We start from the raw sequence: 57,671 nt of genomic DNA on the forward strand, positions 1-57,671 counted from the left end.
CAGCTCGTTCAGGTTCAGCGGCAGCGCATCTTCAATGATGAACAAACCGATACCGTAGTTGGGGTCGAACAACACCAGTTTGTCCGCGCCTCGGATGATGTAGCCAATATGATTGGTCAGCCATTTGGCGTTTTTCAGGTAGGACGCATAACCCAGCACTGGAAACCATCGCGACAAGCTCAGGAGAACTTTGCAACCTCGCACTTCAAACTTGGATGTATGCAGCTCACCGCAGACGTCGCGGGTTTTCTCGTATCGGCCCAGGACGGCCTGCAGCGTTTCGGCCGTGTTGAGGCTGGAATTGATCTTCAGCAATGCCGCCTTGGCCCTTACAAAAGCGACATGTTCAACCCAATGCCCAAAATCGGGTTGCTCTTCCACGTCATAGGAGCCCACGGCAACACCGACCATGGCGGTTACCCCGGCACACCATCCGCCCTTGATATCAGCGTCGATATCCTTGCCCTGATCGAATGGAGCAAACTGGGTAATTCGCAGCTTCATGTCGAATCCTCCTTGATCGAACCTCTCGCGTTTTTATAACGAGATGCACGCTGCGCTTGCACAGGGAGCGGGCTTCAACAGTCTAGGAGCTGAGGCCATTTTTTCCAGGTTAATGACGTAATCCCCAAGGACTGCCACGACACCAGCCAGCCTCGGGATTTGTCCGGCCACTTTCTCGCAGGCAAAAAAAAATCCGGAAATCCTCACTTTCGTGGGCCTTCCAGACTTTTAAAACTGCAAAAAATGGTGGGTCGTGTGGGATTCGAACCTACGACCAATTGGTTAAAAGCCAACTGCTCTACCAACTGAGCTAACGACCCGCTGTGTGGTGGCGCGTATAATACTGATTTCTAAGGACTATTCAACACCTAATTTGAAATAAATCAAAAATAACGGGTTGGATCGCTCACACCCGCCGTCGCAAAGCCTTCTGCGCGCAGGCGGCAGCTGTCGCACTTGCCACAAGCACGGCCCTGATCGTCGGCCTGATAGCAGGAAACGGTGAGGCCGTAGTCCACGCCAAGCTTCACACCGGCCTTGACGATGTCGGCCTTGCTGAGATTCTGCAACGGCGCCTGGATGCGGAACCCCTGCCCTTCTACGCCGGCCTTGGTCGCCAGGTTGGCCATGCGCTCGAAGGCTTCGACGAACTCCGGGCGGCAATCCGGGTAGCCGGAATAATCCACGGCATTGACGCCAATGAAAATGTCACGGGCGCCCAGTACTTCGGCCCAGCCCAATGCCAAGGACAGGAATACGGTGTTACGCGCCGGCACATACGTCACCGGAATGCCTTCGCTCGGCGCCTCGGGCACGTCGATGGAACTGTCGGTCAAGGCCGAGCCGCCGATGCCGTTGAGGTTCAGGCCGATCACTTTGTGTTCCACCACGCCCAGGTCCCGGGCAACTCGCTCGGCGGCGTGCAACTCTGCGCGGTGGCGCTGGCCATAATCGAAACTCATGGTGTAGCAGCGGTAACCCTCGGCACGGGCCATGGCCACGACGGTGGCCGAATCCAGGCCACCGGACAACAGGATGACCGCACGTTTTTCGGCAATGTTCGAATGTTCAGTCATATCAGCGCCCCGGCTCGTCGTTCCAAAGATATTTATGCAACTGCAGTTGCAGGCGCACCGGCAGGTTATCCGCCACCACCCAGTCCGCCAGGTCCCGGGCGCTCAAATCGTGATGGCTTGGTGACAACAACACTTCGCCAGCCCGCTGGTCGAGCCCGTACTGAATCAGCTTGGACACGGCCCAATCGTAATCTTCCCGCGAACAGATCACGAACTTGACCTGGTCGTTGGGGGTCAGCAGCTCGATATTCTCGTAACGGTTGCGGTGCGCTTCCTTGGAGCCTGGAGTCTTCAGGTCCACGACGCGACTGACGCGCGGGTCGACGGCCGAGATATCCAGGGCGCCGCTGGTTTCCAGCGAAACCTCGTAACCGGCATCACACAACTGCTTGAGCAAAGGGATGGCGTTAGGTTGCGCCAATGGCTCACCGCCCGTGACGCAGACATAACGCGGACGATAACTGGCCACTTGCTCCAGGATATCGTCGAGGGTTCGCAGGGTGCCGCCGCTGAATGCGTAGGCACTGTCGCAGTATTGGCAACGCAACGGGCAACCGGTGAGGCGCACAAATACTGTGGGCAGCCCAGCCGTCCGTGTTTCACCCTGCAACGAGTAAAAAACTTCGGTGATTCTCAATGTGTCTTGCATAGTCGCCACGGGCGTAACAGCTAAACAGGCTGTCCGCCTCCGTCAGGCACTTCAAGGAACCCCGCCAACGCGCAGATCCCAAAAAGCGTGTTTCATAAAAAGGGCGTGAATTCTAACGAAAAAACCCGCGACAGGCGCGGGTTTCTTCAAGACAGGGTCAAGCCGACTTACATGCGTTGCAGATCACGCTGGGCCAACTGGGCGGCGGATGTACCCGGATATTGGGCCACCACCTGCTGCAGAATGCCTTTTACCTTGTCGGTGTGACCAAGGCGACGCTCTACGTCAGCCAGCTTGTACAGCGAATCCGGCACCTTGGCGTGCTTGGGATACAGTTGCGAAACCTTGGCAAACGCCTGGCCGGCACCTTGCAGGTCGCCCTTGGCCAGGTTCACTTCACCCAGCCAGTACTGGGCATTGCCCGCGTACTGGCTGTTTGGGTATTTGCGCAGGAAAGCGGCAAAAGCCTGGCTGGCCTTGTCGAAATCCTTGGCCTTGATCAGGTCGAAGGCAGCATCGTAGTAGAGCTTTTCCTTCGCCGGATCAGCCGGCTCGCCACCGGCGGCAGGTGCTGCGGGAGCGGCTGCTCCCGCGCCTGCGGCTGCACCGGGGGCGTTCAAGTCGCCACCGGCAGGAGAATTCTCAGGAGTCGCGGCAGGTGCAACGCCGGTTCCTATGCGCCGATCAAGATCCTGGTATCGCTCCAGGTTTTCCTGCTTCATGCGCGACACTTCATTTTGCAGAACTTCGATCGCGCCTTGTTGGCGTGACAGTTGATCCTGCATTTGCTGGAGCTGGTTGAACAGCACGCCCTGTGCCGAGACAGGGGCCGAAACCCCTCCCCCGGCATAGGCGCCGTTCGTACCGTAACCTGCAGGCGGATAACTGCTCCCGCTATTGTTATAGCCGGTATCGTTATCGACCACAGGAACCGCAGCCCACGCCGCAAGCGGCGCGAGACTGAGAGCCAGGACAGTTACAGCACGACGGCACGTTCGCATGACGAATTACTTACGCAGTTCGACGCGACGGTTTTGAGCCCAGGACTGCTCGTCGTTGCCGGTAGCAACTGGACGCTCTTCGCCGTAGGAAACCAGTTCCAGCTGAGCTGGGGAAACACCTTGCAGTACCAGGTAGCGTTGAACGGCTTTCGCACGACGCTCGCCCAGAGCCATGTTGTACTCACGAGTACCACGTTCGTCGGTGTTGCCTTCCAGAACGACGCGAGCGCCGTTGGCTTTCAGGTCCTTGGCGTGAACGTCCAGAGCGCGCATGGCTTCTGGCTTCAGGTCCGAGCTGTCGTATTCGAAGTAGAAGGTGGTGATTGCGCGCAGAGCAGCTTCTTCGCTCAGGGAGCCATCAACTGCACCAGTGTTAGCGCCGTAACCAGCGTTTGGATCAACAGCACCTTCACCGGCATTGTCGCCGCCTTTGGACGAGCAACCTACAGCTACAGCCATGGCCAGAGCCAGCGCAGCAAATTTACCAAACTTCAGCATTTCCATCGTGAAACTCCTAATGAACCCCAGTGTGTTAAGTAAAACGTGTAGCGCCGCGTCAGTTCAGGTAAGGGGACCAGGACGGTTCTCTGACTTCGCCTTGAGCGGTAGGAAGCGGGAGCCTCACGCGTCCGTTAATGGACACGAGCATCAAGACTCCCCGGCCCTGCTGGCGGGTGGCGTAGATTACCATGGTGCCGTTGGGCGCAACAGTGGGCGACTCATCCAGAGTGCTATCAGTGAGGATTTTTACGCTACCGCGCTGCAAATCCTGGGCCGCCACCTTGAAATTGGTAAAACCATCCTGGCGATGGATCATCACCAGGGTCTTTTCGTCCGCCGACAGCTTAGGGTTGGCGTTGTAGTTACCGACGAATGTCACGCGTTCGGCACCGCCACCACCGGCACTGGTCTTGTAGATCTGTGGCTTGCCGCCACGGTCGGAGGTGAAGTAGATGGTCGAGCCATCCTTGCCCCAGAACGGTTCGGTGTTGATGCCCGGGCCGTTGGTGACGCGGGAGATCGAACGCGAAGCCAGGTTCATCACGTAGATGTCCGGGTTACCGTCCTTGGACAGCACGAACGCCAGGCGCGAACCGTCCGGCGACCAGGCTGGCGCGCCGTTCAGGCCTTCGAAGTTGGTGATCTGCTCACGACGACCGGTGTCGATGTGCTGCACGAAAATGCGCGGACGCTTCTGCTCGAACGAGACATAGGCAATGCGCTTGCCATCGGGAGCGAAGCGCGGCGACAGGATCGGCTCGCGCGATTGCAGCAAGGTCACCGCACGCGCGCCGTCATAGTCGGAGCGTTGCAGGGTGTAGCGGGTGTTGTTTTGGGAGAAGCGTTCGGCCGTCACGTAGAGCATGCGGGTAGAGAACGCGCCCTTGATGCCGGTGAGTTTTTCGAACGACTGGTCGGAGATGTAATGCGCCATGTCACGCAGTTGATCGACGCTGCCCGACACACTGCCGGTCAGCACTTGCTGCTCGGTGGCGACGTTGAACAGGGTGTACTGCACCTGCAGGCGACCGCCGGCCGGCACGATGCTGCCGACCATGAGGTACTGGGCGCCCAAGGCTTTCCAGTCACGGTAGATGACTTCGCTGGCCTGGGTCGGCAGGCTGATCATGTTCTGTTTCGGAATCGGCGCGTAGTAACCCGAGTTGCGCAGGTCGTTGCCGATGATTTCCGCCATGTCGTCCGGCAGGACGCTGCCGCCCTGCCAGCCGAACGGTACGACGGCGATCGGCGTCGCCCGGTCGCTGCCGCTGGTGACCAGGATGTTCTTTTCCTCTGCTACCGCTATCCCTGCCAGGCAGCAGATAACGACCAGCATTGATCGAAGAAGGTTTCTCACAAGGCTAGATCCTCAGGTGTGAATGTCATCTTGAATGAACGATAGGGAGCAAAGTCGCTCGGTTTCATTCCTTGCATTTCCGTCAATCGCCCAATGTTCTTGACCGCTGCGACCGCCGAAGCGTCGAACGGGCCGTCACCACTGGACTTGGCGACGTTGACCGAGGTAACCGTACCGTCGGGCAACATGCCGATTTGCAATACTACCGTCATGCCTTTACGCGCCGAAGGTGGACGAGCCCAGCCTTCTGCCGCTCGGGCGCGAATCAAATCATCGTAGCTGCCGGCGACTTCGTCGCCCTGCTCATCGGCCAAGGCCTGCTGGCGCTCCGGCGTGTCGGAAAGCAGATCTGCCAAGGCCTGGGCCTTTTTGTCTTCGGCGGATTTACGCGCTGCGTCCTGGGCCTTTTTCTTGGCGGCGTCGGCGGCGGCTTTCTTCTTCGCGTCTTCGGCGACTTTCTTTTTCGCCTGTTCAGCTTCAGCTTTCTTCTTGGCGTCTTCGGCCGCTTTTTTCTTCGCGTCCTCGACGATCTTTTTCTTCGCTTCTTCAGCGGCCGCTTTCTTGGCTTCTTCTTGCGCGGCTTTCTTGGCTTCTTCTTCGGCTTTCTTCTTGGCTATATCAGCCAATTGTTTCTCTTCTGCCTTTTTGGCCTCGGCGGCTTTCTTCGCTTCGTCGGCTTTCCTGGCTTCGTCAACCTTTTTCGCCTCGTCAGCTTTCTTCGCCTCATCGGCCTTCTTGGCTTCCTCGGCCTTTTGAGCCGCTTCCTCTTTCTTTTGTTCCGCGGCCTTTATCGCTTCCTGCTCGACCTTCTTCTGCTCCATCTGCTCGACTTCGGTCTGGCGCGCAGCAGATTTCTTCGCCTCACCGGCGAGTTTCTGGTTGGTCTGGGTGGTCGCCTGGCTTTTCGACTTGAGCTGGTACAACGTCGCCTGCACGATCGGCTTGGCCGGCGGCAGCTCTGGAGTCATGGCAAAACTGACGAACAGCATGCCGAACACCAGCACATGCAGGCCGATTGCCAGGACGCTGGGCCAGAAGTAGCTTTCCGAGGCGGACGGCTCTCGCTGTTGCTGCATCAGGGGGCCTCGGTGATCAAGCCAACATTACCGACCCCGGCTTTCTGCAGGCCGCCCATGGCGCCCATCACGGCACCGTAGTCGACGGTCTTGTCGCCGCGAATGAAGACCTGGGTGCGCTTGCCGGCATCGTTGCCGACACGAATGATCTTGGTCACCGCGTCGGTCATCTGCGGCAAGGTCATGGCCCGGTCCTGCTGCTTCTCGGTGTCGACTTCGCTGCCAAGGTTCCAGTAGTAGGTCTTGTCGGCCTTGATCGAAATGGTCAGTACCTGGGTGTTGTTGTCTTGCGGCAAGGCTTCGCTGGAAACCTTGGGCAGATCGACCTTCACGCCCTGATTGAGCATGGGTGCGGTCACCATGAAAATGACCAGCAGTACCAGCATCACGTCGATGTAGGGCACCACGTTCATCTCGGCAACCGGCTTGCGCTTTTTTCGGGCTCGAGCGATTAAAGCCATTGGGAAATACCTGCTTATTCTTCGCTGGTGTGCACTTTACGGTGCAGGATCGCCTGGAATTCATCGGCGAAGGTGTAGTAACGGCCGGTCAGCATTTCGCTGCGGGCGGCGAAGCGGTTGTAGGCGATAACGGCCGGAATGGCCGCGAACAGGCCGATGGCGGTGGCGACCAGTGCCTCGGCGATGCCCGGGGCCACGGTGGCCAGGGTCGCTTGCTGGGCAGAAGCCAGGCCACGGAAGGAGTTCATGATCCCCCACACTGTACCAAACAGACCAATGTACGGGCTGACCGAACCGACGGTGGCCAGGAACGACAGGCCCTGTTCGAGTTTTTCTTCCTCGCGGGAGATGGCGACGCGCATGGCACGGGCCACACCTTCCATCACCGCTTCCGGGTCAACGCCCGGCTGCTGGCGCAGGCGGGAAAACTCCTTGAAGCCGGCACGGAAGATCTGCTCCACGCCCGAATCCGGGTCCGGATTACTGCCAGCCTGGCGGTAGAGTTTGGACAGGTCGATGCCGGACCAGAAGCGCTCTTCGAAGCTCTCCAGGGCTCGACGACCGGCGCGCAGCATGTTGCTGCGCTGAAAAATCATGATCCATGAGGTCACCGATGCGGCTACCAGGATCAGCATTACCAGTTGCACCACGACGCTGGCATTGCTGACCAGGCTCCACATGGAGGTATGGTCGACGACGTTAGCTTCCACGCTTTATCTCCTGCTCTGAGTGTGTACCGGCGCCGCTCACGCCGGCAAAGGCCGCGCGTAGAGCTTCGGGAATGGCCCGGGGTTTCAAACTATGGGTGCGCACACAGGCCACCAAAAACTGCCCTTCACAGAGCAGCACGTTATCCGTAGCCCGCCTGACCTGCTGCTTGAAGCGCAGGCTGACACGGTTCAATTCGATGACATCGGCACTTACCACCAACTCGTCGTCCAGTCGCGCCGGCGCGTGGTAGCGCGCTTCGCTGGAATGCACGACGAATAACAGGTCCTCCCCTGCCAGCGCGGATTGGGCGAAACCCAGTTCCCGCAGCCGTTCGGTTCGAGCCCGTTCCATAAACTTGAGGTAATTGACGTAGTAGACGATGCCGCCAGCATCGGTGTCCTCGTAATAAACGCGACAGCGATGTGCGAACGACTCCAGCCCGTTTTGCGCGCGCATACTCTAGTGCTTACTCCTCAGGTTGCCAATCGGCCTGGCAACTGTTTTTTCATTCTCGAACGCATTGACGTTCCAGGCGTCGTCTGGGACAGCACGAACCGGAAAAAAGTCGGCGAACAGAGCTCGTTAATCGTCCACGGCATCGAGGAATTCGTCTACCACCGGCATCTCACCCATTCGTGTCGGGATGTTTAAGCCAAAATGCAGATAAGCGTGGCGGGTCACCACGCGCCCGCGAGGGGTACGCATGATGTAGCCCTGCTGGATCAGGTATGGCTCCAGCACATCTTCAATGGTGTGGCGCTCTTCGCTGATGGCCGCGGCGAGGCTGTCCACGCCCACCGGGCCACCGTCGAACTTCTCGATCATGGTCAGCAGCAGGCGCCGGTCCTGGTGGTCGAAACCACGCTCGTCAATGTCCAGCAGGTTCAACGCCAGGTCGGCAATCGGCTTGGTGATGTGACCCTTGGCCCGGACTTCGGCAAAGTCCCGGACCCGGCGCAGCAGTCGGTTGGCGATCCGCGGCGTACCCCGGGCACGACGGGCGATCTCATAGGCACCGTCCGGGTCCAGCGGCAACCCGAGGATGCCCGCCGAACGGCTGACAATCGTCGCCAGGTCGGCGTTGTTGTAGAACTCCAGGCGCTGGACGATACCGAAACGATCCCGCAGCGGGTTGGTCAGCATCCCGGCACGGGTGGTGGCGCCCACCAGGGTGAAGGGCGGCAGGTCGAGCTTGATGGAGCGTGCGGCCGGCCCTTCACCGATCATGATGTCGAGCTGGAAATCTTCCATGGCCGGGTACAGCACTTCCTCGACGATCGGCGACAGCCGATGGATTTCGTCGATGAAGAGCACGTCATGGGGCTCAAGGTTGGTCAGCAGCGCCGCCAGGTCACCCGGTCGTTCGAGGACCGGCCCCGACGTGCTCTTGATCGAGACGCCCATTTCCTGGGCAATGATGTTGGCCAGGGTGGTCTTGCCCAGGCCCGGCGGGCCGAAGATCAAGGTGTGGTCCAGCGACTCGCTGCGCCCACGGGCGGCCTGGATGAACAACTCCATCTGCTCGCGCACCGTCGGTTGACCGATGTAGTCGGCCAGGCTGACAGGACGAATCGCGCGGTCCTGGATTTCCTCGCGGTCACGGGGCGCGCCCGTGGCGGCGATCAGGCGGTCAGCTTCAATCACTTAAATCATTCCCTTCAGGGCGCGACGAATCATATCTTCGGTACTCAAGCCTTTTTCCTTGATCGCAGAAATCGCCTTGCTGGCTTCCTGCGGCTTGTAGCCCAGGGAGATCAGGGCGGTGACTGCATCGTTTTCGGCGCTGACCGCAGGCGCAGGCGCATCCGGCTGGTTCGGCACCAGGGCGAACATCGCCGGCACCGCTTCCCAGGCCTTGAAGCGATCCTTGAGTTCGACCAGCAGGCGCTCGGCGGTTTTCTTGCCCACACCTGGCACCTTGGTCAGGGCCGAGGTGTCCTGGGACTGCACGCAACGCACCAGTTCGTCGACCTCCAGGCTAGACATCAAGGCCAGGGCCAGTTTCGGGCCGACGCCATTGAGACGGATCAGCTCGCGGAAGAAGTCCCGCTCGCGCTTACCGACGAAGCCATAGAGTAACTGCGCATCCTCGCGCACGACCAAATGGGTGTGAAGGGTCAGCGGCTCGCCGACCGACGGCAAGCGATACAGCGTGGTCATGGGCACTTCCAGCTCATAGCCCAGGCCGTTTACATCCAGAATCAGGTGCGGCGGCTGTTTTTCAGCCAGGGTGCCGCGCAAGCGTCCAATCACGTTTCAGATCCTTGGGTGTTGGCCAGCCTGCTGGCTGGCGAGTAACAGCCCGGGCATAGGGCCGACGACACAGGCGCAAGATGCTCGGGCTCACGAAAGATTGCGCTGATGCTATCAGAGACGCAGGCGCCCGCCACGACTGCGTGCGGTTCCCAGGCCGTGAGGCAACAGGCTGGAACGGGTATGGGCATGGCAAATGGCGATGGCCAGGGCATCGGAAGCATCGATCTGCGGCTTGCTGACCAGTTTCAACAGGTGCATTACCATCATTTGCACCTGCTCCTTGTTCGCCGCCCCGGTTCCGACGACCGCCTGCTTGACCTGGGTCGCGCTGTACTCGGCGATCTCCAGGTTTTCCTCGGCGCCAGCCACAATGGCTGCGCCCCGGGCCTGCCCCAGCTTCAAGGCCGAGTCGGCGTTGCGCGCCATGAAGACCTTTTCGATGCCCATGGTGACCGGCCCATAGGTCTGGATGACCTCGCGCACGCCGCGATAAACGATCTGCAAGCGTTCATGCAGCTCACCCGCCCCGGTGCGGATACAACCAGATGCGACGTACACGCAGCCGCGCCCGGTATCGCGAACCACACCGTAGCCGGTGATGCGCGAACCAGGGTCGATACCAAGGATTAAAGTCATAGCGCCTGCGAAAAGGTAATGCGGGTTACAAGAGGATACAGCTCATCAAAGGCTTGCAGTGAATCCGTGGCGAGAGAGCCAGCTCCCGCCGGGCTACGCAGGAGCTGTGTAGGAGCTGTCGAGTGCAACGAGGCTGCGATCTTTCCCCAGACACTTGAATCTCAAGCGAAAGACCAAGACCAAGATCAAGATCAAGACCAAGATCAAAAGATCGCAGGCTTCGCCAGCTCCTACAGGTTCCAGCGGGAGCAAGCTCCCTCGCCACAATGGTTCCACACAAACTTAAGTGAGCAGCATTACGCTCCGTCAGCCGAGCTGTTCAGCCACCGACTCCGGAATGTCAGCGTTAGAGTAGACGTTCTGCACATCGTCCAGGTCTTCCAGCATGTCGATCAGCTTGAGCACCTTCTCGGCGCCTTCCAAGTCCAGTTCGGCACTGGTGGTCGGCTGCATGACGATTTCCGCGTCGGCGGGCTTGAAACCGGCCGCCTCCAGGGCGTTGCGCACGGCATAGAAGCTGGCGAACGATGTGAACACATCGAACGAACCGTCTTCATGGCTGACCACGTCATCGGCATCGGCCTCCAGGGCCGCCTCCGTCAGGGCATCTTCATCGAGGCCCGGCGCGAAGCTGATTTGCCCCTTGCGCTCGAACAGATAGGCCACCGAGCCGTCGGTGCCCAGGTTGCCACCGCATTTGCTGAACGCGTGACGCACGGCGGCGGCTGTACGGTTGCGGTTGTCGGTCATGCATTCGACCATCACCGCCACGCCGCCCGGGCCATAACCTTCGTAGGTCAGTTCTTCAACGTTGTCAGCTTCGGTCGCACCCGCGCCACGGGCGATGGCCCGGTCGATGATGTCGCGGCTCATATTGGCACCCAGCGCCTTGTCCAGGGCCAGGCGCAAGCGCGGGTTGGAACCCGGGTCGCCGCCACCCTGGCGGGCCGCGACCGTCAGCTCACGGATCCACTTGGTGAAGATCTTGCCTCTCTTGGCATCCTGACGTTCTTTGCGGTGCTTGATGTTCGCCCACTTGGAATGACCTGCCATAACTCGCTCCGGTTTTTCTTTGAAACTATTGCCCGCCCTGCGCTTGCGCAACCGCCGGCAACCAGAAATATCGACCCCAATGAAAAGGCGCATCCGAAGATGCGCCCTCTCAGGTGCCAGCCTTACTCAGCCTTTGGCTGTTCACGCAGACGGATGTGCAACTCGCGCAGCGCCTTGGCATCCACCACACCCGGCGCCTGGGTCATGACATCGGCCGCGCTCTGGGTTTTCGGGAATGCGATCACTTCACGGATCGACTGGGCGCCCGTCATCAGCATCACCAGGCGGTCCAGGCCGAAGGCCAGGCCACCGTGGGGCGGCGCGCCGTATTTCAGGGCGTCGAGCAGGAAGCCGAACTTCTCTTCCTGCTCGGCTTCGTCGATGCCCAGCAGACGGAACACCGCCTGTTGCATTTCCTTGCGATGGATACGGATCGAACCTCCACCCAGCTCGGTGCCGTTCAGGACCATGTCGTAAGCGCGCGACAGAGCGGTGGCCGGGTTGGCCTCCAACTCTTGCGGCGAGCACTTCGGCGCGGTGAACGGGTGATGCAGTGCAGAGAAGCTGCCGTCGTCGTTTTCTTCGAACATCGGGAAGTCAACGACCCACATTGGCGCCCACTCGCAAGTCAGCAGCTTCAGGTCGTGACCCAGCTTGATACGCAGCGCGCCCAGGGCTTCGCTGACAATCTTGGCCTTGTCGGCGCCGAAGAACACGATGTCGCCGTCAACTGCGCCCACGCGATCGAGGATCACATTGAGGTTGGCTTCCGGGATGTTCTTCACGATTGGCGATTGCAGGCCATCAACACCGGCGGCGCGTTCGTTGACCTTGATGTAGGCCAGGCCCTTGGCCCCGTAGATGCCGACGAACTTGGTGTAGTCGTCGATCTGCTTGCGCGGCATGCTGGCACCGCCAGGAACGCGCAGGGCCGCGATACGGCATTTCGGGTCGTTGGCCGGGCCGCTGAACACCTTGAACTCGACGTCCTTGAGCTGATCGGCCACGTCCACCAGTTCCAGCGGGTTACGCAGGTCCGGCTTGTCGGAACCGTAGCGGCGCATGGCCTCCTCGAAGGTCATGTGCGGGAACTCGCCGAATTCCAGACCCAGCACTTCCTTGAACAGGTTGCGGATCATGCCTTCGGTCAGGCCCATGATGTCTTTTTCGTCGAGGAAGCTGGTCTCGATGTCGATCTGAGTGAACTCAGGCTGACGGTCGGCACGCAGGTCTTCGTCGCGGAAGCACTTGGCGATCTGATAGTAGCGATCGAACCCGGCCACCATCAGCAACTGCTTGAACAGCTGTGGCGATTGCGGCAAGGCGAAGAAGCTGCCGGGGTGGGTACGGCTCGGCACCAGGTAGTCGCGGGCGCCTTCCGGCGTGGCGCGGGTCAGGATCGGCGTCTCGACGTCGAGGAAGCCGTTCTCGTCCAGGTAACGACGGATGCTGGTGGTCATGCGCGAACGCAGGCGCAGCTTCTCGGCCATTTCCGGGCGACGCAGGTCGATGAAGCGATAGCGCAGGCGGGTTTCTTCGCCCACGTCGGAGTATTCGTTGAGAGGGAACGGCGGGGTTTCCGACTCGTTGAGCACTTCCAGCTCATAGCCCAGCACTTCGATCATGCCGGACGCCATGTTGGCGTTGCCGGCACCGGCCGGACGCAGGCGCACCTTACCGGTGATCTTGACCACGTATTCGCTGCGCACGCGGTCGGCGGTGGCGAAGGTGTCAGCGCGGTCCGGATCGAATACCACCTGGGCCAGGCCTTCACGATCACGGATATCGAGGAAAATCACCCCGCCATGGTCACGGCGACGATGGACCCATCCGCAAAGAGTAACTTCCTGACCTTCCAGGCTTTCGTTCAGTTGGCCGCAATAATGGCTGCGCATCATGGTAGTGGTTTCACTTCTCGTAATTCGAAATTCGGTTGGAGGACCTGCCCGTGCAAGCACTCGCGCGTGTTCAACTCAATCAGCTTTGTCGCCACCGGCCAAATTCTTCTTGGCGCCGGTCTTGAAGTCGGTTTCATACCAGCCTGTGCCGCCGAGGCGGAAACCTGGCATGGACAGCATCTTTTTCAGTTCTGGCGCCTGGCAGGCAGGGCAGTCGACCAGCGGTGCCGCGCTGATCTTTTGAATGGCTTCCATCTGATGACCACAGGAAGCACATTGATAATCGTACATCGGCATGGGGGTTGTCTCGGCGATCAGGTTACTCGCGCAAAGGCTGGGCTTTGCGGCAAAGAGCGGGATTATATCCATTAAATGCGGCCTGTGCAGCCGTAAGACCGCGTGTAGGAGCTGACGAGTGCAACGAGGCTGCGATCTTGCCCCAGACACTTGAGTCGCAAGCGAAATCAAGATCAAGATCAAAAGATCGCAGCCTTGGGCAGCGCCTACGCCGCACCATGATCCATTTCCGCCTCCTTCAAACTGTGCACCACGCAAACCACACGCACCAGCGCGCTAAAATTGCGCACCCCGCCATGGCGCAGGTGCACTTCCCTGTCGACATGGGACAGCAACGTACTGATGGAGCAGCTGTTGAGCTGGGCCATGTCGCCGAGGATATCCCAATAGACCTGTTCCAGCCGCAGACAGGTGGCGAACCCGTTCAGACGAATGGACCGGGCCAGGGGACGCACCAACTGCATATCGAACCCCCTGACGAACGGATCGACGCTGATGGGCTGGAAACGCCCATGCCCCCCCTCCCCCGGTTCTTTTCCTTGAATCATACCGTTGACACTCCTTTGCCATACGAGCCTCTCAGCTGGAACAATCCATCTGTGGCTCTATGGAAGCTCAACGGCATCGCCAGTTCCAGACGATTTTATGACCATGGACGTAGGACAAGCCAACAGCAGGCAGGCGACGAATTACGCCGTCCTACACGCCGCTCGCTGGGAATACTGCCCACTCCACGTCAGCACCTGCCTAAGGGGTCACTGTCCCTCCAGCAACGCGCGCAGCATCCACGCGGTCTTTTCGTGAACCTGCATGCGCTGGGTCAGCAAGTCGGCGGTGGGCTCATCGCTGACCTTGTCCAATAAAGGAAAGATGCCACGGGCCGTACGCGTTACCGCTTCCTGACCCTCGACCAGCTGCCGGATCATGTCTTCGGCACCCGGCACCCCTTCCTCTTCCTTAATAGAAGACAAGCGCGCGTACACCGAGTAGGCCCCTGGGGCCGGGAAACCCAGGGCGCGAATTCGCTCGGCAATCAGATCCACCGCCAGGGCCAGCTCATTGTATTGCTCCTCGAACATCAGGTGCAGGGTCCGAAACATGGGCCCTGTGACGTTCCAGTGGAAATTGTGGGTCTTGAGATACAGCACATAGGTGTCCGACAGCAGGCGCGAAAGCCCGTCGACGATGGACTTGCGGTCTTCTTCACTGATACCGATATCAATTGCCATGTTGGTTGATCTCCTGACGGTGATGAATTCGACAACGCCCCAAACTCTAGTGGTTTTGGCCGCCTATGGCCTGCGACAGATCGCCAGCCCTCCTGAACCGACAAGCCAGGACAGCGAGCGGTTCCGACGCCCCGTAGGATTCAACGCCGTTTGCCTGGCACCTTCAAGCAGCGGCTGGTCTTTTCTGGCCGACGAACAGCGCGGTACGCGCCCGTAACGAGTTTGAGAAGGCCGGGGCTTTGCTGTTAAATAGGCAGTGTGTCGCTACGCTTATTTTCCCGGGTGTGGCGCATAGGCTGATTCGGGTACGTGTCCAACGCCTCTCATTGTTTCGAAGCGAACCGCCCCCGACCAGCTCTTCCTTAGTGATCTGTCTTAACCGTGAGCCAATCAAAATGTTGAAAATCGTCCACTTGCTAATGGGCGCAGCTGCCCTGCTGCTGTCCTTCATCCCTAGCCTGGGTTCCGAAGCCACACCTTACCTGCAACACCCCGATGCACTGTACCTGGCCTTTTTCGGCCTGCTCAACCTGACCCTTGCACCCGTCATCCCTTACTGGAACAAAGGTCCACGTCACCAACTGCAAAACCTGGTCAGCGTCCTGCTGGTGCTGGCCGTTGCCCTGCAAACCCTGGCCCTGCTGGCGCCTATGCCGCAAATCGGTGGTCAACCGGCCATTGTGTTCAGCCTGGGTGCAGCACTGCTCGCCGTGGCACTGCACCTGGCCGTCAGCTTCTACAAGAAGTCGGCGCCGGCCGCCGCTGCGCAGAACTACGACATGTCCAACCGCGATACCGGCACGGTGAAGTGGTTCAACACCTCCAAAGGGTTCGGCTTCATCTCCCGCGACTCCGGCGATGACATTTTCGTGCATTTCCGGGCCATTCGTGGCGAAGGCCATCGCGTCCTGGTGGAAGGCCAGCGCGTGGAGTTCTCCGTGATGAACCGCGACAAGGGCCTGCAGGCCGAAGATGTGATCGCCGCGCTGCCGCGCCGCTGATCCAAGCGTAAAAAAACCGCGATGCAGCCTGGCTGCTCGCGGTTTTTTATTGCCCGTCAAACGGGAGTCGGGCTCAATCAGTAGTGAGGAGGCGGTGCCTCTTCTTCGAACGACTCGAACTGCCCGGCCATTTCTTCCTGGCGCTTGAGCAACGCCGCCATCTGCAGCTGCAGACGCTCGACGACCCGCTGTTGCTCCACAAGTACATCATTCAATGCCTGGATGGTGTCATCCTGAAACGCCAAGCGGCTTTCCAGATCGGTCACGCGGTCTTCAAGGTTCATGATTCAGCCCTCCAGAAACTTGAAATCATCGGTCAAGGCCACTCGCAACCGTTCACGAATCGCCGCGACCTGCCCTGCATTATAAGGCTGCGCCGGGTGCTTGCCCCAGACCGGCGCAGGCCAGGCGGCATCATCACGCCTACGCACGATGACATGCATGTGCAATTGACTGACGACGTTACCCAGGGTTGCAACGTTCATCTTGTCGGCATCGAACGAATCCTTGAGGGTTTCGGCCAGCGCCGTGGTTTCTTTCCACAGCTGCTGCTGATCAGCGTCATCCAATTGAAACAATTCGCTGATATCTTCCCGCCGCGGTACGAGAATGAACCACGGGTAGTTCGAATCGTTGGACAAGAGCAACCGGCACAACGGGAAATCACCGATGGGCAATGTGTCTTGTTGCAGTCGTGGATCTAAAGCGAACACCGCGGGTACTCCTCGCTCGTTATCGGTTCTGCCCGGTTGGCGGCCCGCAGGCCTGCACCGGACTCAGATACGCAGCATACCTTCGAACGCGGGATCGATCACGGCGTACCGTCCGGACACACGGCCTTCGAATGATTTTTTTCAACGCACGGCATCAACCTGTGCATGCAGGCGCACCAACACAGCGCAAGCGACACGACACGCTCCTGACAGGACCGTGCCAGGGCTCGGGAAAGGCATCGAGGCTGGAAAATTTTCGTACAGCTTGAAAATTTTTTGCACCAAAACAGCACAGTGCGTCTACGCTCAGTGCACAAAGTATCCGTGATTTACTCACTGGGTAGGGTGAACCGGTAACGTTTTTGGTTGTCTCGCCACGTTTGTCGGCGTCAAACACGAGAGCCGCACACGAGTCAACCCTATTTAAAACAAGGCCTTTGGGGCCCGGTTTCATGAGGTTTCACCGCTTCAATCGGTAAGATGTGAAAAAAATGTAAACGAAAATCGGGTTTGAGCATGCTTGTTGCATTCATCCCCGCACTGTCCAAAGGTCTCGCCGGAAGCGGGAACCTGCCGACATACAAATTAAAGTGGCAAGGCTGCCCTCAGGAGCTTCAAGCGCGGTAATGACGGACTCTTTACACCGATGCCGGAAAAGAAAAACAACATTAGAGTTGTGAACACGGTTGCGTCGGATGAGCTGAATACGACATGGATCGAGCCATTGGCGACATGGTCGTAAAGAAGCTGAAAGGTTGAATGGGCAAGTATCGCCAATAATGTCGGCGTGATATAAGTTTGCGCCGACACAAAAAGAAAGAGCCGCCCAGATAAAAAAACAGGTGGGACGGCAGTACTCTTCTAAAAACCAAAGGAGCAAATCACGATGCGCGTGATGAAGTGGAGCATGATCGCACTGGCTGTATCGGCCAGCGTTTCGCAGTTCGCAATGGCCTCTTCCCAGGAAGAATCCAAGGGCTTTTTTGAAGATCAGAGCCTGAATGTCAAAAGTCGTATGCTGTACATGAACCGTGATTTCAAACACGGTGAATCCAACAGCCAGTCCACCCCTAACAAAACTCGTAAAAAAGGTTATCGCGAAGAAACAGGCCTGGGTGTACAGGCTGTTTACGAGTCGGGCTTTACCCAAGGCACCATTGGTTTTGGTCTGGACGCGCTGGCTAATGGCATGGTCAAACTGGACAGCGGCGCCGGTCGTACCGGTAACGGCATGTTCGGCAAGGATAGCGAAGGCCATCCGGAAGACACCCAATCCAGCGCTGGCGGCGCGGTCAAGTTCCGTTTCTCCGACACTGTTCTGAAGTACGGCAACCAGTACGTTGCCAGTCCAGTCTTCTCTACAGACGACAGCCGTCTGCTGCCAGAAGTCGCCACCGGTACTTTGATCACCAGCAAGGAAATCAAAGGTCTCGAATTGAGCGCCGGTCGCTTCACTGCCATGCGTGACCAGGACCAAATGGGCCGCGACAGCCTCGGCTTGAAGACGGCTGACATTGCCGGTGCAACCTACCAGTTCACTGACAACTTTGTAGCCGGTGTAGCTGCTTCCGACATCGAAGACTACTACAAGAAAAAGTACCTGAACCTGAACTACACCATGCCGATCAGCGAGGATCAGTCCCTGAACCTCGACTTCAACGGCTATGACAGCAAAAGCCAAGGTCAGGAGCTGGACGGTGACGTTGACAACCGCATCTGGTCCCTCGCGGCAGCCTATAGCGTCGGCGCTCACAAGTTCACCTTGGCGCACCAACGCTCCTCGGGTGATAGCGGCTATAAGTACGGCGCAGTAGACGGCGGTGGCACTATCTTCCTCGCCAACTCCATCCAATACTCCGACTTCAACGGTGAGGACGAGCGCTCCTGGCAAGCTCGCTACGACCTGAACATGAAGTCCTACGGCGTTCCTGGCCTGAGCTTCATGACTCGCTACGTCAAAGGCGACAACATCACCACTGCTTCCGGTGAAGGTAAAGAGCATGAGTTCGACTTCGAGACCAAGTACGTTCTGCAAAGCGGCCCAGCGAAAGACCTGTCCCTCCGCATTCGTAGCGCAATCGCTCGTTCGAACAATGCCTATGATGGTGGTAACGTCAACGACTTCCGCTTCATCGTCGAATACCCACTGAGCATCTTGTAATTCAGTGCTAATTCGATAGCTGCACCGTAACAAACAAAAACCGCTCACCTGAATCAGGTGAGCGGTTTTTTTGTGTTTATGGCATGTCAGTTTAAAGCAACTTTGTAATTAGCAAGCTAACTAACAATAATCCCATACAGTCAAAACGTTACTGTGCAGCACCTTCGTGGACCATACGAATAACACGTTGTGGGAACGGAATATCAATCCCCGCGTCCTTCAAACGATCGCGCGCCTGTTCATTGAGCATGAACATGACATCCCAATAATCAGCCGTCTTGACCCATATCCGCAGTGACACAGTGATAGAGCTGTCGCCCAAGGTAGAAATCACTGCTTGCGGGGCCGGATCAGCCAGCACGCGCTCATCCTTGGCCAGCGCCAGCAACACTTCCCGGGCCTTTTGCAGGTCGGCCTGGTAATCCACGCCGACATCGAACACCACCTTGCGGGTCGGCTGGCGATTGGTGTTGGTGATGATGCCGTTCGACAGATTGCCGTTTGGCACGATGACAGTCTTGTTGTCACCGGTGCGAATCACCGTGTGGAAGATCTGGATGCTGTCGACCGTACCGGCCACACCTTGGGCTTCGATCCAGTCGCCGATGCGGAACGGACGGAACAGCAGGATCAGCACGCCGCCGGCGAAGTTCGCCAGGCTGCCCTGCAAGGCCAGGCCAATCGCCAGGCCGGCGGCACCGATGGCGGCGACGAACGAAGTGGTTTCCACACCGATCATCGAAGCGACGCTGACGATGAGCAATATCTTCAGAATGACGTTGGCCAGGGTACTGATAAACCCTTGCAATGCCAGGTCGGCGTTACGCAGGGCCAGCAGCGCGCCCAGTTTGCGTGTCACTTTGTTGATCAACCACCAGCCGATGGCCAGGGTGATGACCGCCAGCAGCACGCGGCTGCCGTATTCCATGATCATGGGGATCCAGGCCTGGGAAGCCCTGACCAGGTTGTCCACTTCAGCATTCAAGTCCATCTAACTCTCCTTATTTCTGTTGCACGCGGCATCTCTGACGAAGAAACCTGGGAGCTGCATAGAAGCCCCATATAGAAGCCCTGTAGAGCCCTGTAGGAGCCCCGTAGAAGCCGTGTAGGAGCTGTGTAGGAGCTGTCGAGTGCAACGAGGCTGCGATCTTTCCCCAGACACTTGAGTCTCAAGCGAACGATCAAAAGATCAAAAGATCAAAAGATCGCAGCCTCCGGCAGCTCCTACACAAGCCCCCCGTCACAGAATTTCCATACAACCGAAGTATCAGTCGCGGAAGTTGTTGAATTGCAGCGGCATGCCGAATTCCTTGCCCCGCAGTGCCGCAATGGCTTCCTGCAAGTCGTCACGCTTTTTGCCGGTGACCCGCACCTGCTCGCCCTGGATGGCGGCTTGCACCTTGAGCTTGGCGTCCTTGATATGAGCGACGATCTTCTTCGCCAGTTCCTTGTCGATGCCTTCCTTGAGCACGGCTTCCTGTTTCATCAGCTTGCCCGAGGCATAGGCATCCTTGACCTCAAGGCACTGCACGTCGATCTTGCGCTTGACCAGGGCCAGCTTGAGGATCTCGATCATCGCCTCGAGCTGGAAGTCGGCCTCGGCGGTCAGGTTCACGGTCAGGTCTTTTTCCTTGAACTCGAAACTGCCCTTGCCCTTGAGGTCATAACGACGGTCGAGTTCCTTGACGGCGTTTTCAACCGCGTTGGTGACTTCGTGCTTGTCCAGTTCGGATACCACGTCGAATGACGGCATGTAGTGTTCTCCAAATAAAAAGGCGCGCCAGTATCAACGGCGCGCGCTTGGCTTGTGGTTAAAATCGGGCTCATTATAACGGCTCTTTTCCTGCCGACACTGCGAGCCCTCAGATGCCAGCGCCAATCCGAGTAAAAAACTGATGTCCACCACCTGGCATGTCCTGGGGGCCGGCAGTCTCGGCACGTTGTGGGCCACGCGCCTGGCCCGGGCCGGGTTGCCGGTGCGGCTGGTGCTGCGCAACGAAGCCCGCCTGCAGGCCTACCGTAGCGCCGGCGGCCTGACGCTGGTGGAACAGGGCCTGGCGCAGAGCTACCCGATACCTGGCGAAACGGCGGACAGCCCGGAACCAATCAGGCGCCTGCTATTGGCCTGCAAAGCCTACGACGCCGAAGCCGCCGTGGCCTCGGTGGCCCACCGCCTGGACGCCGAATCGGAACTGATCCTGCTGCAGAACGGCCTCGGCAGCCAGGACGCGGTGGCCAATTGCGCGCCCCAAGCCCGATGCATCAGCGCCTCCAGCACCGAAGGCGCGTTCCGCGACGGTGACTGGCGCGTGGTGTTCGCCGGCCACGGCTACACTTGGCTGGGCGATCCTGCTCACCCAGTGGCGCCGTTCTGGCTCGACGACCTGGCCGCCGCCGGCATTCCCCACGAGTGGAGCGCCGACATCCTCACCCGACTCTGGCGCAAGCTGGCGCTCAACTGCGCAATCAACCCGCTGACCGTGCTGCACCGCTGCAAGAACGGCGGCTTGCAGGAACACCGCTGCGAAGTGGCGACCTTGTGTGCAGAGCTCACCGACCTGCTCGAACGCTGCGGCCAGCCCGCGGCGACCGAAGATTTGCAGCCGGAAGTCGAGCGGGTGATCCAGGCCACGGCCGCCAATTACTCCTCGATGTACCAGGATGTCGCCAATCGGCGCCGCACTGAAATCAGCTACTTGCTCGGTTATGCCTGCAAGATCGCCCAACGCCACGAGCTGACCGTGCCGCACCTGGAACAACTGCGCCAGCGACTGATTGTCCACTTGCACAACCTCGGATTGCCCAGCGACTGAGCAGCGGCTACGCTGGCCCTCGTGTTCCTTTTTAGCGACGAGTCTGATGCCATTGCGCCAGCGCCTTGAAAACCTCCCGGTCGGCCAGAAACTGCTGGCCGCCCTGTTGGTGTTGTTGACCACTGTCCTGCTAGTGGCCAACCTGACCTTTATCAGCGCCGCCTACTACATTTCCCAGGAAAGCATGGCGCCCCAGGCCCTGCAGACCATTGGCCGACTGGTGGCCAACCCGAGCCTGATTTCCGACGCCCTGCAATCGCCACAAAGCGCCCAGCGCTTGCTCGATGAGCTCAACAGCTACGCACCGCTACGGGCGGCGGCGCTGTACGACGGCCAGGGCGAACGCCTGGCACAACTGCAACAGGGCGAAAAGCTCAAGCTGCCGGACCAATACCGCAACATACAAGCCTGGCAGGCGGGCGAGTTTCGCAGCAACCAGATCATTACCCTGCCCCGTCCCGGCACGCTGCCCGGCCATCTGTTACTGGTGGCCAGCAGCGAATTGCCGACCGCGTTCTACACCGGCACCCTGACCGCCAGCCTCGGCATCCTGATTTTCAGCGTGTTGCTATGGCTGGTCATTGCCCAGCAGATCAAGCGCCTGATCACCCGGCCGATTCATCAACTCGAAGAACTGTCACGCCAGGTCACCCGCGAAGAGAACTATGCCCTGCGTGCCGCACGCGGCAACCACGATGAGATCGGTAGCCTGGCCGAGGCGTTCAACACCATGCTCTCGCGGATCGAAGCCCGGGAACAGCAACTCAAGCGCGCGCGGGACGACTCCCAGGCCGCCTACGACCAGGCCCAGGGCCTGGCGGAAGAAACCCGCCATACCAATCGCAAGCTGGAGCTGGAAGTCCAGGTGCGCAGCAAGATCGAGAAAAAACTCACGGGCTTTCAGAATTACCTCAACAGCATCATCGACTCCATGCCCTCGGCGCTGATCGCCCTCGACGAACAGCTCTATGTCACCCAATGGAACCAGGAAGCCAGCGCCCTCTCCGGCACACGGCTGGACGAAGCGCTGAACCAGCCGATCTTCCTCGCCTTCGAACCGCTCAAACCCTACCTGCCGCAGCTCAAGCAGACCGTCGAGCAACACACAGTGGCCAAGATCGAACGCGTCACCTGGACCAAGGACGACGAAGCCCGGCATTACGCCCTCACCTTCTACCCACTGATGGGCGGCGCCGGGCGTGGCGTGGTCATCCGGATCGATGACATCACCCAGCGCCTGTCGCTGGAAGAAATGATGGTGCAATCGGAGAAAATGCTCTCGGTCGGCGGTCTCGCGGCGGGCATGGCCCATGAAATCAACAACCCGCTGGGGGCGATCCTGCACAACGTGCAGAACATCCGCCGACGCCTGTCGCCGGAGTTGCCCAAGAACCTCGAACAGGCCGAGCAACTGGGCATCGACCTGCCGGTGGTCAATCGTTACCTGCAGAGCCGGGAGATTCCGCAGTTGCTCGACGGCATCCAGCAGGCCGGCGCCCGGGCGGCGAAAATCGTCACCCACATGCTCAGCTTCAGTCGTCGCAGCACCCGGCAGATGGCGCCTTGCGACCTGCCGGCGCTGATCGACCAAGCGGTGGAAATCGCCGGCAACGACTTCGACCTGGCAATCGGTTTCGACTTCAAGGGCCAGGCGATCATTCGTCAATTCGACCCGAACCTGGGCCCGGTACCTGGCACGGCCAACGAATTGGAACAGGTGCTGCTCAACCTGCTGAAAAACGCCGCCCAAGCGATCCACCAACGCCAGGACGACAGCGAACCGGGGCGCATTATCCTGCGCACGCGGTTGAATCCTCCGTGGGCGGAAATCCAGGTCGAGGACAACGGCATCGGCATGAGCGAGAACGTGCGCAAACGCACCTTCGAGCCTTTCTTCACCACCAAGGAGATAGGCCAGGGCACGGGCCTTGGCCTGTCGGTCTCGTATTTCATCATCACCAACAACCACAAGGGCCAGATGGAAGTGCAGTCGGCGCCGGGCCAAGGCACCTGCTTCACCTTGCGCCTGCCCCTGGCGAGCACCCCGATGGTGCCGCAGGAAAACAAACAACTGGAGCGCTGAGCATGGGTTTTCGCCTGTCGAAGATTTACACCCGCACCGGCGACAAAGGTGAAACCGGGTTGGGCGATGGTCGCCGCGTGGCGAAGGACCACCCACGGGTCGAAGCCATCGGCGAAGTGGATACGCTAAACAGCCAGCTGGGGTTGTTACTGGCCGGCCTGGCCGCTGAAACGGGTCGATACCCGGCACTGAAGGAGGTCATCGACGTGCTGACACCTTGTCAGCACCGGCTGTTCGATCTCGGCGGCGAACTGGCCATGCCGGCCTATCAGGCGCTGAACATGGCAGAAGTCGAGCGACTGGAAACCGCGATTGATGTGTGGAACGAGGAATTGGGGCCGCTGGAAAATTTCATCCTGCCCGGCGGTTCGAGCTTGATTGCCCTGGCGCATGTCTGCCGCAGCCTGGCCCGCAGTGCCGAGCGGCGTTGCCAGCAATTGAACGCCATGGAGCCATTGGCCGGGCCAGGGCTGGCCTATATCAATCGGTTGTCGGACCTGCTGTTTGTGGCCGCGCGGATCATTGCCCGGCGGCAGGGGGTGGCTGAGGTACTTTGGGTGGCGGCGGCCAAGCCTGGGGACTGAATCGTTCCTGAGGCCGCCATCGCGAGCAAGCTCGCTCCCACACTCGATCTTCGGCGTTCACAGCCTCCCTGTGGGAGCGGGCTTGCTCGCGAAGGGGCCAGCAGCCACACCACAAAATCAAGCCCCTGGCCAGAACGCCCGAATCCCCGCCACACCCTGCGCCCCGGTCTCCCAGGCTTTTTGCCGCTCGCCAGGCCCGACCCCACCCAATAGGTAAACCGGCCTATCGAAGCCCTCGATCAACCGCGCCGCCTCTGCCCACCCCAGCGGCTGTGCGTCGGGATGGGTCTGGGTTGGTTGCACCGGCGAGAGTGTCACGAAGTCCACGTCCATCTGCTGCGCCAGGGACAGTTCCTCGGCGTTATGGCAGGAGGCCGCCAGCCAGCGGTCCTTGCCAAACGGTCGACCGGCCGCTGCATGCTTGCGCAATTGCGCGGCGGTGATGTGCCAGCCGGCAGAAGGAAAATCCCCCAGCCATTCGAACGGTCCCTTGAGCATCAGCTGGGCCTTGCCGGCACACAGCCCCGCCGCGTCCACCGCCAGATCGCGGTATTGCGGGTCGTAGCCGTTGGGAGCACGTAGCTGGACCAACTTGATCCCGCCGGCAATCGCCTGCTGTATGCCGCGCAGTAAGGTCGGCGTCTCAAGGCCATCAGGGGTGATCAGGTACTCACCCGGCAAACGGGCCGCCGCGACGATCGGCTGATTGGCTGCCGGAAACTCATGGTTCGTCAGATCACGGGCCGTCACCCAGGCCAACGGCTGCCCTTCGGCGCCGTGGGGCTCGCCGGTGAACGCCGAGACTTCCCAGACATCCAGCAATACCTGCTTGTCCGGGTAATCGTGACGCACCTTGATCAACGGTCGCGCGGCATCGACGACAATGCCCAGCTCTTCATGAAGTTCGCGGGCCAGGGCGGTTTCGACAGATTCATCGGCCTCGACCTTGCCACCGGGAAATTCCCACAAGCCGCCCTGGTGCTGGGTGTCGGCCCGTCGGGCAATCAGGATTTTACCGGCGGCATCGCGAATGACCGCTGCCGCCACATGGACTCGTTTCACCGCGCAGTGTCCTCCAGGCCAGCTTGTTGCCACGCCTTGAACGCCGGCCATTGATAAAGGGTTTCGACGTAGGCCTCATCGACCTCCGACAGTTTGACCTGGTAAGTGCGCAAGCGCACGGCAACAGGGGCAAAAAATGCATCGGCCAGGCTCACGCGGCCGAACAGGTAGGGACCGGTTTCGGTCGCTGCGGCACGGCATTCTGCCCACAGCGCCAGCATCCGCTCGATTTCCACCTGGACGTCGGCCGGCATGGGCGACAGCGGTGCATCGCGCAGCAGGTCAAAGGGCATGTTGCTGCGGATGGCGAAGAAGCCGCTGTGCATTTGTGCACAGGCCGAGCGCGCCTGGGCCCGAGCGGCCACATCCTTGGGCCAGAGACCGGCATCGGGGAACTGTTCGGCCAGGTATTCGGCAATCGCCAGGGAATCGGCGATCACGCCGAACTCGGTCTTGAGCAACGGGACCTTGGCTGTGGCCGAATACTTGAGCAGCTTCTGGCGGGTGTCGGGTTGATCGAGCCTGACCAGTTCTTCGGTGTACTTCGCGCCGGTCAGCGCCAGGGCCAACGCGCCGCGCAGGGACCAGGAGGATAGATCTTTGTCGCCGATGATCAGGTGCAGGCTCATGTGAATTCCTTTCTTATGGTTCTGAGGTGTCTGCTCGCGATTGGAGCAGCTCGGTCCCGAGCGTGTTAAGTCCGGTACTCAGCGTTGATCTTCACGTACTCGTGGGACAGGTCGGTGGTCCAGATCGTTTCGCTGCAATCCCCACGTCCCAGTTCGATACGGATGGTGATCTCCTCCTGCTGCATCACCGCCGCGCCTTGGGCTTCGGTGTAGGTCGCAGCACGGGCGCCTTGGCTGGCGATGCAGACTTCACCGAGGAACACGTCGATCTTGCTCACGTCCAGCTCAGGCACGCCAGCACGGCCAACGGCGGCGAGGATCCGGCCCCAGTTCGGGTCGGAGGCGAACAGTGCGGTCTTGATCAGCGGCGAGTGGGCCACGGTGTAGCCAACATCCAGGCACTCCTGGTGATTGCCACCGCCGTTGACCTGCACGGTCACGAATTTGGTCGCGCCTTCGCCGTCACGCACGATGGCCTGGGCCACTTCCATGCACACTTCGAAAACAGCCTGCTTCAAGGCGGCGAACAGCGGGCCGCTGGCTTCGGTGATTTCAGGCAGGTTGGCCTTGCCGGTGGCGATCAGCATGCAGCAGTCGTTGGTGGAGGTGTCGCCGTCGATGGTGATGCGGTTGAACGACTTGTTGGCACCGTCAAGCATCAGGTCTTGCAGCACCTGGCGCGAGACTTTGGCGTCGGTGGCGATGTAGCCGAGCATGGTCGCCATGTTCGGGCGGATCATGCCGGCGCCTTTGCTGATACCGGTCACGGTGACGGTCACGCCATCATGCTGGAACTGGCGACTCGCGCCCTTAGGCAGGGTGTCGGTGGTCATGATGCCGGTGGCGGCGGCGGCCCAGTTGTTTTCCGACAGGTCATCGAGGGCGGCTTGCAGCGCGCCTTCGATCTTCTCGACCGGCAGCGGCTCGCCGATCACGCCGGTGGAATACGGCAGTACCTGGCTGGCGTCGACACCGGTCAGTTCCGCCAGCTTGGCGCAGGTGCGTTCGGCAGCGGCCAGGCCTGGCGCGCCGGTGCCGGCATTGGCGTTACCGGTGTTGGTCAGCAGATAACGCACAGGCCCCTGCACGCGCTGCTTGGCCAGGATCACTGGAGCTGCGCAAAAGGCGTTGAGGGTGAACACGCCAGCAACCGTCGAGCCTTCGGCGCAACGCATGACCACGACATCCTTGCGCCCGGGGCGCTTGATGCCCGCCGAAGCAATACCGAGTTCAAAACCGGCAACCGGGTGCAACGTTGGCAACGGACCAAGACCAACAGCCATGAATGCGCTCCTTAATAAATAAATCGATGCCGCTTCATCGAGACGGCGAATCAAAATGGCAAAACGCCGCGACAGGGGCTGGCCTGTCGCGGCGCGGGTCGTTCAGCGTTGAAACGGGTTTATTGGATCTGCCCGTGGCAATGCTTGTATTTCTTGCCCGAACCGCAATAGCACAGTTCGTTACGGCCCAGCTTCTGCTCGTTGCGCACCGGTGCGGTCGCCAGGGCGACATCCACTTCGACGGCCTCTTCGGCGGCCACTTCCAGGCCTGGGGCTTGGGCGTGTTCGAACTGCATGCGTGCAGCCAGGGCTTCGGCTTCCTGGCGCAGACGGGCTTCTTCCTCGGCCGGGTCTTCGCGGCGAACCTGAACGTGGGACAGCACCCGGATCGAGTCGCGCTTGATCGAGTCGAGCAATTCGGAGAACAGCGTGAAGGACTCGCGCTTGTACTCCTGCTTCGGGTTCTTCTGGGCGTAACCACGCAAATGGATACCGTGGCGCAGGTGGTCCATGGTCGACAGGTGGTCTTTCCACAAGTCGTCCAGTACCCGCAGCACAATCTGCTTCTCGAAGGAGCGCAGCGCCTCGGCGCCGGCCTGGTCTTCCTTCTCGTTGTAGGCGGCGATCAGTTCGGCCAGCAGCTTCTCGCGCAGGGTTTCTTCATACAGGTGATCGTCTTCGTCGAGCCATTGCTGGATCGGCAATGCCACACCGAAGTCGCTCTGCAAGGCGGCTTCCAGGCCGGCGACGTCCCACTGCTCCGGCAGCGACTGTGGCGGGATATGGGCGCTGATGGTGGCGTTGAGCACGTCCTGGCGGAAATCGGCGATGGTTTCGCCAATGTTGTCGGCGGCCAACAAACTGTTACGCATGTGATAGATCACTTTACGCTGTTCGTTGTTGACGTCATCGAACTCCAGCAATTGCTTGCGGATATCGAAGTTGCGGCCTTCGACCTTGCGCTGGGCCTTCTCGATGGCGTTGGTCACCATGCGGTGCTCGATCGCCTCGCCTGGCTGCATGCCCAGGGCCTTCATGAAATTCTTCACCCGGTCAGAGGCGAAGATGCGCATCAGGCTGTCTTCCAGGGACAGGTAGAAACGGCTGGAACCGGCGTCGCCCTGGCGACCGGCACGGCCACGCAATTGGTTGTCGATACGGCGCGATTCGTGACGCTCGGAAGCGATCACCTGCAAACCGCCGGACTCGAGTACCTGCTGGTGACGCTTCTGCCAGTCGGCCTTGATCTGCGCGATCTGCTCAGGCGTAGGGTTTTCCAGGCTGGCGACTTCCACTTCCCAGTTGCCGCCCAAGAGGATGTCGGTACCACGACCGGCCATGTTGGTGGCGATGGTCAGCGCACCCGGGCGACCGGCCTGGGCAATGATCTCGGCTTCCTTCTCGTGGAACTTGGCGTTGAGCACCTTGTGCTCGATGCCTTCCTTGTTGAGCAGGGCGGACATGTGCTCGGAGGTTTCGATGGTGGCGGTACCCACCAGAATCGGACGGCCCTGGGCCATGCATTCCTTGATGTCGTTGATGATCGCCGCGTACTTCTCTTCGGCGGTCAGGAACACCAGGTCGTTGTAGTCTTTACGCGCCAGCGGCTTGTTCGGTGGAATCACCATCACTTGCAGGCCGTAGATCTGGTGGAACTCGAACGCTTCGGTGTCCGCGGTACCGGTCATGCCGGACAACTTGTTGTACAGGCGGAAGTAGTTCTGGAAGGTGGTCGAGGCCAGGGTCTGGCTCTCGGCCTGGATGTTCAGGCCTTCCTTGGCTTCGATGGCCTGGTGCAGGCCTTCGGACAGGCGACGCCCCGGCATGGTACGGCCGGTGTGTTCGTCCACCAGTACGACCTGGCCGTCCTGCACGATGTATTCGACGTTGCGATGGAACAGCTTGTGGGCACGCAGGCCGGCATAAACGTGGGTCAGCAGGCCCAGGTTATGGGCCGAGTACAGGCTCTCGCCTTCGGCCAGCAAACCAACACGGGTGAGCATTTCCTCGACGAACTGGTGACCGGCCTCGTTGAGTTCGACCTGGCGGGTCTTTTCGTCAACGGTGTAGTGCCCGGCCTGGGTCACTTCGCCTTCGACTTCCTCGACGTGCAACTTGAGCTGCGGGATCAGCTTGTTGATCTCGATGTACAGCTTGGAGCTGTCCTCGGCCTGACCGGAAATGATCAGCGGAGTACGGGCTTCGTCGATGAGGATGGAGTCGACTTCGTCGATCACGGCAAAATTGAGTTCACGCTGGAATTTTTCTTCCATGCTGAACGCCATGTTGTCGCGCAGGTAGTCGAACCCGAATTCGTTGTTGGTGCCGTAGGTGATGTCGGAGGCGTAGGCGGCGCGCTTCTCTTCCGGGGGCTGGAACGGCGTGACGACGCCGACGCTCAGGCCGAGGAATTCGTAGAGCGGGCGCATCCAGTTGGCGTCGCGGCGGGCCAGGTAGTCGTTGACCGTCACCACGTGCACGCCCTTGCCGGACAGCGCGTTGAGGTACACGCCCAGGGTCGCCACCAGGGTCTTGCCCTCACCGGTCCGCATTTCGGCGATCTTGCCTTCGTGCAAGGTCATGCCGCCGATCAACTGGACGTCGAAGTGGCGCATGCCCATGACCCGCTTGCCGGCTTCACGGGCGACCGCAAAGGCTTCGGGCAGGAGCTGGTCAAGGGTTTCCCCCTTGGCGATGCGGTCCTTGAATTCGGCAGTCTTGGCGCGTAACTGATCGTCCGAAAGGGCCACCATTTGCTCTTCGAAGGCATTGACAGTCTGTACCGTCTTGAGCATGCGCTTGACTTCACGCTCGTTCTTGCTTCCAAAAAGTTTCTTTAACAAAGGCGCAAACATATCGGCAGGATCTTCCACACTAAAGGGATGGAGGGCGGCCCCATGAGTCGCCCGTGCAGCCCTCATGGCCGCATGCGAACGAGCATTCTACCCGGAAACGATGGAGAGGAAAGTGGCGTTATTCCACGATGCTGGCACAGCGCTGTGACGGGGCTTGCTTAAAATAAGGACTTTTGCGCGAACTTCAACCCACTCAGCGCAGAAGTTATTCGTCGATTATGTCGCCAAAAGCCGCTGGGCGAGAGGGTCGAGGCGCATCTGGCGCTTTCTGCTACCATGGCGCCTCTGTCACTTGCGGTATTCATTCATGGCCTTTCGCCCACTTCCAGCCAAGGCGCCCGCCGTTCTGCTGCGCGAAGCCAAGCCGCTGAAAGCCATCTTTGGCCACGCCAGGCGCCTGGGTCACCTGCAACGCCTGCTCGACAGCCAGTTGCAACCGGCCGCGCGCGAGCATTGCCATGTGGCCTCCTGGCGCGAAGGCAGCTTGCTGCTGATCGTCACCGACGGCCACTGGGCCACGCGCCTGCGCTACCAGCAAAAACGCCTGCTGCGCCAACTCCAGGCGTTTGAAGAGTTCGCCAACCTGACGCGGATCCTGTTCAAGGTACAACCGCCCACCGTCCAGGTCGGCGCCAAGGGGCACACGCTGGATTTGTCCACCGACGCCGCCGCGACCATCCAGGCCACCGCCGATGGCATCACCGACCCCAACCTGCGGGCGGCGCTGGAGCGGTTGGCGGCACATGCGCGGCCCAAGGGCTGAGATTTTCGGCGCCGGTTGGATAGCTATCGCGAGCAAGCTCGCTCCCACAGGGGATCTGCGGCGGACACCTATTTCGTGTACGACGCCAACTCCATGTGGGAGCGAGCTTGCTCGCGAAAGGAGCAACTCGGTCCTGACTACCGACGGCGCTTGCTGCCCCCCAGCAACGACCCCATCAACCCACGCACCAATTGCCGGCCCAACTGATTGGCCGCCTGGCGCATGGCCGATTTCAATGCCTGGCCGGCCGCGGTGCCGAGGAACTCGCCGGCTTTTTCGGTAAAGCTCGGTTCTTCAGTCGTCGGCTTGCCCGGCGTCACTTCGGCCTGCGGCTCCAGCCCCTTGCGGCCCATCAGCACCTCATAGGCCGATTCGCGATCAATGGGTTTGTCGTAGCGTCCTTGCAACGGTGAACTGGCGATCAACCCGGCGCGCTCGGCCTCGCTCAGCGGCCCGATGCGCGATTGCGGGGGCGCCACCAGCACGCGCTGGACCACTTCCGGCGTGCCTTTTTCCTGCAAGGTGCCCACCAGAGCCTCACCGATGCCCAGTTCGGTCAGCACCGCCAGGGCATCGAACTGCGGGTTGGGCCGGAAACCGTCGGCCACTGCCCGCAGGGATTTCTGCTCCTTGGCAGTGAAGGCACGCAACCCGTGCTGGATGCGCAAGCCCAACTGTGCCAGCACGTCGTCCGGCAAGTCGCCCGGCGACTGGGTCACGAAATACACCCCCACGCCCTTGGAACGGATCAGCCGTACCACTTGCTCCAGGCGTTCCTGCAACGCCTTGGGCGTCCCGGCAAAGAGCAGGTGCGCCTCGTCGAAGAACAGCGCCAGCAGCGGCTTATCTGCGTCGCCGCGCTCGGGCAACTGCTCGAACAGCTCGGCCAGCAGCCACAGCAGGAACGTCGCGTAGACCTTCGGCGCTTCATGGACCAGACGGCTGGCGTCGAGCAAGTGAATGCGGCCACGGCCATCACTGGCCGGTTGCAGGATGTCTTCGAGCTGCAAGGCCGGCTCGCCGAACAATGCGTCCGCGCCCTGCTGCTCCAAAGTGGACAAGCGTCGCAACAACGCCTGGCTGGAGCCGGTGGTCATCAGGGCCGCGTCGTCCCCCAGCAACTCAGGGTTGTCCTTGAGATGGTTGAGCAGCGCCTTCAGGTCCTTGAGGTCCAGCAGCAACAAGCCCTCGCGATCAGCCACCTTGAACGCGGCGTAGAGCGCCGACTGCTGGCTGTCCGTCAGTTCCAGCAGACTGCCGATCAACAACGGGCCCATTTCACTCAAGGTAGTGCGCAGTGGATGACCGGACTGGCCGTGGATATCCCACAAGGTCACCGGATAAGCCTGGGGATTGTGATTGAGCCAAGGCATGCCGGCGATGCGCTCGGCGATCTTGCCCTGGGGGTTGCCGGCCGCGCCGAGACCGCACAGGTCGCCCTTGATGTCCGCCGCGAACACCGCCACGCCGGCGTCGCTGAACATCTCGGCCAGGCGTTGCAAGGTGACGGTCTTGCCGGTACCGGTGGCACCCGCCACCAGACCATGACGGTTCGCCAGGCGCATGGCCTGGGCGATGGGCTGGCCGCTAAGGTCGGCACCGATAATGAGTTGCGATGAGTCAGGCATGTGGTCACCTGTGATGTTTGCGATATGACGCCATTTTGCACGCTTATATAAAAGCATGCCTGGCGCAGTAAGATCCTGGCGCCGGGAATAATAGCCTGCGAACCAGGACTGGCCCCATCACCGTCCCCACAACCCCAACCGAACATCTATTCTTACCAAAGGTCAACACTGGAGAACACTGACCGGAGGGATGTTCATCGTGCATATAGCGGACATAACCATGTTCTACGCCCCCGCCAGCGGAGGCGTGCGCACTTATCTGGATGCCAAGCACCGGCGCCTGGGTGATCGGCCCGGTATTCGTCACAGTCTGTTGATCCCCGGCGCACATTTGAGCGAGCACGATGGGATCTACAAGGTTCCGGCCCCTGCACTGCCGTTCGGCAAGGGCTATCGCTTCCCCCTTCGCCTGGCCCCCTGGCGCAATGTCCTGCGCGATCTACAGCCCGACCTGATTGAAGTCGGCGATCCCTACCTCACGGCGTGGGCCGCGCTGGATGCCCGTCGCCAGCTCGACGTGCCCGTCATCGGTTTTTATCACTCCGACCTGCCACTGCTGGTGAGCAACCGCATGGGCAACTGGTTCACCCCCAACATCGAAGCCTATGTCAGCAAGTTGTACGGCAATTTCGACCGAGTCCTGGCGCCGAGCCAGGTCATGGCCAACAAACTGATCGGGCTGGGGGTCAAGAACGTCTACGTGCAACCGTTGGGCGTCGACCTGCAAACCTTCAACCCGGCCGCCCGTGACCCGGAGTTGCGCGCCGAGCTGGGCATCGCTGAAGACGCACGCCTGCTGATTTTCGCCGGTCGCGGCTCCAAGGAAAAAAACCTGCCGGTGCTGCTCAAGTGCATGAAACGCCTGGGCGAGCGCTACCACCTGCTGTTGGTGGGCTCGTCGATGCCCGCCGTGGTGCCGGACAACGTCACGGTGGTCGATGAATTCTGCCCGGCACCACAAGTCGCCCGGCTCATGGCCAGCGCCGATGCCCTGCTGCACGCTGGCGACCAGGAGACCTTCGGCCTGGTGATCCTCGAAGCCATGGCCAGCGGTATTCCCGTGGTGGCAGTGGCAGCGGGGGCCTTCACCGAAATCGTCAACGAAGACTGCGGCTTGCTGTGCACGCCCAACAACCCACAGGCCATGGCCAATGCCGTGCGCCAACTGTTTTACGAAGGTGCTCAGCGCCGGGGGATTCTGGCACGCCGGCATGTGGAGGGTCATTACGCCTGGGATACCGTGGTCAACAGCCTGCTGGGGCACTACTACGCCGTGCTCGGCGAGCAAATGCCACTGTTGGCCAATGGTTGAGGCGAGGTCCATGTCGATGAATCACTTGCCCAGTGTCCTGTTTCGCAAATACGTTTCTTTCTTGGCGAGTGGCTGTTGTCGTCAGGCAAGGCGCCGCGATGAGTCATAGCCCGCTATGGCGAGGAGCGGCAACGCAGCATGACGACAACAGACACCGTCAAAAAGGAACAGTATTTGTGATACAGGACACTAGCGTACTCCTGGTGCTACACGACGTGGCACCGCAAACCTGGCCCGACTACCAGCCCTTCGTCGAAGCCGTTGACGCCCTTGGCCAGGTGCCGATGACCTGGTTGGTGGTGCCGGACTTTCATCGCAACAATGCCCTGGAGGCTCACCCCGGCTTCCGGCGCCTGCTCGACAGCCGGGTCGAGCGCGGCGACGAACTGGTGTTGCATGGCTACTACCATTGCGACGACGGCCCTGGCGCCCGTCATCCCAAGGACTGGTTCATGCGCCGGGTCTATACCCATGAGGGTGAGTTCTACAACCTGTCCGAGGCCGCCGCCCTCGCCCGCCTGCGCGCCGGTATCGAAACCTTTGAACGCTACCACTGGCCACTGAAGGGTTTCGTCGCCCCAGCGTGGTTGATGAGCGAAGGCACGCGCCAGGCCTTGCGCCAGTTGCCCCTGAGCTACACCAGCGACACCCAACACCTTTATCGCCTGCCCGACTTCACCGCCATCGACGCGCCGGGGCTGGTCTGGAGCGCTCGCAGCGCCTGGCGCCGTGGCCTGTCGAAAGTCATCAGCGACCAACGCGAACAGCGCTGGCGCCGGGCCCCGGTGATCCGCCTGGGCCTGCACCCGGTGGACATGCGCCATACCTTTTCCCGGGACTATTGGCTGCGCACCCTCGAACGCCTGCTCAACGAAGGTCGCGTGCCGATGACCAAAGTCGGCTGGCTGGCGACCCAGGGGCTGCGGGTCAGCAGCGCCGCATGAAACGGCTGATTTGGCTGGGCGCCGCCCTGCTCACGGCGTTACTGGTGCCGCTGCTGGTCGGTGGTGGGGAAATGTGGTCGCGAGTGCAGCGCTTTCCCTTGTCGCTGCTGCTGGCCATGCTCGGCATGATCGTGCTGTGCTGGGGCCTGAACTCCATGCGCTTGCGCCTGCTGCTGGGTGAACACCGTGGACGCATCGGCGGGCTGAAGAGCATCGGCGTGGTGATGGCCACCGAGTTCGCCCTGTGCGCGACGCCCGGTGGCAGTGGCGGCCCGCTGACGCTGATGGCCCTGCTGGCGCGCAACGGCGTGCGCCCGGCCCATGGCAGTGCAGTGTTTGCCATGGATCAGTTGAGCGACTTGCTGTTCTTCCTCTGCGCCTTGGTGGGCATTCTGTTCTACGCGCTGTTCCAGAACCTCAGCCAGCGCATGGAATGGATGCTGGCGTTAAGCGCGATTTCATTGTCTGGCGGGCTGTTCGGCTGCGTGCTGGTGGCCCGGTATCACCGCAAGCTGATCCTGCTGGGCGCTCGACTGCTGCACCACCTGCGCGTAAAAGCCGTCACCCGTCGACGTTGGGCGCGCAAGATCCTGAACTTCCTGGCAGCGTTCACCGACACCTTGAAGCTGCCAAAGCAGACGCTGTTCCAGGTCTTCGGCCTGACCTGTCTGCATTGGGCGCTACGCTACAGCGTGTTGTATCTGGTATTGAAGGGGCTGGGAGCGGATCTGCAGTGGGCCTGGACTTTCCTGGTCCAGATGCTGTCGCTGAGTGCGGGGCAATTCAGCCTGCTGCCGGGCGGCGCCGGGGCGACCGAGCTGACTTCGGCGGCGTTGTTGGCCCCCATGGTGGGCAAATCCACCGCGGCGGCGGCGATTCTGATCTGGCGGGCGGTGACCTATTACTTTTACCTGGTGGCCGGCGGGCCGGTGTTCTTCCTGATGGTCGGACGGCCGTTGCTCAAGAAACTGATCAGGCTCAGGCAGGCCTGACACATCACGGTTTCTGTTCGGGCTCGTCCTGGGGATGCAGTTGCTCCCACAATTGCGCGGCATCGGGAAACTCAGTGCCGTCCTCCGGGCTCAACGCGTCTGGGTCGTAGCGGCTGAGGCAGCCCTCACCCAGGGTGGGGGGCGCCTTGGAGGTGGCTTTGTCCAACGGATCGGTCATGGCGCAATGCTGCTCCCGCAAGAAGGTTGCCCGAATCTAGAGGCCAGAGATTGTTCCCGCTCGGCTGCGCCTGTAGCTGTGTAGGAGCTGTCGAGTGCAACGAGGCTGCGATCTTTCCCCGACCACTTGAGTCTCAAGCGAACGATCAAAATCAAAAGATCGCAGCCTTCGGCAGCTCCTACCAAAGCCCAAAGCCCAGTGTCCAAAACCCAGTCAGAACACCACGGTCTTGTTGCCGTGCACCAGCACTCGGTCTTCCAGGTGATAACGCAGGCCCCGGGCCAACACCATCTTCTCTACGTCACGGCCGAAACGCACCATGTCTTCGATGCTGTCGCTGTGGCTGACGCGCACCACGTCCTGCTCGATGATCGGGCCGGCATCCAGCTCTTCGGTCACGTAGTGACAAGTGGCGCCAATCAGCTTCACACCGCGCATCGACGCCTGGTGGTACGGCTTGGCACCGACGAACGACGGCAGGAAACTGTGGTGGATGTTGATGACCTTGTGGGCGTATTCGCGGCACAAGGCCGGCGGCAGGATCTGCATGTAGCGGGCCAGCACCACCACCTCGGCATCGTGCTGCTTGACCAGCCGCGAGACTTCGGCGAACGCCGGCTGCTTGTCCTGCGGGTTGACCGGCACGTGGTAGTACGGGATACCGTGCCATTCCACCATGCTGCGCAAGTCGTCATGGTTGGAAATCACACAGGCGATGTCGCAATCGAGCTCATCGCTGTGCCAGCGGTGCAACAGGTCGGCCAGGCAGTGAGACTCACGACTGGCCATCAGCACCACGCGTTTTTTCTGCGCGGTGTCGGTGATACGCCAGTCCATCGAGAACTCTTCGGCAATGGGGGCGAACGCTTCACGGAAGGCTTCGATACCGAAGGGCAGCGAGTCGGCACGAATCTCGTGACGCATGAAAAACCAACCACTTTGATTGTCCGAGTGATGGCTTGCTTCGGTGATCCAGCCGTTATGGGACGCCAGAAAGTTACTGACTTTAGCAACGATGCCGACGCGGTCCGGGCAAGCAATCACCAGACGAAAAGTGCGCATTAGGGAAACTCCAGAACTTCGCAAAGGCGGCCATTCTAGCCATTGCGCGGCAAAACTGCAGTATCGATGACGCGCCACATCCTCGACGACGGCCCCAGGCCATGACCGGTGCGGCCCGGGAGCGCAGGCTATATGTGTGAACCGATGTGAAGAGACTGTCAGGCTATTTAACTGCAACACCCATTTTTGTGCTGCAGCACTAATTAATTAAATAAAACACCGGTTAAATGTTTACTTGATGAAACTGTCTGATTACTATTGCCGCACTGTGTCCTTGTCACCCGCGTCCTACATAAGGTAGTCCACATGTCCTTGATCAATGAATACCGCGCCACAGAAGAAGCCATCAAAGAACTGCAAGCTCGCCTGAAAAACCTGTCCCAAGACGACAAACTGCAAACCGAGCTTGAATTCGAAGGCAAACTGCGCACGCTGATGGGCGAATACTCCAAGTCGCTGCGCGACATCATTGCCCTGCTGGATCCAGATGCCAAATCGAGCAAAGCACCACGTGGCGCCGTGAAAACTACCGGTACCAAACGCGCTCGCAAAGTTAAGCAATACAAGAACCCGCACAACGGCGAAGTCATCGAAACCAAAGGTGGCAACCACAAGACTCTGAAAGAGTGGAAAGCCAAGTGGGGCGGTGACGTGGTTGAAGGCTGGGCAACCCTGCTGGGCTAAGCCTCAGCGGTTCGCACCATTCTTTGCGAACACAAAAACGCCAGCGATTGCTGGCGTTTTTTTGCCTGTGATTTTTTACTTCATCGCGGCTCAAGGCTTAAACGTTTGCGCAATTGCTGGCTGTAACCCTGCCACTCCCTGAGTACTTCTTGCTGCACTGGCGTAGACAGGGCCATCCACTCCCCCATCGCCTTATCAAAACTTTCCAAGGTATTAGGCGCGCCCCATTCCGGGGTTGACAGCCGTTGTTGACAGAAAAGTCTCCAACGTTCCTGCTCTTCGGGGCTCAACGTATCCGGAAAGTTGCGTGCGCGATATCGGAACAATAGTTCCGGCAAACGCTCATCATCAAAAGGCCAGCGTTCTTGGGTCAATTGCACCGGGTCCGCCATACGGACTTGTTCACATAAACGCCGATCGCGATCCCCCAAAAAACCTGCGTACAACTGTTGCTCGGGATCCTCGCTGGCGGTGAAATCCTCCCGACCATAAATAGCCTGAAGTTTATCCTGCCAAACTTTCTGTGCGTCTGTTAGCCGCAATGCCCGCTGCTGATAGCCCTCCATATCCAATTCCAGTCGCTGCTGGTCTTCGGCGCGCAGCACCGCCAACGGCGCGATTACCGGGCATTTGTTGATATGAATAAGCTTGAGGGGCACCGGCAACTCACCTTCGAGCAATTCTTCACGGCGGGTATACAAACGCTGGCGCAGGCTTTCGGCATCGTCGTCCAGCAGGCCTTGGGGGTCCAGGTGCAGGTCGCAGACGATCAGGGCGTTGCGGTTTTTCGGGTGCCAGGCCAGCGGCAAGACCACGCCGACGTAATGACGCGCCGCCGAGAAGCGACCGGAAATATGCACCATGGGCTGCAACAGGCGGATCTGGTCCATCACCTTCTGTTTGCTGCGCAACTGGAACAGCCAGTCGTAGAGCCGGGGCTGCTGCTGACGGATGAGGCGGGCCAGGGCGATGGTCGCGCGCACGTCCGACAATGCATCGTGGGCCTGGCCATGGTCGATGCCATTGGCGGCGGTCAAGCGCTCGAGCTTGAGGGTCACGCGACCGTCCTCTTGCGGCCAGACAATGCCTTGCGGGCGCAGCGCATAGGCCGCGCGCACCAGATCGATCAGGTCCCAGCGACTGTTACCGCCCTGCCATTCCCGCGCGTACGGGTCGAAGAAATTTCGATAGAGGCTGTAGCGGGTCATTTCATCGTCGAAGCGCAGGGTGTTGTAGCCGGCGCCACAGGTGCCGGGCGCGGCGAGTTGGCCGTGGACACGGGTCATGAAATCGGCTTCGCTCAAGCCTTTTTCGGCCAGGCATGTCGGGGTGATACCGGTAATCGCACAGGCCGCCGGATGAGGCAGGATGTCATCGCTGGGCCGGCAATACAGGTTCACCGGTTCGTCGATTTCATTGAGCTCGAAATCGGTACGGATACCCGCCACCTGCAAGGGCCGATCGCAACGCGGGTTGATGCCGGTGGTTTCGTAGTCGTACCAGAAAATGGAAGTCACGGGCTGTTCCTGAACTGAAGACTGGCGAAGTCTAGGCGCTCGGACCCGCCTGCGACCAGCAGTCTGTAACTTTTGAAGACCAATGCGCAGTTCCACCACCCACCCCATGTGGGAGCGAGCTTGTTCGCGATAGCGGTGGTTCAGCTTGCATCAATGTTGAATGGACTGCCGTCATCGCGAGCAAGCTTGCTCCCACAGTTGATCTGCGGTGCCCACGAATCTGTTGCAAACCATGAAATGACACACACAGTTGTATCGTTTGCCCGCACGAAGACTGCTAGCATCTGGGCCGAGATTGAACATTCGGTCTGGCCCATCACAGGTTGCCCATGCTCGAGACACCAGCACTGCAAAGGAACGCGACGCTGCCCGCGCCCCTGGATACGCGCTATCAGGTTGAAACGCCCGAAGGCATCGACCTGCCGTTGCGCCCGGCCGGATTGATGCCGCGTGCAATCGCTTTCGCCATCGACCTGGGCATACGTGGGCTGGTGCTGGGTCTTTTCTTCCTGGCCCTGGCGTTTTTCGGCGAACTGGGGATCGGCCTGGGGTCCATCCTGCTGTTTGTCGTCAGTTGGTGGTACATGGTGCTGTTCGAGGTGCTCAACCAGGGTCGCTCTCCCGGCAAGCAGATCATGGGGCTGCGCGTGGTGCAGGACGATGGCCGGCCCATCGGCTGGTCGGCGTCGTTGATCCGCAACCTGCTGCGTTTCGTCGACATGCTGCCTTTCGGCTACACCTTCGGGGCCATCAGTTGCCTGCAGCATCCAGCGTTCAAGCGGCTGGGCGATCTCGCGGCCGGCACGCTGGTGGTGTATCGCGAACAGCCGGTCAAACGCCCTACATTGCCAATGGCAGCACCGATACGAACACCTTTGACCCTCAGCCTGCATGAGCAACGCGCCGTGCTGGGCTTCGCCGAACGCCAGGCAGAACTTTCCCCAGCGCGGGTCAACGAACTGGCTGCCATCCTGGCCGCGCCACTGAACGTCCAGGTGCCAAACGCCGCGGCCGAACTCAATGGCATCGCCCGCGGCCTGCTGGGGCCAACATGAAGCAGAGCCTGTTCGAAAGCCGTCACCAAGGGGAATGGGAGCACCTGACCCGGCAACTCGACCAACTGGAGCGCAGCCGCAGCGTGCCCCAGAGCAGCGACTTTCCTGCTACCTACCGACGGCTTTGCCATCACCTGGCACTGGCCCAGGCCCGGGGCTACAGCAGCTTGCTGGTCGACATGCTGCAACAACTGGCGCTGCGCGGTCACCAGCAACTCTACCGGGACCGCAGCCGCCCCTCGACCAGTCTCTCGGCCTTTATCCTGGTCGGCTTTCCCCGACTGGTGCGTGAACAATGGCGATTCGTGCTGGCCGCCAGCCTGATGTTCCTGGGCAGCCTGGTGGGCATCGGGCTGCTGGTCTATCTGTTCCCGGAACTGGTCTACAGCGTGCTCGGCGCCGATGAACTCAGCCAGATCCGCAGCATGTATGACCCGGCCTCCGGGCACCTGGGACGCTCGGTCGAACGGGCCGCCAGCGAAGACTGGGTCATGTTCGGCTACTACATCATGCACAACATCGGCATTGCCTTTCAGACCTTTGCCAGTGGCTTGATGTTTGGCCTGGGGAGCGCGTTCTTCCTGTTTTTCAATGGCCTGACCATTGGCGCGGTGGCCGGGCACCTGACCCAGATCGGCTCCGGGGAAACGTTCTGGTCGTTCGTGATCGGCCACGGGGCTTTCGAACTCACCGCCATCGCCCTGGCCGGGGCCGCGGGCCTGCAACTGGGCTGGGCGTTGATCGCGCCGGGACGCCTGACCCGAGGCGAGGCCCTGCGGCTCGCGGCGGGCAAAAGCGTGCTGATGATCGGCGGCGTGATGCTGTTGCTGCTCATTGCCGCGTTCATCGAGGCCTACTGGTCCTCCAGCGCCGTGACGCCCGCTACCAAATACACGGTGGGCGCCTTGTTGTGGCTGTTGGTGATCAGCTATCTGTCGCTTGCCGGACGGGTCCGCCATGCGCCTGAGTGACGCCACCGTCGTCATCCGCCCACGCACCACCTGGGAAGCCATGGACCTCGGTGTGCTGATGAGCCAGCAGCATCGACGCCTGCTGATGACCAGTTGGGCGATCATCACGTTGCCGGTGTACCTGTTGCTGACCCTGCTGCTGTGGGAGTCACCTTCACTGGTGGTGATGCTGTTCTGGTGGCTGAAGCCGGCCTTCGACCGGCTGCCGCTGTACATTCTGTCCAAGGCATTGTTTGGCGAAACCCCCACCTTGCGGCAGGCGTTGCGCCAATGGCCTGCGCTGCTCAAGCCGCAGTTGCTGGCCAGCCTGACCTGGCGCCGGCTGAGCCTGAGCCGCAGCTTCCTGATGCCGGTGGTGCAACTCGAGGGGCTCGCCGGTGAGGCGCGGGCGCAGCGCTTGCGGGTATTGCAACAACGCAACCGCGGCGCGGCACAGTGGTTGACCATCATCGGCGTGCACCTGGAAACCGCCTTGTGGTTCGGCCTGATGGCCCTGTTCTATCTGTTCGTGCCGCAACAAGTCGAACTGCAATGGGATTGGGAGACACTGGTGTCAGCCGCCGAGCACGACTGGTTGTGGTTCGAACACCTGGTCAACTTCCTGTACCCACTGCTGCTGATCTTATGGGAGCCGGTGTATGTCGCCTGCGGCTTCAGCCTCTACCTGAACCGGCGCACAATCCTTGAGGCATGGGACATCGAACTGGTGTTCCGGCGCCTGCGCCAGCGCCTCATTGGCGTGGCCCCGGCATTGATGTTGCTGGCGCTCATGCTGCTGCCGCTGGCGCCCCCGGCGTTTGCCGCCGAGGACAACAGCGGCCCCGACAGCCCGCGGCTGCTCAACCAGCCGCTCACCAGCGAAGCCTCCCGGGAGAGCATCAAGGCAATCCTCGACGCCCCGCCATTCAAGAACCCCGAGACCGTCACCCGCTATCGTTTTGGCGAAGAAACTGCCGAATCCCCCAAGACCGAGACCGAAGCCAAACCGAGCTGGCTCAAGGCATTGTTCAAATGGCTCGGCAGCCAACGCTTCGACATCGCCGCAGCATTGATCCAGGTGGTGTTGTGGGCAGGCCTGGTGGCGGTGATCGTCTGGCTGGCCTGGCGCTATCGGGAAAGGCTCAAGACCCTGGTCAATCGCCGGCCGACGCAGCGCCTGCCGGTGGAACGAGCCGTACCTGCGCGCATGTTCGGCCTGGATATTCGCGAAGAGAGCTTGCCCGCCGACGTCGCCGCCAGCGTCGAACAGCTGTGGGCCACGCAACCCCGTGAAGCCCTGGGCCTGCTGTACCGGGCGTTGCTCAGTCGGTTGCATCATGACTTCAAGATCCCCTTGAAACCGGCCGACACCGAAGGCCAGGTGCTGGAGCGCGTCGAACAGCTCAAGCAGGACAACCTGCTGGGCTTCAGCCAAAGCCTGACCCTGCATTGGCAGAACATTGCCTATGGGCATCGCGTCCCGCCGCCCCACCTGCAACAGGAACTGTGTGACGGCTGGCGCGAGCTGTTCGGTCCGGGAGCCTCTCGATGAGCCGGCACGCCGGGTGGCTGATCGGCGCCGTGCTGGCCGCTCTGGTGTGCGCATTCGGCCTCTACCTCTACACCAAGGCCGAGCCCTATGAAGAGGTCGTCGAGCACGGCCCCTCCCCTGAAGTCCAGGCCAATCCTTACCTGGCCGCCGAGCATTTCCTGCGCCAGCAACGCATCAACGTCGAACACGCCAACAGCCTGGATGTGCTGCCCACCCTGGAGCCTCGCCAGCACAGCCTGCTATTGCTGGGCGAGCGAACGCACATGACGCCACGGGAAGTCGAGCAATTGATGAACTGGACCCGGGCCGGCGGGCGCTTGCTCTTCGTTGCCGAAGCCTTGTGGGACAACAGCACCGGCAGCAGCGGCGACCTGCTGCTCGACCGCGTGCGCCTGCGCCAATTTTTGAGCAAGGACCTCAAGGAGCCGGCCCCTGAATTGATCAAGGACCGCTATCCGGAACTGACCAAGCTCTACCTGGAAGACGAAGAGGCGCCGGCGTATGTCGGCTTCGACACCGACTTCCACCTCGAAGACCCGCATAACCTGGCCCAGGCCTGGGCCAACAGCGCATTGTCGACCCACATGATGCAACTGAACCTGGGCCTGGGCTCGGTCACCGTGATCACCGACGCCGAGCTGTGGAAGAACGAACACATCGACCAGTACGACAACGCCTGGCTGCTCTGGTACTTGAGCGCCGACACGGACGTCACGCTGCTGTTCAACACCGACCACGACAACCTGCTGACCCTGTTGCTGCGATATTTCCCCCAGGCACTGGTGGCACTGCTAGCCTTGATTGCGCTGTGGTTCTGGCGCTCAGCGGTGCGTCATGGCCCACTGCAACAACCCGCCTCCAAGGCGCGGCGTCAGTTGGAAGAACATGTGCAGGCCAGCGCCGGTTTCCACCTGCGCCACAACGGCCAGGAGTACCTGTTGCATGCCTTGCAACAAGACGTGCTGCGCCGGGCCCGTCATCTTCACCCAGGCTTCGAACAACTGGCCGTCGCCGAACAATGGCAGGTACTCGCCCGCCTGACCCGACAACCGACGCGAGCCATCAGCCAGGCCTTGAGCCCCCGGCCGAAACAGCGCCTCTCCCGCGCTGACTTCTGCCGCCAGGTCGCCCATTTGCAAACCCTCAGGAATGCCTTATGACTGAACAGAACGAACCTGTCGACGGCCAGGCCCACGCCGCCCAACAGCGCCAGCGCGCCAGTCAGTTGGCCCAGGCCATCCGCACCGAACTGCGTAAAGCGGTGGTCGGCCAGAACGTGGTGATCGACGATGTGCTCACCGCACTGATCGCCGGCGGGCATGTGCTGCTCGAAGGCGTTCCCGGGCTGGGCAAGACCTTGCTGGTGCGGGCCCTGGCTCGCTGTTTCAACGGCGAGTTCGCGCGCATCCAGTTCACCCCCGACCTGATGCCCAGCGACGTCACCGGGCACGCGGTGTACGACTTGCAGACCGAGCAGTTCAAGCTGCGCAAGGGCCCGGTGTTCACCAACCTGTTGCTGGCCGACGAGATCAACCGCGCGCCGGCCAAGACCCAGGCTGCGCTGCTCGAAGCCATGCAGGAACGCCAGGTCACCCTCGAAGGCCGCGCCCTGCCCATCAGCCAGCCGTTCATGGTCCTCGCCACCCAGAACCCCATTGAACAGGAAGGCACCTACCCACTGCCGGAAGCCGAGCTCGACCGCTTCATGCTCAAGGTGCGCATGGACTACCCGGACGCCGACCAGGAGCTGGACATGGTGCGCCAGGTCAGCCGCTCGACCCGCGCCGACATGCTCGACGTGCAGCCGCTGCGCATAGTGTTGCAGGCCAAGGACGTGCAAGCGCTGCAACGCATTGCCAGTGACCTGCCGATGGACGACCAGGTCCTCGACTACGCCGTGCGCCTGGCCCGTACTACCCGCAGTTGGCCGGGCTTGACCCTCGGCGCCGGCCCGCGCGCCTCGATTGCGCTGGTACGTTGCGCCCGGGCCCGGGCGTTGTTGCGCGGGGGCGAGTTCGTGGTGCCGGATGACATCAAGGGCTGCGCCCTGGCCGTGCTGCGCCATCGCGTACGCCTGGCGCCGGAACTGGACATCGAAGGGCTGTCGGTGGACCAGGTGCTGGGGCAACTGCTCGATCAAGTGCCGGCGCCGCGGTTGTGAGTAACACCATGCTGCGCATACCTGTTGTGGCAAAGGAATCCATGTGGAAGCAAGGCTTGCTGTGGGAGCAAAGCTTGCTCGCGAAACAGGCACCTCGATTTCTGCGAGACCGCGTCGCTTCCATCGCGGACAAGCCTTGCTCCCACATGAGTCCCCTCTGCACTAAAGCTCGCCCTGCATTTCTCCCAAAGGGTATGTGTCAATGAAACCCTCGCGCCTGCTATTGACCTGGCTCGCGCTTCTGCTGGCCCTCAGTATCGTGCTCGGCGCGCTACGGGCGCTGGGCATGGCGGTTCCATCAACGCTGCTGTCGATCAACTGGGGGTTGCTGTTGGCCTTGCTGGCCCTGGCGCTGCTCGACGCGGTGCGCGTCAGGCGCCTGCCCTCGCCCCGGGTGCAACGGCAGATGCCCGGCAGCCTGGCCCTGGGCCGCTGGGGCGAAGTTCGCCTGGAGATCAGCCATGACTTTGCCCAGCCGCTGCACGTGCAGCTTTTCGATCATGTACCCGACGCTCTGGACTTCGAGAACCTGCCGCTGTCGGTCGAGCTGCAACCCGGCCAGGTCAGCCAGGTCGGCTACCGCCTGCGCCCGCTCAAGCGCGGCCACTTCACCTTCGAACGGTGCGAAACCAACCTGCCAAGCCCGCTGGACCTGTGGACCGACAGACGCCTGCTGGACGCCGTCGACCACACCCGCGTCTACCCGGATTTCGCCAGGCTCTACGACGGTCAACTGCTGGCGGTGGACAATTGGCTCAGCCAGCTCGGCATCCGCCAGCGACAACGGCGCGGCCAGGGCCAGGAGTTCCATCAACTGCGCGAATTCCGCGAGGGCGACAGCCTGCGCCAGATCGACTGGAAGGCCACGGCCCGCCATCGCACACCCATCGCCCGGGAATACGAAGACGAACGCGACCAGCAGATCATCTTCATGCTCGACTGCGGCCGGCGCATGCGCAGCCAGGACGGCGAACTGTCGCACTTCGACCATGCCCTCAATGCCTGCCTGCTGCTCAGCTACACCGCGCTGCGCCAGGGCGATGCCGTCGGCCTGAGTACCTTCGCCAGCGAACAGCCGCGCTACCTCGCCCCGGTCAAGGGCACCGGCCAACTCAACGTGTTGCTCAACACCGTGTACGACCTCGACAGCAGCCAACACCCCGCCGACTACCAGGCCGCCGTCACGCAACTGCTGGCCCGGCAAAAACGCCGGGCGCTGGTGGTATTGGTGACCAACCTGCGAGATGAGGACGATGAAGAACTGCTGACCGCCGTCAAACGCCTGGGCCAGCGGCATCGGGTATTGGTGGCGAGCCTGCGGGAAGAGGCGCTGGACCGGCTGCGCCAGGCGCCGGTGCAGACCTTGCCCGAGGCGCTGGCGTATTGCGGGACGGTGGACTATCTGAACGCACGGGCCACGCTCCATGAGCGCTTGAGTGCCCATGGGATGGCGGTGCTGCAAGCCCGGCCCGGGGAGTTGGGGGCCGAGCTGGTGACGTTGTATCTGGGGTGGAAGAAGGCGGGGGATTTGTAGGTGATCAGCCTACAGAGCGGTCGCTCGACCATTGACTCGGTTCTGCTCCAACGGCATTCATTGACGCCTCACTCTGCACCCTCGATTCGACTCCCCTCAGGCGCTAACGACATTACGTTCATGGGTGAGTGTTTGAGTATCAACGGAGACGCCAATTTCAACCCATAGGCACCGCCCCTCGAACCGGTATAACTGAAATCCCACTTTAACTCTCCATTGTCGGGAAGCGCTCGATATTCACCCAAGGGCGGCACTACAGTCAGCCCCAGCTCAGTGGCAGAAGAATAGCCGGTCAACCCGAGGCAAAACTGGCGGCCGAGCAAGGGGGCCGAGTCGGTCTTGAACCAGACGGTGTGGCCTCCAGACGTCCGAGGGAAAGCCGCTTCTGTGCCCCAGACCGCCGGCTCGGACGCACCGAACTGGAACATTGCGCCGTCCCAGAAACCCGCCGCCAATACCTTGAGGGGGAACGTATGAATGGGTTCGTCGCACCCGGTCAACTTTGCAATCACGGCCACATTACCTGGCGTGTCGGCGGTGTAGGTGTAGCTTGCCCAACCCTGGTCATCCGTTATGACCGATACTTTCTCCCCTCGCTCAATCGAGAAAGTGACGGTCACCCCAGTAGCGGCCATGCGGTTGGAGGACAAGACGACCTTGAGCGCCAGAAGAACGCTTTCACCCAAGACCGGATCAAACGTGGCCTCGCGCACGTCATTGATCAGCAGAGTGTCACGGACTGAATCCTTATCGTTGTACATGAGAGGCTCCTCCACGTCAGTTGGGTTAGATATCAGCGTCGCTATGAGTTCGCGTTTGAAGCCTGCCCACTAGGGTCCAAACACTTGGATGACGAATTCATGGGATGGATAATCCTCAGGTTCGTAATAGCCGCTTGGGACCTTGGCGATGACATGCGCCTGCCCAGATGTTTTGCCCTCGAACCAAAACTCCGCCTTGCCATTGCTTCCCGTGGATCGCGTTTCCGAGCCGCCATCCTGATGACTAAACGTCACGTCAACATTGCTCAATGGCGCCTTGGTGTAATGTGACTGGACTTCGATTTCCAGACGCACAGACTCTCCCACCCACGGCTCAGCATCGGGTCCCGTCCCCCTGATTTCAAATCGATGGTGTCCCAGGTTCACAGTTACAGGCGGGTAGGCCAGGCCTATTTGTGGAAAGTTCAGCGATAGCTCGGCTTCCTCTGCCGTTCCCGTTTCGGGGGTGGTCAGCCTCCACTCGACCCCACTGGACGGCAGTTCATTTGGCTCGTTCGCCGGAGGGTCCAGCCCGATTCCGGGCGCATCGGATATCCATTGCGCTGCAACGTCAAGCAAGATCAAAGGGCTACTGGCCTTGGGTACAAAACGCAACGTGTGCGTACCGCCGATGCTGGGATAAATCTTGTCGGCTGCGAGGATCTTTCTCCCGTCAAACGTCAGCTCCCCCTCTTCTTCCAGGGTTGTTGAAAGCAACAAACCTTGGAATTCAAAAGGCCCCATTTCCTCGTGGCAAATATGCAAAGGAAATCCCGTACTGGAAGTGGCGACTGGGGAAATCTCCCATGACAGCCCTCCTGCAATCATTTCGCGCTTCATCCCAAAGTCAGGGACTGCATCAATAGGCGGCTCGCCATCCCCCCCCACCTCGAGCCATATTTCTTCATCCAGAAACTTGTCGTTCTGTAGATCAACCTGCAGTACCGAAGGCCCACCGCCGAGAAAAAACGGCAGTCTGGCGGACTGAGGTTCTTTACCATCCAACGTGACACTGACCAGTGATCGCCACGGACTTTCAGGGAAGACCTCGACGTCAAATGTGCGCCGGACGAATTGGCCTTCGTAACGGCTTTCCACGCTGGCGACAATCTGAAAAGTCCGTGGCTCGGACAAATCAAATAGGTGAGCAGACCATCCCCCGTCTCCTGTTTCCGTCCAATTCGGTTCCCCGCCGTCGACTCGCCATTCGACTTCGATACCCCGATTTATCTCGACACCTTCAATTTTTGACGAGACCTGAAGCTCTAAGCGCAGAGGTACACCATCGTCCAGAAAAGGAAATTTCGGCGCTTGCCGGTCAGCAACGATGTCTAGGGAGTTATGCGCCAACTCCATCCTCTGCCGAGGAGAGTCCTCCAACAGCTTCGAGCAGCGGACAATGAGATTGAAGTTGGCGTCCTTTTTATCTTGGTAATCCATGCTCCAGGTCAGGCCCGCAACATCAATGGCGGTCATGTCATCCAGCTCGGGGCTGAACGTCACGCCCAGCCCCACGGGGGTATCGCCATCGATAGTCTCCCACGTCAACATCAGGTCGGTTCCCGCCAGGGCATGGTCGGCCGCAAAGGTGACGCTTGCTCGATGGCTGCCGCCACGGCAGGGATAGGCCGGCTGCGTTCCCCACAAAAAGGGAACGGTGGTGTTTTCCAGCGAAAACGTCGCTGTCGCCCAAGGGTCTTCCGCCAGGGCACGTACCTCGAATATGTGCTTGGCATCATCCTTTCTATAATGACTGTCTACAGAAGCCGTGACCTGATACTCACCCGCGACTGTTGGTGTAAAGGTATAACTGGACTCGCCATTTTCATCGGAACGCTGCGTGAACAGCACGAGCGAAGCCGATGCGTTTGTGGAAGTCACGGCCCAGGTCACTTCCCGATTGGGCAGAGCGGTTTCGGTGTAGTGGGATCGAACCTTGACACGCATCGTCACACTCTGCTCAAGCGCGACTACCGGGTAATAAGCGACGTCTTGCAGCACCGCCAGTTCGAGACGGAAATGGCCCGACCTCGCGGTTAAGTCATAGGGTGCGGATGTGTATTGGCTGCGAACCTGAACGGGGTGCAAGTACTCCTGTTCGTCGTCGGCGGGGACACGGCAACTAATGGCCCATGCATCCTCGATCGGGTGCTCGTGCTCCCAGGGCGGTGAAGCGGCAAGGAGGCTGGTGCCTTCCTCCTCCAACCACAATCCCGCCTGAGTCTGCCGCCAAACGCTGTCATCGGCCGGCTCCAACATGAGCCGATGCGATTTGTCGCCCAACGCACCAAAGCACAGGCGCAATGGTTCCTCGAGGGACTGAGGCTCATCATCGATAGTCAGGCTTTTCAGCCGCAGGTCCTCAAGCACCAACTCCACTCGCACAAAGGTAACCCGCACACCGTGTTCGTCAGCGCCGTTATCCTTCTTGCTGATGAAAGTCACCTTGAGGTCATCGTCTGAAAGGTCAATGAGATCAAGGCGACGCGTGTACCGCACCAGAGAGATGGCCCTTGGTTTATTTGGGTCAACTGGCCGTTCAGACTCGGCCTTGAGCGATGGGACAAGAGGCCACTGTTCGTGTTTATCCGCCGCGTCAATTTGCAACGTGGCGCCCTGAGTGCCGTATGCCTCGTAATAAAACTCCAGTTCATAAAACGCTTTTTCATCATGAGGACGCGGGTACTCAGCCAACTCGATAATTTGGCTCGCAGCCCCTTCGTCATAAGCATGCATGTTAGGTGTTAAGGCGCCGTTCCAACTGTCTTCCGACCTGATGACACCTCCAACAGGGGTCCAGTTCTCCAAACCGGTTTGAAAGTCACCGTTGTGAATAAAGTTTTCTTCGTAGCGAAAATTTCTGCTGTTCATGGCTGCGTCATCCTTCAGCGAATCGCGAGCGGTGCCTTGTCGGGCGTCGCAGTCATCTCAGATTCGGGAACAAGCTCTGCCTCCACCTCAGCGGCGAATGAGGTGCCGCCATCCTTGGCGTGATAGGTCAGCCTCAGGATGATGTCCGTCAGGGAGTCCAGCAGTTTTCGTTGCGAAGCTGACGAGTATCGAGGAAACGTCAACTGGTAGGAGGCATGAGCCCCGGTGCCTTCGAAACGCTGGTAGCGATCATCGTCAGGAAACCCAACCGCGCCACTGTCGTCCAGCCCAACGGAGAAAGCAGCTTGTTGGTATGGCCGCAGATTCAGCATCAGCGAGCCTACTTGAGGCGAAGCCCCATTAACGCCATGCAGGTATTTGACCGCTTCGATATCAGGTTCCAGAATCGTGGCACTGCTCGTTTGCACCAGCACCGCCCGAACATTTTCATAAGGGCCCAATAAGCCGGGGAAAGTCAGCGATAGTTGCTTGACCTGGCGGCAGTAGTGACCTGGGTAATCTTCGTTGAACATCCGTTCATCCAACGAAAAGCTCAACTGCCCCTCAGAGGTAATCTGGTCTTTCCAGTTGTCGCCCAACCGCGAACGCAAGGAGATCGTCTTGACCAGCTCAAGCCGGTGCTCATCACGTTTGATACGGGCCGCGGCCATCCTGAGCAAATCCAGCTTCAAGGAGTAGCCCGTGGTGAGCCCATGGTAAGTGTCCATCCACACATCAGGACGAATGAACCGTGACTTGAAATCACCCATTTCATATTGCCAACAGGTTTCGGCACACAGGCACAGCCCGGCGACTACGTCATACACTTGGTAGATAAGCGTCTTCAACTGGCCGACCATCCAATTGCTCAACTCCCGCCCCGTCGTGCGATTTTTGTAGAATGCATACACTTCCATGGCCTGGGTGTTGGCCGCTTCAGTCTGTAGCAGGCTGGCCCGGGCGGCCTCGATCGCGTGCTCTTGCGCCAGGATCTGCTCTCGCAGAACCCTTGCCTCGGCATTCGACTGAGCGAGCATGAATGCCCATTCTTCCCCACGCCGACGATACTGCTCGTTTACACTGGTCTCGTCGGCTTCGCGCATCATGAAATCGGCTGCCACCTGTATGATTTCGGCGGCAGCCTGGTGGGCGGCCCCAAAATGCGCACCGCCATTGGCGACCCCATAAATGTTGGGAACCATATCAAGGGCCGCGCCCACCGCTCTCAATGCACCTGCGCCCGTCCCGAGGGCCCTGGCGGCCCGACTGGTCTGCAGCACTCGATACTCAGCCGGGGACACCCCCTCCTCGATCAACCCTTGATAATATTGCACCCGGCCCTTGAGCATGTCCTCACTCTGCCTCAAGGAAGCCGCCGTCGCCTCCAGCTGGGCAATCGTCGCCTCATGGACGGTCCTGGCATAATCGGCCATTTCAATCAGATGGCTTTGTTGCAGTTCTTCCAGCTCACCCCGGTCACGTTGCTCCAACCATGACCGCAACTGGTCTTCCTGTTGCATCAGAAACTCTGTGCCCTGCAAGGCAAGGTCGTGCACCGTCCGCCACTTGTATGGCACCACTTGCACTTGCCCACCTGGATTGCGACTCTCACCCGATTCGGAATTGCCCTGGGCGCGCAAGAGGTCCATGGGGTCCATGGGAGGGCTGAATAACGGAATCGCCAATGGCTGGCCCTCGATCGAGCGGTTCTGGCGCAGGTTGTCCAGCCGCGTCCCGAGCAACGCGCGCAACGCATCGGGTCGCTGGTTGAGTCCTGGCCGAAACGGATCCGCGCCCAGCAGTTCGAAACGAGGCGTGGCCGTCATGCCGGCAGGCACGTCAGCCAAATCAATGGAGAAGTTCGCTTCAAACGCTTTGAGTGCATTGCGTCCGCTGACTTTTTCCAGAAGTTCTTTGAGGGTCGTCGGTTCCCATGTGGAGATGGTCTGGATACTGGGCTCCTGGCCCATCAGCGACAACGCCCGGCTGTAATTGAGCCTGGCAGCGATCATGCTGTCGTAGTCCAGGCGTCGATATTGGCTGTCACCCCAGGCGATCAGGTTCTCCACGTAACGCAAGAACAAGGCGATGCGCATGTGGATGGGCGCGGAATAACCAATGGCGTCCGGGTCGGTTGGCGCCTCGGTTTCGTACGACGGATCAAGGTCATTCCACAACGGGCGGCAGCGCCAATAGGCAGGGGCGGCAATTTCCCCGGAGTCGTCTTCGGCCGACGATTCCGGAACTTCCCGCGCCAACGGGTGGAAGATGTATTCGTACCAGCCCTGGGCTTCGCGATAGCGCCCTTCTGCAGTCAGGCGCGTCCCTACCAGGTCGGGGGTGTGAAAGAACATCTCCCAGAAATACAAGCCGTTGCAACCGTCGAACGGCCCGTTTTTCTCCTGCGTGCCATCCGGCATGGGTGACTCCTCGATGTGCTGGGTTTCCCAAGCCAGCAAAGCATCCACAGAAACCGCCGCGCGGCTGCTCAACACCGGGCCGAAGGTCGAGTTCACCCGCACATACTCAAGCGTTTGGCCAACCCTGTCGAAGTGCAGGAATTGCGACCCCCTGGGGTCACTTTTATCGATGGACACTGTTGGGTAGAGCACCGATTGCTCATTGAGTAGTACGTTGAATTTGTTACGTCCATACCCCTCCCCCTCGTACTGACCAAACTTGAAAACAAGCGGTGAATCGATGGGAAAGCTTTGTACATCGTCTCGGGTCGCAACGGGGCGACGATACGTCAACCAGGGGGTCGCGTATTGACCGCTCAGCACGCCGGTCGAAACCCAGTTCTTCGGGTCGTCACTGTTCCTGAGCTCGTAGCTGAGAATGAACGTTACCGAGCCATAGGCAATCTTCGGCACCACCTGATTTTGCTCGTTCAGTGCAGCGCCGCCGACCCCGCTCATGGTGAAACCCGCACCGGCCTGCACTTCGCCCATCGTTCTTTCCAGAAGCAACTTCAGCGCAGCAGGATTCAGTTCGGCCACTGCCTCTGCAACGTAGCCCCCCCGTTCCGTGGGCTTGAAGTCGTCTGTCCGGAACGCATGAATAGTTACCTTACCGTCCTCACCATCGACCAGAGCCTCTTTCAGCTCCAGCGTGTGGGCTTGCGTAGGCTCCTCGTTCGTGGTCATGGTGATGCGCAGCCGTCGCTCCCCCGCATCGACAATTTCTACGCGGTGCGGCCCGGCATCCCAACTGACCGAAACCCGTCCGATCGTCCGACCTGTCTCCTCCACCGCATTGCAACGTCCACGAACCCTGAGTACGTCAAAGAGTTGGCTGCCAACATATTCACGGGTATGGATGGCATCCAGGAAAAGTTCATCCGTGATGGAACCCGCTACATCCACTTCAGAACCAATCGTGACTTTCGAATAATCGGCCGGCACCACTTTCTGTTGCAGACGGTTGGGGGCCAGGAAGCGAGCGAACGTCATTTTCAACAAGGTGGCCGTATCATCGGCGACCTTGCGAAACATCGCATCGCGGGTTTCGTGGATCTCAATTTCGTGGAACGTAGCCGCCCCATCCAACGATTGCCGGTTCGTATAACAAACCGCCAGCAAGTCGTCGCGCGGGTCGCCATCCCCCAGCGACACCGCTGTCAGGCGACCGTTGGAAACGTCGTGCTCGCAGGACCGCTGGTGCAGCGACACAGGGGCCGACCACTGGCCGTTCAGGAAACTGTAGGCCACCTTGATTTCCAGTGACCACGGGATCTGCACCCTGCCGTCGCTATCGACCTGACGCTCCCGCCATTCACACCAGACCAACGCCAGGCGTCCGCGCCAATACACCGGACGGATGTCCACCACCTTGTCCGCGGTCGCAACGTCGATCTTCTGCCATTCACCCCAGGCTGCCGGGTTGATTCTCTGGCTGCTGTTATCGATCTCGACCCTGACAGGACGCCAGTAGTAGGCGTACGGTGGCGTGCGCTCATGCCCAATCAAGCAATAACGCGCCTTCTGGCTATTGGCGCCGTCGATATAGCCGGCGATCACATCCAGGTCGCAGATGTGCTGGAAGGCCTGGGTGTATTCCATCAACGCCCGCTGCACCGAGTCTGTGGTCAGGCGCATTTGATTCAAGCTGTTTTCCAACGATCTAAACAGGGCGGTCTTTTTCAGGCGCAGTGACGGGACAATATAATTTTCCGCCTGATCCTTAAGGATCACGTTAGCCGACCAGGTGCTGTAGTGGCTCAAGATCTGATACCAATACTGGACATCCTCCGGCTCGAAATGGATGTCCTCGTAACCTGGCTCCATCCCGCTGTAGACCGACTGAATATGTTGCTGCAGGCACCGCACGTTCGCCGATATCCACGTCGCCTCCAACTGCGCGCTGTCCTGGGTATCGAGCATCAGGTACTCGCTCAGGTCCTCGGGACTCGCCAGCACGACAGCCCCTTCCCAGATTTTCTGGCCCAGCACGGCCTCCAGCATCGCTGCGGTGTAGCGCTCTGTCAGCTCGTTGATCTGAAGTAATTCCATCGAATACGCTCCTTGTGATGGCCGGCCGGGGCTTCCCGGTTAGCTGTCGTCAAAGGCAGTCCGTCAGGGGCGTCTGCTCAAAGTGCCGTTGAGTACCAGTGCTTCGGTCAAGCGATCGCAGACCAGGCTCAACTGGAAACGGCCATTGCGCACGTCGCCAGTGCGGATTTCCACGAACAAGGGTTGGTCTTGCTCAAAGGTGATGCGTGTAGCCAACGGCGGGTTGAACGTCACGGCCAGGGCCTGGGTGGTGTAGTTGGAACTCCACCCCACGGCCCCTTCGCTGCCTGCCAGTGTTTCTGGAACGTCAGCGCTGATCTCGAGGCGGTAACGGGCATTTCTGAACAGGTTCAGCTCGCCAAGGCCGGGCAAGATAGGTACAGGTTCCTCATCGTCCTCCAAGAGCAGTAAATCGACCTTCCATACAAAAGCCCTGATCACGGACAACTTGAATTCGTGGGATTGTTCGTCATCGAAGGCCAACCGAGCGGTCAAGCTGAAGTTTCCCTCCGTCTGCGGATTGAACAGATAGCCGGACCGCCCCTGGGCATCGGTCGCAATGGAAACCGTTTCCAAGACCGCACCTTTCGGCGACTCGGCCACCAAGGTCCATTGCACTGGATAATTGGCCAACGGTCGCGGCGAACCCTCGACCGGTTCCGTTACATCGACCCATAGCAGCCTTGGCTTGCCACCCTGCACCGAATGCTGCTTGTCCACGGAATGTCGTTGGATAACCGCGGTACTGGCCACCCAAACCGGCAGCTCGACCTGAGGGCCGTTTTCCAACTGAGCGAAAACAGTCAGCTGGCCCGCTGGAGGGGAGTCGAGAGTGAATTGCGAGATGCCCTGCCCATCGCTCGGCTCTTCAGTCTTGCTCTCTGGATCCAAGCTGGTCCACCAGGACACCTCTTGCCCCTCGACCGGTTCACCACCGAGCCCCACCACAAGGCAACGTAAACTCAACGGTTGCCCCACCAGCGCCACGCTGAAGGCGTATGGGTTGTCAAGAATGCGCGGCTTGTCGACAAATTCGGGTTGGTAGGTGAAATCGAATCCCTCGCCGTTCTCTTTTGTCACCTTGATAGTTGCGCTGCCGGCTTGCTGGCTGGAAATCCACACACGGCTCCAACCGTCTTTGTCCGTGTACGATTCGTTGGGCCGGATCTGGCCAAGCGTCGTAAACCACTCGACTTTGCGCAACGCCCCAGGATTTCCATAGCGATCGTACATCCGGACCCTCAGTTCTTGTTCTCCGCGTAACCCCGCCAGTATTGGAGGGACGGAGCCGGAAATTGGCCACTGGCTTCGTGGATTGACCACCAACGTGTCTTCATCACAATCGATCACCACCGACGGCCCGTAGATCGGTTCATGCAATGGAATATTGAACGAAACATGAGCCGTCCCCATTCGCCCACCCGATTGCAATTGCGCGCGTGCCCGCCCCTGGTCATCGGTGCGGGTTTGAGGGGTGAGGATGGCGCCCAGATCAGTAGCCCAGTAGACGTCGACGCCTTTGAGGGGCTCGCCATAGAAATCGAGCAGGGTGCACTCGAACTCCGCCACCTCTTCAGGCACGTTGGCGATCAATCGTGAGTTATCCACCAGACACCGGGTAGTGACGCTCTGGCCGACCTCAGCGGAATCCGGCACGCCGGTAGCGGAGTTGAACTGGGTCAGGCTTTCCAGTGCATTGCGCGCAGCGGCAGCAAAGGCCGCGTCGCTATCAAGCGGATCGAGCGAGCCCATGGAAAACGCAGCGGTAGCGTCCATGCCCTTCTTGGCCAGCTCCAATGTGCGCAGCAGCACATCCAACTGCGCCAGATTGCTCAACATCGGCTTGACGGGCGCGTCGTCCTCGCCCAGTTGCGCCTGGATGTGCTGCACGCATTCCAACACATGCTTGATCCCGCAGCCCAGGTACGTTGCCAACTTGTCAGCGGCCGCATCGCGGACCAGACGCATCCCGTCCTCGCTCATGTCGTCGGGCAGCTCGTTGACCTGACGCAGGTAGTCCAGCATTTTCTCTTCGGGTTCGCGAACACGACTGACGATGCGGCTGTAGAGCGCCAGGTAATACACCGTCTGAAGCGTGATTTCGTAGCGGCCCTCCAGACTGAACCATTGATATTGCTCGCCCGTCAGTAGGGTATCGAGCATCTGCGGGCTCAGGCCCAGCCGGACAGCGATTTCGCCGCGTCGCTCGAGCTCCGCCAGCATCTTCAAGAAAGGTTCAGGTTCCTGCTGACGCCGTGCCAAGGGTGATTGGAGCTCGGACAGCTCCATCGCCTTCTGCAAGAAGTCATAGGCATGCCCTTGCGACCAACGCATGATCTGGGCGGCCAACAATGAGTCGAGCTTCAGGAAGACTGAAACGCCCTCCTCCACGACCGTCCGCTGCTCGTCCCGGCAACGCAGCAGAAGGGTCATGATGAGGTCCTGCAGCGGCTCTCGCGACTCTGGCTCCGTGATGGCCTCCTCTACTATTTTCCGGACCGTCTCATGAGTACGTGCGAGGTATTGCGCCTCGGTCTCGTCATGCCAACCGAGCACCAAGCCTTCGCCATCGACCAGATTCTCGTTTTGAAGCAGTGGCAACCATTCAATGCGTGGGGGTGCGCCTTCTTCCAGCAAAGAGGCTTCAAGCACCCGAACCGCCAACACCTGGCTGCGCAATTGCCGCAAAAACTGCTCCTGGCCTTCGGTCCAGACGGCAGGCACATGCACCGGATTGACATAGCGCACCAGCCACAGCACCGACAGATCGTAGTCCTGGGCCCAGAGGGCGCAATCCACCAATCCCTGGATGGCGCTCAACGCATCCGCGCCATCCTCCATGCCATGGATCGTTACAACCGGCTCACCCGCCAGCAGGGCAACCAGGCCTTCGCCATCGCTCATGGTCTGCAGCAAGGCGGTCGCCTCGATAGGCGTCATGCCGACGAGCCGGGCCAGATGCGTCAAGCGCCAGAAACTGGAGAGGATCCTCAGGCTGCGCTGCAATTGCGTTCTCAACCCATACGCCCCGGCAATCACCATGGCCAGGAACCGATAGGTCTCGAAATTGATGTCCAGGGCATTGCAGATCTGGTGAACGGTTCGCCCATCGGCCTCGCTTCGCGGCGCAATCGAGAACTCACCATCATCGATCAGCAACGGCTCGTCGTACATCGCATGCCGGTTGTAGACCCGGTCGAATTGTGACAACTGCCCATCTTGGCCGTGTACCGACAACACATCGATGAAAGCCGCGAACTCCTCGGCCTGGCAGTCATAACGGGTACTCAATGCCTTGAACAGCCCC

Annotated in this window: 50 protein-coding genes and 1 tRNA gene (2 of these 51 running past the window's edge); 16 read left to right on the forward strand and 35 right to left on the reverse strand. The window is 60.2% G+C overall.

Annotated elements, in window-relative coordinates:
• The 19 genes from GFU70_RS22290 to GFU70_RS22380 all read right to left on the reverse strand — a co-directional run.
• Positions 1 to 504, reverse strand: the 5' portion of a protein-coding gene (locus GFU70_RS22290) for a hypothetical protein (protein ID WP_058542608.1). Its footprint begins 183 nt before the window's first position; only the first 504 of its 687 coding nucleotides appear in the window; the start codon lies at positions 502 to 504; its stop codon lies off the left edge, out of view.
• Between the two features lie 244 nt (positions 505 to 748).
• A tRNA-Lys gene (locus GFU70_RS22295) sits at positions 749 to 824 on the reverse strand.
• Positions 825 to 887: 63 nt separating this feature from the next.
• Positions 888 to 1,562 carry a 7-cyano-7-deazaguanine synthase QueC gene (queC, locus tag GFU70_RS22300; RefSeq protein WP_175360374.1) on the reverse strand — a complete coding sequence of 225 codons (675 nt, stop codon included), beginning with the start codon at positions 1,560 to 1,562 and terminating at the stop codon, positions 888 to 890.
• A 19-nt stretch (positions 1,563 to 1,581) separates the two neighbouring features.
• Positions 1,582 to 2,229 carry a 7-carboxy-7-deazaguanine synthase QueE gene (gene queE, locus GFU70_RS22305; protein ID WP_003205025.1) on the reverse strand — a complete coding sequence of 216 codons (648 nt, stop codon included), beginning with the start codon at positions 2,227 to 2,229 and terminating at the stop codon, positions 1,582 to 1,584.
• Between the two features lie 167 nt (positions 2,230 to 2,396).
• Positions 2,397 to 3,230 carry a tol-pal system protein YbgF gene (gene ybgF, locus GFU70_RS22310; protein WP_058542610.1) on the reverse strand — a complete coding sequence of 278 codons (834 nt, stop codon included), beginning with the start codon at positions 3,228 to 3,230 and terminating at the stop codon, positions 2,397 to 2,399.
• Positions 3,231 to 3,236: 6 nt separating this feature from the next.
• Entirely contained in the window at positions 3,237 to 3,734 is a 498-nt protein-coding gene (gene pal, locus GFU70_RS22315) for a peptidoglycan-associated lipoprotein Pal (protein ID WP_003178634.1), read from the reverse strand.
• Between the two features lie 52 nt (positions 3,735 to 3,786).
• Positions 3,787 to 5,088 carry a Tol-Pal system beta propeller repeat protein TolB gene (tolB, locus tag GFU70_RS22320; RefSeq protein WP_153388820.1) on the reverse strand — a complete coding sequence of 434 codons (1,302 nt, stop codon included), beginning with the start codon at positions 5,086 to 5,088 and terminating at the stop codon, positions 3,787 to 3,789.
• A complete protein-coding gene (gene tolA, locus GFU70_RS22325; protein ID WP_058542612.1) occupies positions 5,085 to 6,164 on the reverse strand; it encodes a cell envelope integrity protein TolA in 1,080 nt (359 codons plus the stop codon). Before tolA ends, tolB begins: the two co-directional genes overlap by 4 nt.
• Positions 6,164 to 6,616 carry a protein TolR gene (gene tolR, locus GFU70_RS22330; protein ID WP_161798348.1) on the reverse strand — a complete coding sequence of 151 codons (453 nt, stop codon included), beginning with the start codon at positions 6,614 to 6,616 and terminating at the stop codon, positions 6,164 to 6,166. Before tolR ends, tolA begins: the two co-directional genes overlap by 1 nt.
• Before the next feature lie 23 nt (positions 6,617 to 6,639).
• The gene (gene tolQ, locus GFU70_RS22335; protein WP_058542613.1) at positions 6,640 to 7,335 is read right to left on the reverse strand and encodes a protein TolQ; all 696 of its coding nucleotides are present in this window, start codon (positions 7,333 to 7,335) and stop codon (positions 6,640 to 6,642) included.
• Positions 7,325 to 7,792, reverse strand: a complete 468-nt coding sequence (gene ybgC, locus GFU70_RS22340) for a tol-pal system-associated acyl-CoA thioesterase (protein ID WP_003205037.1) — start codon at positions 7,790 to 7,792, stop codon at positions 7,325 to 7,327. Before ybgC ends, tolQ begins: the two co-directional genes overlap by 11 nt.
• A gap of 126 nt (positions 7,793 to 7,918) precedes the next feature.
• On the reverse strand, positions 7,919 to 8,980 hold the full coding sequence (gene ruvB, locus GFU70_RS22345) for a Holliday junction branch migration DNA helicase RuvB (protein ID WP_003178599.1): 1,062 nt from the start codon (positions 8,978 to 8,980) through the stop codon (positions 7,919 to 7,921).
• A complete protein-coding gene (ruvA, locus tag GFU70_RS22350; protein ID WP_058542614.1) occupies positions 8,981 to 9,589 on the reverse strand; it encodes a Holliday junction branch migration protein RuvA in 609 nt (202 codons plus the stop codon).
• Positions 9,590 to 9,703: 114 nt separating this feature from the next.
• Complete coding sequence (ruvC, locus tag GFU70_RS22355; RefSeq protein ID WP_003178595.1) at positions 9,704 to 10,228, reverse strand: crossover junction endodeoxyribonuclease RuvC; 525 nt, start codon at positions 10,226 to 10,228, stop codon at positions 9,704 to 9,706.
• A 306-nt stretch (positions 10,229 to 10,534) separates the two neighbouring features.
• On the reverse strand, positions 10,535 to 11,281 hold the full coding sequence (locus GFU70_RS22360) for a YebC/PmpR family DNA-binding transcriptional regulator (RefSeq protein WP_018614256.1): 747 nt from the start codon (positions 11,279 to 11,281) through the stop codon (positions 10,535 to 10,537).
• A gap of 122 nt (positions 11,282 to 11,403) precedes the next feature.
• Entirely contained in the window at positions 11,404 to 13,179 is a 1,776-nt protein-coding gene (gene aspS, locus GFU70_RS22365) for an aspartate--tRNA ligase (protein ID WP_058542615.1), read from the reverse strand.
• A gap of 75 nt (positions 13,180 to 13,254) precedes the next feature.
• Positions 13,255 to 13,476 (reverse strand): FmdB family zinc ribbon protein, encoded by a 222-nt coding sequence (locus tag GFU70_RS22370; protein WP_003178589.1) that lies wholly within the window; start codon positions 13,474 to 13,476, stop codon positions 13,255 to 13,257.
• A gap of 206 nt (positions 13,477 to 13,682) precedes the next feature.
• Positions 13,683 to 14,024, reverse strand: coding sequence for a ribbon-helix-helix domain-containing protein (locus tag GFU70_RS22375; protein WP_153388821.1), 342 nt, complete (start codon positions 14,022 to 14,024; stop codon positions 13,683 to 13,685).
• Between the two features lie 207 nt (positions 14,025 to 14,231).
• On the reverse strand, positions 14,232 to 14,705 hold the full coding sequence (locus GFU70_RS22380; RefSeq protein WP_014339923.1) for a Dps family protein: 474 nt from the start codon (positions 14,703 to 14,705) through the stop codon (positions 14,232 to 14,234).
• A 395-nt stretch (positions 14,706 to 15,100) separates the two neighbouring features.
• Between GFU70_RS22380 and GFU70_RS28945 the strand changes: the two genes are divergently transcribed.
• On the forward strand, positions 15,101 to 15,706 hold the full coding sequence (locus GFU70_RS28945) for a cold-shock protein (RefSeq protein ID WP_058542617.1): 606 nt from the start codon (positions 15,101 to 15,103) through the stop codon (positions 15,704 to 15,706).
• Between the two features lie 77 nt (positions 15,707 to 15,783).
• Here GFU70_RS28945 and GFU70_RS22390 read toward each other — a convergent pair whose 3' ends face one another.
• A complete protein-coding gene (locus GFU70_RS22390) occupies positions 15,784 to 15,990 on the reverse strand; it encodes a SlyX family protein (protein ID WP_042728752.1) in 207 nt (68 codons plus the stop codon).
• A gap of 3 nt (positions 15,991 to 15,993) precedes the next feature.
• Positions 15,994 to 16,419: an HIT family protein gene (locus GFU70_RS22395; RefSeq protein ID WP_116641427.1), complete on the reverse strand. Its 426-nt coding sequence runs from the start codon at positions 16,417 to 16,419 to the stop codon at positions 15,994 to 15,996.
• An 886-nt stretch (positions 16,420 to 17,305) separates the two neighbouring features.
• On the opposite strand from GFU70_RS22395, the gene GFU70_RS22400 reads away from it, so the two are divergent.
• The gene (locus tag GFU70_RS22400; RefSeq protein ID WP_058542619.1) at positions 17,306 to 18,580 is read left to right on the forward strand and encodes an OprD family porin; all 1,275 of its coding nucleotides are present in this window, start codon (positions 17,306 to 17,308) and stop codon (positions 18,578 to 18,580) included.
• A 148-nt stretch (positions 18,581 to 18,728) separates the two neighbouring features.
• Here the strand turns inward: GFU70_RS22400 and GFU70_RS22405 are convergent, their stop codons facing one another.
• Together GFU70_RS22405 and GFU70_RS22410 are read right to left on the reverse strand one after the other, a co-directional pair.
• Entirely contained in the window at positions 18,729 to 19,571 is an 843-nt protein-coding gene (locus GFU70_RS22405) for a mechanosensitive ion channel family protein (RefSeq protein WP_058542620.1), read from the reverse strand.
• A 276-nt stretch (positions 19,572 to 19,847) separates the two neighbouring features.
• The gene (locus tag GFU70_RS22410) at positions 19,848 to 20,333 is read right to left on the reverse strand and encodes a YajQ family cyclic di-GMP-binding protein (RefSeq protein ID WP_003205057.1); all 486 of its coding nucleotides are present in this window, start codon (positions 20,331 to 20,333) and stop codon (positions 19,848 to 19,850) included.
• A gap of 142 nt (positions 20,334 to 20,475) precedes the next feature.
• Here GFU70_RS22410 and GFU70_RS22415 point away from each other — a divergent pair, with 142 nt between their 5' ends.
• From GFU70_RS22415 to GFU70_RS22425, 3 genes are read left to right on the forward strand one after another with little or no spacing between them, the layout of a single operon-like run.
• Complete coding sequence (locus tag GFU70_RS22415; RefSeq protein WP_153388822.1) at positions 20,476 to 21,393, forward strand: putative 2-dehydropantoate 2-reductase; 918 nt, start codon at positions 20,476 to 20,478, stop codon at positions 21,391 to 21,393.
• A gap of 46 nt (positions 21,394 to 21,439) precedes the next feature.
• Positions 21,440 to 23,476, forward strand: coding sequence for a HAMP domain-containing sensor histidine kinase (locus GFU70_RS22420; RefSeq protein WP_058542622.1), 2,037 nt, complete (start codon positions 21,440 to 21,442; stop codon positions 23,474 to 23,476).
• Between the two features lie 2 nt (positions 23,477 to 23,478).
• Positions 23,479 to 24,060: a cob(I)yrinic acid a,c-diamide adenosyltransferase gene (locus GFU70_RS22425; protein WP_153388823.1), complete on the forward strand. Its 582-nt coding sequence runs from the start codon at positions 23,479 to 23,481 to the stop codon at positions 24,058 to 24,060.
• Positions 24,061 to 24,177: 117 nt separating this feature from the next.
• On the opposite strand, the gene GFU70_RS22430 is transcribed toward GFU70_RS22425, so the two are convergent.
• From GFU70_RS22430 to secA, 4 genes are all read right to left on the reverse strand, one after another.
• Complete coding sequence (locus GFU70_RS22430; protein WP_058542624.1) at positions 24,178 to 25,122, reverse strand: Nudix family hydrolase; 945 nt, start codon at positions 25,120 to 25,122, stop codon at positions 24,178 to 24,180.
• Positions 25,119 to 25,751, reverse strand: coding sequence for a glutathione S-transferase family protein (locus GFU70_RS22435; protein ID WP_153388824.1), 633 nt, complete (start codon positions 25,749 to 25,751; stop codon positions 25,119 to 25,121). Before GFU70_RS22435 ends, GFU70_RS22430 begins: the two co-directional genes overlap by 4 nt.
• A gap of 65 nt (positions 25,752 to 25,816) precedes the next feature.
• Positions 25,817 to 27,034, reverse strand: a complete 1,218-nt coding sequence (gene argJ, locus GFU70_RS22440; RefSeq protein ID WP_058542626.1) for a bifunctional glutamate N-acetyltransferase/amino-acid acetyltransferase ArgJ — start codon at positions 27,032 to 27,034, stop codon at positions 25,817 to 25,819.
• A gap of 119 nt (positions 27,035 to 27,153) precedes the next feature.
• Entirely contained in the window at positions 27,154 to 29,889 is a 2,736-nt protein-coding gene (secA, locus tag GFU70_RS22445) for a preprotein translocase subunit SecA (RefSeq protein WP_058542627.1), read from the reverse strand.
• A gap of 307 nt (positions 29,890 to 30,196) precedes the next feature.
• Here secA and GFU70_RS22450 point away from each other — a divergent pair, with 307 nt between their 5' ends.
• Positions 30,197 to 30,652, forward strand: a complete 456-nt coding sequence (locus GFU70_RS22450) for a DUF721 domain-containing protein (RefSeq protein ID WP_064107032.1) — start codon at positions 30,197 to 30,199, stop codon at positions 30,650 to 30,652.
• A 137-nt stretch (positions 30,653 to 30,789) separates the two neighbouring features.
• On the opposite strand, the gene GFU70_RS22455 is transcribed toward GFU70_RS22450, so the two are convergent.
• A complete protein-coding gene (locus GFU70_RS22455; protein WP_058545371.1) occupies positions 30,790 to 32,280 on the reverse strand; it encodes a helicase HerA-like domain-containing protein in 1,491 nt (496 codons plus the stop codon).
• A gap of 190 nt (positions 32,281 to 32,470) precedes the next feature.
• Here GFU70_RS22455 and GFU70_RS22460 point away from each other — a divergent pair, with 190 nt between their 5' ends.
• From GFU70_RS22460 to GFU70_RS22470, 3 genes are all read left to right on the forward strand, one after another.
• Positions 32,471 to 33,592, forward strand: a complete 1,122-nt coding sequence (locus tag GFU70_RS22460; RefSeq protein WP_064107031.1) for a glycosyltransferase family 4 protein — start codon at positions 32,471 to 32,473, stop codon at positions 33,590 to 33,592.
• Between the two features lie 179 nt (positions 33,593 to 33,771).
• Positions 33,772 to 34,536 (forward strand): DUF2334 domain-containing protein, encoded by a 765-nt coding sequence (locus GFU70_RS22465; protein WP_153389189.1) that lies wholly within the window; start codon positions 33,772 to 33,774, stop codon positions 34,534 to 34,536.
• On the forward strand, positions 34,533 to 35,528 hold the full coding sequence (locus tag GFU70_RS22470) for a lysylphosphatidylglycerol synthase transmembrane domain-containing protein (RefSeq protein WP_153388825.1): 996 nt from the start codon (positions 34,533 to 34,535) through the stop codon (positions 35,526 to 35,528). The genes GFU70_RS22465 and GFU70_RS22470 overlap by 4 nt, the downstream gene beginning before the upstream one ends.
• A gap of 4 nt (positions 35,529 to 35,532) precedes the next feature.
• On the opposite strand, the gene GFU70_RS22475 is transcribed toward GFU70_RS22470, so the two are convergent.
• Complete coding sequence (locus GFU70_RS22475) at positions 35,533 to 35,706, reverse strand: hypothetical protein (protein ID WP_165826008.1); 174 nt, start codon at positions 35,704 to 35,706, stop codon at positions 35,533 to 35,535.
• A gap of 213 nt (positions 35,707 to 35,919) precedes the next feature.
• Positions 35,920 to 36,768 (reverse strand): formyltetrahydrofolate deformylase, encoded by an 849-nt coding sequence (purU, locus tag GFU70_RS22480; protein WP_003205089.1) that lies wholly within the window; start codon positions 36,766 to 36,768, stop codon positions 35,920 to 35,922.
• A gap of 306 nt (positions 36,769 to 37,074) precedes the next feature.
• Here purU and mvaT point away from each other — a divergent pair, with 306 nt between their 5' ends.
• Positions 37,075 to 37,452 (forward strand): histone-like nucleoid-structuring protein MvaT, encoded by a 378-nt coding sequence (gene mvaT / locus GFU70_RS22485; protein ID WP_042732166.1) that lies wholly within the window; start codon positions 37,075 to 37,077, stop codon positions 37,450 to 37,452.
• An 80-nt stretch (positions 37,453 to 37,532) separates the two neighbouring features.
• On the opposite strand, the gene sbcB is transcribed toward mvaT, so the two are convergent.
• A complete protein-coding gene (sbcB, locus tag GFU70_RS22490) occupies positions 37,533 to 38,969 on the reverse strand; it encodes an exodeoxyribonuclease I (RefSeq protein WP_058545369.1) in 1,437 nt (478 codons plus the stop codon).
• Between the two features lie 329 nt (positions 38,970 to 39,298).
• Here sbcB and GFU70_RS22495 point away from each other — a divergent pair, with 329 nt between their 5' ends.
• The 6 genes from GFU70_RS22495 to GFU70_RS22520 all read left to right on the forward strand — a co-directional run bounded on the left by GFU70_RS22495 (position 39,299) and on the right by GFU70_RS22520 (position 46,221).
• Positions 39,299 to 40,024, forward strand: a complete 726-nt coding sequence (locus GFU70_RS22495; RefSeq protein ID WP_153388826.1) for an RDD family protein — start codon at positions 39,299 to 39,301, stop codon at positions 40,022 to 40,024.
• On the forward strand, positions 40,021 to 40,995 hold the full coding sequence (locus GFU70_RS22500; protein WP_153388827.1) for a stage II sporulation protein M: 975 nt from the start codon (positions 40,021 to 40,023) through the stop codon (positions 40,993 to 40,995). Before GFU70_RS22495 ends, GFU70_RS22500 begins: the two co-directional genes overlap by 4 nt.
• Positions 40,982 to 42,526: a DUF4129 domain-containing protein gene (locus GFU70_RS22505; protein WP_058546098.1), complete on the forward strand. Its 1,545-nt coding sequence runs from the start codon at positions 40,982 to 40,984 to the stop codon at positions 42,524 to 42,526. The genes GFU70_RS22500 and GFU70_RS22505 overlap by 14 nt, the downstream gene beginning before the upstream one ends.
• A complete protein-coding gene (locus GFU70_RS22510) occupies positions 42,523 to 43,686 on the forward strand; it encodes a DUF4350 domain-containing protein (protein ID WP_058546097.1) in 1,164 nt (387 codons plus the stop codon). Before GFU70_RS22505 ends, GFU70_RS22510 begins: the two co-directional genes overlap by 4 nt.
• A complete protein-coding gene (locus tag GFU70_RS22515; RefSeq protein ID WP_153388828.1) occupies positions 43,683 to 44,687 on the forward strand; it encodes an AAA family ATPase in 1,005 nt (334 codons plus the stop codon). The genes GFU70_RS22510 and GFU70_RS22515 overlap by 4 nt, the downstream gene beginning before the upstream one ends.
• Before the next feature lie 202 nt (positions 44,688 to 44,889).
• The gene (locus GFU70_RS22520) at positions 44,890 to 46,221 is read left to right on the forward strand and encodes a DUF58 domain-containing protein (RefSeq protein ID WP_058546095.1); all 1,332 of its coding nucleotides are present in this window, start codon (positions 44,890 to 44,892) and stop codon (positions 46,219 to 46,221) included.
• A gap of 68 nt (positions 46,222 to 46,289) precedes the next feature.
• On the opposite strand, the gene GFU70_RS22525 is transcribed toward GFU70_RS22520, so the two are convergent.
• From GFU70_RS22525 to GFU70_RS22540, 4 genes are all read right to left on the reverse strand, one after another.
• Positions 46,290 to 46,982: an Ig-like domain-containing protein gene (locus GFU70_RS22525; RefSeq protein WP_058546094.1), complete on the reverse strand. Its 693-nt coding sequence runs from the start codon at positions 46,980 to 46,982 to the stop codon at positions 46,290 to 46,292.
• A gap of 69 nt (positions 46,983 to 47,051) precedes the next feature.
• The gene (locus GFU70_RS22530) at positions 47,052 to 49,853 is read right to left on the reverse strand and encodes a hypothetical protein (protein ID WP_153388829.1); all 2,802 of its coding nucleotides are present in this window, start codon (positions 49,851 to 49,853) and stop codon (positions 47,052 to 47,054) included.
• A gap of 14 nt (positions 49,854 to 49,867) precedes the next feature.
• Complete coding sequence (locus GFU70_RS22535; protein ID WP_153388830.1) at positions 49,868 to 54,364, reverse strand: neuraminidase-like domain-containing protein; 4,497 nt, start codon at positions 54,362 to 54,364, stop codon at positions 49,868 to 49,870.
• A gap of 63 nt (positions 54,365 to 54,427) precedes the next feature.
• On the reverse strand, positions 54,428 to 57,671 hold the 3' portion of the coding sequence (locus GFU70_RS22540; RefSeq protein WP_153388831.1) for an Ig-like domain-containing protein. Its footprint extends 1,391 nt past the window's final position; the window shows 3,244 of its 4,635 coding nt (coding positions 1,392–4,635); its start codon lies off the right edge, out of view — the gene reads right to left on this strand; it ends in the stop codon at positions 54,428 to 54,430.

The organism is Pseudomonas brassicacearum, assembly GCF_009601685.2.
Classification (GTDB): domain Bacteria; phylum Pseudomonadota; class Gammaproteobacteria; order Pseudomonadales; family Pseudomonadaceae; genus Aquipseudomonas; species Aquipseudomonas kilonensis_B.

Excerpts from the sequence above, each read along its gene's own strand:
- queE (WP_003205025.1), bottom strand. The coding sequence starts at position 2,229 with ATGCAAGACACATTGAGAATCACCGAAGTTTTTTACTCGTTGCAGGGT.
- ybgF (WP_058542610.1), bottom strand. The coding sequence starts at position 3,230 with ATGCGAACGTGCCGTCGTGCTGTAACTGTCCTGGCTCTCAGTCTCGCG.
- pal (WP_003178634.1), bottom strand. The coding sequence starts at position 3,734 with ATGGAAATGCTGAAGTTTGGTAAATTTGCTGCGCTGGCTCTGGCCATG.
- tolA (WP_058542612.1), bottom strand. The coding sequence starts at position 6,164 with ATGCAGCAACAGCGAGAGCCGTCCGCCTCGGAAAGCTACTTCTGGCCC.
- ybgC (WP_003205037.1), bottom strand. The coding sequence starts at position 7,792 with ATGCGCGCGCAAAACGGGCTGGAGTCGTTCGCACATCGCTGTCGCGTT.
- ruvC (WP_003178595.1), bottom strand. The coding sequence starts at position 10,228 with ATGACTTTAATCCTTGGTATCGACCCTGGTTCGCGCATCACCGGCTAC.
- GFU70_RS22360 (WP_018614256.1), bottom strand. The coding sequence starts at position 11,281 with ATGGCAGGTCATTCCAAGTGGGCGAACATCAAGCACCGCAAAGAACGT.
- aspS (WP_058542615.1), bottom strand. The coding sequence starts at position 13,179 with ATGATGCGCAGCCATTATTGCGGCCAACTGAACGAAAGCCTGGAAGGT.
- GFU70_RS22370 (WP_003178589.1), bottom strand. The coding sequence starts at position 13,476 with ATGCCGATGTACGATTATCAATGTGCTTCCTGTGGTCATCAGATGGAA.
- GFU70_RS22375 (WP_153388821.1), bottom strand. The coding sequence starts at position 14,024 with ATGATTCAAGGAAAAGAACCGGGGGAGGGGGGGCATGGGCGTTTCCAG.
- GFU70_RS22380 (WP_014339923.1), bottom strand. The coding sequence starts at position 14,705 with ATGGCAATTGATATCGGTATCAGTGAAGAAGACCGCAAGTCCATCGTC.
- GFU70_RS28945 (WP_058542617.1), top strand. The coding sequence starts at position 15,101 with ATGTTGAAAATCGTCCACTTGCTAATGGGCGCAGCTGCCCTGCTGCTG.
- GFU70_RS22390 (WP_042728752.1), bottom strand. The coding sequence starts at position 15,990 with ATGAACCTTGAAGACCGCGTGACCGATCTGGAAAGCCGCTTGGCGTTT.
- GFU70_RS22400 (WP_058542619.1), top strand. The coding sequence starts at position 17,306 with ATGCGCGTGATGAAGTGGAGCATGATCGCACTGGCTGTATCGGCCAGC.
- GFU70_RS22405 (WP_058542620.1), bottom strand. The coding sequence starts at position 19,571 with ATGGACTTGAATGCTGAAGTGGACAACCTGGTCAGGGCTTCCCAGGCC.
- GFU70_RS22410 (WP_003205057.1), bottom strand. The coding sequence starts at position 20,333 with ATGCCGTCATTCGACGTGGTATCCGAACTGGACAAGCACGAAGTCACC.
- GFU70_RS22415 (WP_153388822.1), top strand. The coding sequence starts at position 20,476 with ATGTCCACCACCTGGCATGTCCTGGGGGCCGGCAGTCTCGGCACGTTG.
- GFU70_RS22420 (WP_058542622.1), top strand. The coding sequence starts at position 21,440 with ATGCCATTGCGCCAGCGCCTTGAAAACCTCCCGGTCGGCCAGAAACTG.
- GFU70_RS22425 (WP_153388823.1), top strand. The coding sequence starts at position 23,479 with ATGGGTTTTCGCCTGTCGAAGATTTACACCCGCACCGGCGACAAAGGT.
- GFU70_RS22435 (WP_153388824.1), bottom strand. The coding sequence starts at position 25,751 with ATGAGCCTGCACCTGATCATCGGCGACAAAGATCTATCCTCCTGGTCC.
- argJ (WP_058542626.1), bottom strand. The coding sequence starts at position 27,034 with ATGGCTGTTGGTCTTGGTCCGTTGCCAACGTTGCACCCGGTTGCCGGT.
- secA (WP_058542627.1), bottom strand. The coding sequence starts at position 29,889 with ATGTTTGCGCCTTTGTTAAAGAAACTTTTTGGAAGCAAGAACGAGCGT.
- GFU70_RS22450 (WP_064107032.1), top strand. The coding sequence starts at position 30,197 with ATGGCCTTTCGCCCACTTCCAGCCAAGGCGCCCGCCGTTCTGCTGCGC.
- GFU70_RS22455 (WP_058545371.1), bottom strand. The coding sequence starts at position 32,280 with ATGCCTGACTCATCGCAACTCATTATCGGTGCCGACCTTAGCGGCCAG.
- GFU70_RS22460 (WP_064107031.1), top strand. The coding sequence starts at position 32,471 with ATGTTCATCGTGCATATAGCGGACATAACCATGTTCTACGCCCCCGCC.
- GFU70_RS22470 (WP_153388825.1), top strand. The coding sequence starts at position 34,533 with ATGAAACGGCTGATTTGGCTGGGCGCCGCCCTGCTCACGGCGTTACTG.
- GFU70_RS22475 (WP_165826008.1), bottom strand. The coding sequence starts at position 35,706 with ATGACCGATCCGTTGGACAAAGCCACCTCCAAGGCGCCCCCCACCCTG.
- purU (WP_003205089.1), bottom strand. The coding sequence starts at position 36,768 with ATGCGCACTTTTCGTCTGGTGATTGCTTGCCCGGACCGCGTCGGCATC.
- mvaT (WP_042732166.1), top strand. The coding sequence starts at position 37,075 with ATGTCCTTGATCAATGAATACCGCGCCACAGAAGAAGCCATCAAAGAA.
- GFU70_RS22495 (WP_153388826.1), top strand. The coding sequence starts at position 39,299 with ATGCTCGAGACACCAGCACTGCAAAGGAACGCGACGCTGCCCGCGCCC.
- GFU70_RS22500 (WP_153388827.1), top strand. The coding sequence starts at position 40,021 with ATGAAGCAGAGCCTGTTCGAAAGCCGTCACCAAGGGGAATGGGAGCAC.
- GFU70_RS22505 (WP_058546098.1), top strand. The coding sequence starts at position 40,982 with ATGCGCCTGAGTGACGCCACCGTCGTCATCCGCCCACGCACCACCTGG.
- GFU70_RS22510 (WP_058546097.1), top strand. The coding sequence starts at position 42,523 with ATGAGCCGGCACGCCGGGTGGCTGATCGGCGCCGTGCTGGCCGCTCTG.
- GFU70_RS22515 (WP_153388828.1), top strand. The coding sequence starts at position 43,683 with ATGACTGAACAGAACGAACCTGTCGACGGCCAGGCCCACGCCGCCCAA.
- GFU70_RS22520 (WP_058546095.1), top strand. The coding sequence starts at position 44,890 with ATGAAACCCTCGCGCCTGCTATTGACCTGGCTCGCGCTTCTGCTGGCC.
- GFU70_RS22525 (WP_058546094.1), bottom strand. The coding sequence starts at position 46,982 with ATGTACAACGATAAGGATTCAGTCCGTGACACTCTGCTGATCAATGAC.
- GFU70_RS22530 (WP_153388829.1), bottom strand. The coding sequence starts at position 49,853 with ATGAACAGCAGAAATTTTCGCTACGAAGAAAACTTTATTCACAACGGT.
- GFU70_RS22535 (WP_153388830.1), bottom strand. The coding sequence starts at position 54,364 with ATGGAATTACTTCAGATCAACGAGCTGACAGAGCGCTACACCGCAGCG.